The 57671-nt window shown below is 29.4% G+C and carries 59 protein-coding genes (1 of these 59 running past the window's edge); 32 read left to right on the top strand and 27 right to left on the bottom strand.

The window, feature by feature from the left end:
* Together miaA and FVF61_RS05050 are read left to right on the top strand one after the other, a co-directional pair.
* Positions 1 to 312 carry the end of a tRNA (adenosine(37)-N6)-dimethylallyltransferase MiaA gene (miaA, locus tag FVF61_RS05055; protein WP_148454019.1) on the top strand. It extends 600 nt beyond the left edge of the window, so 312 of the gene's 912 nt are visible here — the last part of the coding sequence; its start codon lies beyond the left edge, outside the window; its stop codon occupies positions 310 to 312.
* Positions 309 to 821: a DUF4440 domain-containing protein gene (locus tag FVF61_RS05050; RefSeq protein WP_148454017.1), complete on the top strand. Its 513-nt coding sequence runs from the start codon at positions 309 to 311 to the stop codon at positions 819 to 821. The genes miaA and FVF61_RS05050 overlap by 4 nt, the downstream gene beginning before the upstream one ends.
* Before the next feature lie 48 nt (positions 822 to 869).
* Here FVF61_RS05050 and FVF61_RS05045 read toward each other — a convergent pair whose 3' ends face one another.
* The 5 genes from FVF61_RS05045 to FVF61_RS05025 form a co-directional block, all read right to left on the bottom strand.
* Positions 870 to 1580: a response regulator transcription factor gene (locus FVF61_RS05045; RefSeq protein ID WP_148454015.1), complete on the bottom strand. Its 711-nt coding sequence runs from the start codon at positions 1578 to 1580 to the stop codon at positions 870 to 872.
* 5 nt (positions 1581 to 1585) lie between these two features.
* Positions 1586 to 3166 carry a sensor histidine kinase gene (locus FVF61_RS05040; protein WP_199757272.1) on the bottom strand — a complete coding sequence of 527 codons (1581 nt, stop codon included), beginning with the start codon at positions 3164 to 3166 and terminating at the stop codon, positions 1586 to 1588.
* 77 nt (positions 3167 to 3243) lie between these two features.
* Positions 3244 to 3831 carry a dephospho-CoA kinase gene (coaE, locus tag FVF61_RS05035; RefSeq protein WP_148454011.1) on the bottom strand — a complete coding sequence of 196 codons (588 nt, stop codon included), beginning with the start codon at positions 3829 to 3831 and terminating at the stop codon, positions 3244 to 3246.
* On the bottom strand, positions 3828 to 4796 hold the full coding sequence (locus FVF61_RS05030; protein ID WP_233586700.1) for a YbbR-like domain-containing protein: 969 nt from the start codon (positions 4794 to 4796) through the stop codon (positions 3828 to 3830). Before FVF61_RS05030 ends, coaE begins: the two co-directional genes overlap by 4 nt.
* A 6-nt stretch (positions 4797 to 4802) precedes the next feature.
* Positions 4803 to 5804 (bottom strand): glycosyltransferase, encoded by a 1002-nt coding sequence (locus FVF61_RS05025; RefSeq protein WP_148454010.1) that lies wholly within the window; start codon positions 5802 to 5804, stop codon positions 4803 to 4805.
* A gap of 71 nt (positions 5805 to 5875) precedes the next feature.
* Here FVF61_RS05025 and FVF61_RS05020 point away from each other — a divergent pair, with 71 nt between their 5' ends.
* Positions 5876 to 6988: a sulfotransferase family 2 domain-containing protein gene (locus FVF61_RS05020; protein ID WP_158635179.1), complete on the top strand. Its 1113-nt coding sequence runs from the start codon at positions 5876 to 5878 to the stop codon at positions 6986 to 6988.
* Between the two features lie 62 nt (positions 6989 to 7050).
* On the opposite strand, the gene FVF61_RS05015 is transcribed toward FVF61_RS05020, so the two are convergent.
* The 9 genes from FVF61_RS05015 to FVF61_RS04975 all read right to left on the bottom strand — a co-directional run bounded on the left by FVF61_RS05015 (position 7051) and on the right by FVF61_RS04975 (position 16368).
* Positions 7051 to 8790 carry a T9SS type A sorting domain-containing protein gene (locus tag FVF61_RS05015; RefSeq protein ID WP_148454006.1) on the bottom strand — a complete coding sequence of 580 codons (1740 nt, stop codon included), beginning with the start codon at positions 8788 to 8790 and terminating at the stop codon, positions 7051 to 7053.
* A 192-nt stretch (positions 8791 to 8982) separates the two neighbouring features.
* Positions 8983 to 9804 (bottom strand): enoyl-ACP reductase FabI, encoded by an 822-nt coding sequence (locus tag FVF61_RS05010; protein WP_148454004.1) that lies wholly within the window; start codon positions 9802 to 9804, stop codon positions 8983 to 8985.
* 69 nt (positions 9805 to 9873) lie between these two features.
* Positions 9874 to 11526, bottom strand: coding sequence for a DNA repair protein RecN (gene recN, locus FVF61_RS05005; RefSeq protein ID WP_148454002.1), 1653 nt, complete (start codon positions 11524 to 11526; stop codon positions 9874 to 9876).
* Positions 11527 to 11604: 78 nt separating this feature from the next.
* The gene (porD, locus tag FVF61_RS05000) at positions 11605 to 12492 is read right to left on the bottom strand and encodes a type IX secretion system protein PorD (RefSeq protein WP_148454000.1); all 888 of its coding nucleotides are present in this window, start codon (positions 12490 to 12492) and stop codon (positions 11605 to 11607) included.
* Complete coding sequence (coaBC, locus tag FVF61_RS04995; RefSeq protein WP_148453999.1) at positions 12485 to 13693, bottom strand: bifunctional phosphopantothenoylcysteine decarboxylase/phosphopantothenate--cysteine ligase CoaBC; 1209 nt, start codon at positions 13691 to 13693, stop codon at positions 12485 to 12487. The genes porD and coaBC overlap by 8 nt, the downstream gene beginning before the upstream one ends.
* Before the next feature lie 5 nt (positions 13694 to 13698).
* Positions 13699 to 14028 carry a DNA-directed RNA polymerase subunit omega gene (locus FVF61_RS04990; RefSeq protein WP_148453997.1) on the bottom strand — a complete coding sequence of 110 codons (330 nt, stop codon included), beginning with the start codon at positions 14026 to 14028 and terminating at the stop codon, positions 13699 to 13701.
* Between the two features lie 10 nt (positions 14029 to 14038).
* Entirely contained in the window at positions 14039 to 14851 is an 813-nt protein-coding gene (locus tag FVF61_RS04985) for an outer membrane protein assembly factor BamD (RefSeq protein ID WP_148453995.1), read from the bottom strand.
* 116 nt (positions 14852 to 14967) lie between these two features.
* Positions 14968 to 15846 carry a 4-hydroxy-tetrahydrodipicolinate synthase gene (gene dapA / locus FVF61_RS04980; RefSeq protein ID WP_148453993.1) on the bottom strand — a complete coding sequence of 293 codons (879 nt, stop codon included), beginning with the start codon at positions 15844 to 15846 and terminating at the stop codon, positions 14968 to 14970.
* Between the two features lie 3 nt (positions 15847 to 15849).
* Complete coding sequence (locus tag FVF61_RS04975) at positions 15850 to 16368, bottom strand: DUF6913 domain-containing protein (RefSeq protein ID WP_148453991.1); 519 nt, start codon at positions 16366 to 16368, stop codon at positions 15850 to 15852.
* A 71-nt stretch (positions 16369 to 16439) separates the two neighbouring features.
* On the opposite strand from FVF61_RS04975, the gene FVF61_RS04970 reads away from it, so the two are divergent.
* Positions 16440 to 17201, top strand: coding sequence for a 5'-nucleotidase C-terminal domain-containing protein (locus FVF61_RS04970; RefSeq protein WP_148453989.1), 762 nt, complete (start codon positions 16440 to 16442; stop codon positions 17199 to 17201).
* A gap of 4 nt (positions 17202 to 17205) precedes the next feature.
* Entirely contained in the window at positions 17206 to 18123 is a 918-nt protein-coding gene (locus tag FVF61_RS04965; RefSeq protein ID WP_148453987.1) for a bifunctional metallophosphatase/5'-nucleotidase, read from the top strand.
* On the opposite strand, the gene FVF61_RS04960 is transcribed toward FVF61_RS04965, so the two are convergent.
* From FVF61_RS04960 to FVF61_RS04935, 6 genes are all read right to left on the bottom strand, one after another.
* Positions 18110 to 18727: a hypothetical protein gene (locus FVF61_RS04960; RefSeq protein ID WP_148453986.1), complete on the bottom strand. Its 618-nt coding sequence runs from the start codon at positions 18725 to 18727 to the stop codon at positions 18110 to 18112. The genes FVF61_RS04965 and FVF61_RS04960 overlap by 14 nt on opposite strands.
* Before the next feature lie 272 nt (positions 18728 to 18999).
* Complete coding sequence (locus tag FVF61_RS04955) at positions 19000 to 19722, bottom strand: hypothetical protein (protein ID WP_148453984.1); 723 nt, start codon at positions 19720 to 19722, stop codon at positions 19000 to 19002.
* 158 nt (positions 19723 to 19880) lie between these two features.
* Positions 19881 to 20579, bottom strand: a complete 699-nt coding sequence (locus tag FVF61_RS04950) for a hypothetical protein (RefSeq protein ID WP_148453982.1) — start codon at positions 20577 to 20579, stop codon at positions 19881 to 19883.
* Between the two features lie 125 nt (positions 20580 to 20704).
* Positions 20705 to 22699: an NAD-dependent DNA ligase LigA gene (ligA, locus tag FVF61_RS04945; RefSeq protein WP_148453980.1), complete on the bottom strand. Its 1995-nt coding sequence runs from the start codon at positions 22697 to 22699 to the stop codon at positions 20705 to 20707.
* Between the two features lie 4 nt (positions 22700 to 22703).
* Positions 22704 to 23597, bottom strand: coding sequence for a peptide chain release factor N(5)-glutamine methyltransferase (gene prmC / locus FVF61_RS04940; protein ID WP_148453978.1), 894 nt, complete (start codon positions 23595 to 23597; stop codon positions 22704 to 22706).
* A complete protein-coding gene (locus FVF61_RS04935) occupies positions 23594 to 24085 on the bottom strand; it encodes a GNAT family N-acetyltransferase (protein ID WP_148453976.1) in 492 nt (163 codons plus the stop codon). Before FVF61_RS04935 ends, prmC begins: the two co-directional genes overlap by 4 nt.
* A 23-nt stretch (positions 24086 to 24108) precedes the next feature.
* Between FVF61_RS04935 and ribD the strand changes: the two genes are divergently transcribed.
* Genes ribD through FVF61_RS04915 form a run of 4 tightly spaced genes read left to right on the top strand, consistent with a single transcriptional unit; the run spans position 24109 to position 27194 of the window.
* A complete protein-coding gene (gene ribD, locus FVF61_RS04930) occupies positions 24109 to 25113 on the top strand; it encodes a bifunctional diaminohydroxyphosphoribosylaminopyrimidine deaminase/5-amino-6-(5-phosphoribosylamino)uracil reductase RibD (RefSeq protein WP_148453974.1) in 1005 nt (334 codons plus the stop codon).
* Positions 25106 to 25717, top strand: a complete 612-nt coding sequence (locus FVF61_RS04925) for an HAD family hydrolase (protein WP_148453972.1) — start codon at positions 25106 to 25108, stop codon at positions 25715 to 25717. Before ribD ends, FVF61_RS04925 begins: the two co-directional genes overlap by 8 nt.
* Complete coding sequence (locus FVF61_RS04920; protein WP_148453970.1) at positions 25714 to 26577, top strand: DMT family transporter; 864 nt, start codon at positions 25714 to 25716, stop codon at positions 26575 to 26577. Before FVF61_RS04925 ends, FVF61_RS04920 begins: the two co-directional genes overlap by 4 nt.
* Positions 26577 to 27194, top strand: a complete 618-nt coding sequence (locus FVF61_RS04915; protein ID WP_148453968.1) for an IMPACT family protein — start codon at positions 26577 to 26579, stop codon at positions 27192 to 27194. The genes FVF61_RS04920 and FVF61_RS04915 overlap by 1 nt, the downstream gene beginning before the upstream one ends.
* Here the strand turns inward: FVF61_RS04915 and FVF61_RS04910 are convergent.
* Complete coding sequence (locus tag FVF61_RS04910) at positions 27191 to 27589, bottom strand: acyl-CoA thioesterase (protein ID WP_148453966.1); 399 nt, start codon at positions 27587 to 27589, stop codon at positions 27191 to 27193. The genes FVF61_RS04915 and FVF61_RS04910 overlap by 4 nt on opposite strands.
* Positions 27590 to 27773: 184 nt before the next feature.
* Between FVF61_RS04910 and dnaA the strand changes: the two genes are divergently transcribed.
* The 4 genes from dnaA to FVF61_RS04890 all read left to right on the top strand — a co-directional run bounded on the left by dnaA (position 27774) and on the right by FVF61_RS04890 (position 31872).
* Complete coding sequence (dnaA, locus tag FVF61_RS04905) at positions 27774 to 29201, top strand: chromosomal replication initiator protein DnaA (RefSeq protein WP_148453964.1); 1428 nt, start codon at positions 27774 to 27776, stop codon at positions 29199 to 29201.
* A 12-nt stretch (positions 29202 to 29213) separates the two neighbouring features.
* A complete protein-coding gene (locus tag FVF61_RS04900; protein ID WP_233586699.1) occupies positions 29214 to 29669 on the top strand; it encodes a low molecular weight protein-tyrosine-phosphatase in 456 nt (151 codons plus the stop codon).
* A 71-nt stretch (positions 29670 to 29740) separates the two neighbouring features.
* Positions 29741 to 31156 (top strand): PQQ-dependent sugar dehydrogenase, encoded by a 1416-nt coding sequence (locus FVF61_RS04895; protein WP_148453962.1) that lies wholly within the window; start codon positions 29741 to 29743, stop codon positions 31154 to 31156.
* Positions 31156 to 31872: an SAM-dependent methyltransferase gene (locus FVF61_RS04890; protein ID WP_148453960.1), complete on the top strand. Its 717-nt coding sequence runs from the start codon at positions 31156 to 31158 to the stop codon at positions 31870 to 31872. Before FVF61_RS04895 ends, FVF61_RS04890 begins: the two co-directional genes overlap by 1 nt.
* A gap of 6 nt (positions 31873 to 31878) precedes the next feature.
* Here the strand turns inward: FVF61_RS04890 and FVF61_RS04885 are convergent, their stop codons facing one another.
* From FVF61_RS04885 to dapF, 5 genes are all read right to left on the bottom strand, one after another.
* Positions 31879 to 32472 carry a peptidoglycan-binding protein LysM gene (locus FVF61_RS04885; protein WP_148453958.1) on the bottom strand — a complete coding sequence of 198 codons (594 nt, stop codon included), beginning with the start codon at positions 32470 to 32472 and terminating at the stop codon, positions 31879 to 31881.
* Positions 32473 to 32651: 179 nt separating this feature from the next.
* Entirely contained in the window at positions 32652 to 33563 is a 912-nt protein-coding gene (locus FVF61_RS04880; RefSeq protein WP_233586698.1) for a DUF2279 domain-containing protein, read from the bottom strand.
* Positions 33564 to 33566: 3 nt separating this feature from the next.
* Entirely contained in the window at positions 33567 to 34610 is a 1044-nt protein-coding gene (mltG, locus tag FVF61_RS04875) for an endolytic transglycosylase MltG (RefSeq protein ID WP_148453956.1), read from the bottom strand.
* A gap of 3 nt (positions 34611 to 34613) precedes the next feature.
* Positions 34614 to 35135 carry a GNAT family N-acetyltransferase gene (locus FVF61_RS04870; RefSeq protein WP_148453954.1) on the bottom strand — a complete coding sequence of 174 codons (522 nt, stop codon included), beginning with the start codon at positions 35133 to 35135 and terminating at the stop codon, positions 34614 to 34616.
* A complete protein-coding gene (dapF, locus tag FVF61_RS04865; protein ID WP_148453952.1) occupies positions 35129 to 35908 on the bottom strand; it encodes a diaminopimelate epimerase in 780 nt (259 codons plus the stop codon). Before dapF ends, FVF61_RS04870 begins: the two co-directional genes overlap by 7 nt.
* Positions 35909 to 36061: 153 nt before the next feature.
* Here dapF and FVF61_RS04860 point away from each other — a divergent pair, with 153 nt between their 5' ends.
* The 15 genes from FVF61_RS04860 (at position 36062) to FVF61_RS04790 (ending at position 55423) form a co-directional block, all read left to right on the top strand.
* The gene (locus FVF61_RS04860) at positions 36062 to 37471 is read left to right on the top strand and encodes a trypsin-like peptidase domain-containing protein (protein WP_148453950.1); all 1410 of its coding nucleotides are present in this window, start codon (positions 36062 to 36064) and stop codon (positions 37469 to 37471) included.
* 164 nt (positions 37472 to 37635) lie between these two features.
* Positions 37636 to 39084 carry a glyceraldehyde-3-phosphate dehydrogenase gene (locus FVF61_RS04855; protein WP_148453948.1) on the top strand — a complete coding sequence of 483 codons (1449 nt, stop codon included), beginning with the start codon at positions 37636 to 37638 and terminating at the stop codon, positions 39082 to 39084.
* 134 nt (positions 39085 to 39218) lie between these two features.
* On the top strand, positions 39219 to 39848 hold the full coding sequence (locus FVF61_RS04850; protein WP_148453946.1) for a tRNA (guanine-N1)-methyltransferase: 630 nt from the start codon (positions 39219 to 39221) through the stop codon (positions 39846 to 39848).
* Positions 39849 to 39921: 73 nt separating this feature from the next.
* Positions 39922 to 40359: a GNAT family N-acetyltransferase gene (locus tag FVF61_RS04845; RefSeq protein WP_148453944.1), complete on the top strand. Its 438-nt coding sequence runs from the start codon at positions 39922 to 39924 to the stop codon at positions 40357 to 40359.
* 138 nt (positions 40360 to 40497) lie between these two features.
* Positions 40498 to 41175, top strand: coding sequence for a tRNA (guanosine(37)-N1)-methyltransferase TrmD (gene trmD / locus FVF61_RS04840; protein WP_148453942.1), 678 nt, complete (start codon positions 40498 to 40500; stop codon positions 41173 to 41175).
* Positions 41176 to 41294: 119 nt separating this feature from the next.
* Entirely contained in the window at positions 41295 to 41648 is a 354-nt protein-coding gene (gene rplS, locus FVF61_RS04835; protein WP_148453940.1) for a 50S ribosomal protein L19, read from the top strand.
* 694 nt (positions 41649 to 42342) lie between these two features.
* The gene (locus FVF61_RS04830) at positions 42343 to 42915 is read left to right on the top strand and encodes a pentapeptide repeat-containing protein (protein ID WP_148453938.1); all 573 of its coding nucleotides are present in this window, start codon (positions 42343 to 42345) and stop codon (positions 42913 to 42915) included.
* A gap of 112 nt (positions 42916 to 43027) precedes the next feature.
* Positions 43028 to 44161, top strand: coding sequence for an efflux RND transporter periplasmic adaptor subunit (locus FVF61_RS04825; RefSeq protein WP_148453936.1), 1134 nt, complete (start codon positions 43028 to 43030; stop codon positions 44159 to 44161).
* 3 nt (positions 44162 to 44164) lie between these two features.
* Positions 44165 to 47362, top strand: a complete 3198-nt coding sequence (locus FVF61_RS04820; protein WP_148453934.1) for an efflux RND transporter permease subunit — start codon at positions 44165 to 44167, stop codon at positions 47360 to 47362.
* On the top strand, positions 47352 to 48668 hold the full coding sequence (locus FVF61_RS04815) for a TolC family protein (RefSeq protein WP_148453932.1): 1317 nt from the start codon (positions 47352 to 47354) through the stop codon (positions 48666 to 48668). Before FVF61_RS04820 ends, FVF61_RS04815 begins: the two co-directional genes overlap by 11 nt.
* 153 nt (positions 48669 to 48821) lie before the next feature.
* Positions 48822 to 51050, top strand: coding sequence for an NADP-dependent isocitrate dehydrogenase (locus tag FVF61_RS04810; protein ID WP_148453930.1), 2229 nt, complete (start codon positions 48822 to 48824; stop codon positions 51048 to 51050).
* A gap of 70 nt (positions 51051 to 51120) precedes the next feature.
* Positions 51121 to 53496, top strand: a complete 2376-nt coding sequence (locus tag FVF61_RS04805; protein WP_148453928.1) for a TonB-dependent receptor — start codon at positions 51121 to 51123, stop codon at positions 53494 to 53496.
* A gap of 4 nt (positions 53497 to 53500) precedes the next feature.
* Positions 53501 to 54319 (top strand): DUF4249 domain-containing protein, encoded by an 819-nt coding sequence (locus FVF61_RS04800; RefSeq protein ID WP_148453926.1) that lies wholly within the window; start codon positions 53501 to 53503, stop codon positions 54317 to 54319.
* Positions 54320 to 54375: 56 nt separating this feature from the next.
* On the top strand, positions 54376 to 55194 hold the full coding sequence (gene murQ / locus FVF61_RS04795; RefSeq protein WP_148453924.1) for an N-acetylmuramic acid 6-phosphate etherase: 819 nt from the start codon (positions 54376 to 54378) through the stop codon (positions 55192 to 55194).
* The gene (locus FVF61_RS04790) at positions 55184 to 55423 is read left to right on the top strand and encodes a DUF6095 family protein (RefSeq protein ID WP_233586697.1); all 240 of its coding nucleotides are present in this window, start codon (positions 55184 to 55186) and stop codon (positions 55421 to 55423) included. Before murQ ends, FVF61_RS04790 begins: the two co-directional genes overlap by 11 nt.
* Here the strand turns inward: FVF61_RS04790 and FVF61_RS04785 are convergent.
* Positions 55416 to 55913 (bottom strand): DinB family protein, encoded by a 498-nt coding sequence (locus FVF61_RS04785; RefSeq protein ID WP_148453922.1) that lies wholly within the window; start codon positions 55911 to 55913, stop codon positions 55416 to 55418. The two genes, FVF61_RS04790 and FVF61_RS04785, sit on opposite strands and share 8 nt — an antisense overlap.
* Positions 55914 to 56313: 400 nt before the next feature.
* Here FVF61_RS04785 and FVF61_RS04780 point away from each other — a divergent pair, with 400 nt between their 5' ends.
* The 4 genes from FVF61_RS04780 to FVF61_RS04765 are packed head-to-tail and all read left to right on the top strand — an operon-like array spanning position 56314 to position 57359.
* Positions 56314 to 56589: a hypothetical protein gene (locus FVF61_RS04780; protein ID WP_148453920.1), complete on the top strand. Its 276-nt coding sequence runs from the start codon at positions 56314 to 56316 to the stop codon at positions 56587 to 56589.
* The gene (locus tag FVF61_RS04775) at positions 56586 to 56780 is read left to right on the top strand and encodes a hypothetical protein (protein WP_148453918.1); all 195 of its coding nucleotides are present in this window, start codon (positions 56586 to 56588) and stop codon (positions 56778 to 56780) included. The genes FVF61_RS04780 and FVF61_RS04775 overlap by 4 nt, the downstream gene beginning before the upstream one ends.
* A gap of 9 nt (positions 56781 to 56789) precedes the next feature.
* Positions 56790 to 56981: a hypothetical protein gene (locus tag FVF61_RS04770; RefSeq protein WP_148453916.1), complete on the top strand. Its 192-nt coding sequence runs from the start codon at positions 56790 to 56792 to the stop codon at positions 56979 to 56981.
* A gap of 6 nt (positions 56982 to 56987) precedes the next feature.
* On the top strand, positions 56988 to 57359 hold the full coding sequence (locus FVF61_RS04765; RefSeq protein ID WP_148453914.1) for a DDE-type integrase/transposase/recombinase: 372 nt from the start codon (positions 56988 to 56990) through the stop codon (positions 57357 to 57359).
* Positions 57360 to 57671 lie beyond the last annotated feature (312 nt).

The following is a 57671-nucleotide window of genomic DNA, read 5'->3' as shown; positions in this document are numbered from 1 at the left end:
ATAATTTATGATAGAATTAACCATCGTGTTGATTTTATGATTGATGAAGGATTGATAAATGAAGTTAAAAACCTTACAAATAAAAAGCATTTAAACGCATTAAATACAGTTGGTTATAAAGAATTATTTAATTATCTTGAAGGTGAATGGTCTTTGAGTTTTGCTGTTTCAGAAATCAAAAAAAATTCTAGACGTTTTGCAAAAAGGCAACTAACTTGGTTTAGAAAAAAAGAAGACATTAAGTGGTTTGACTTTAAAAGTAATTTACAAGACATTATTAATTACATCCAATATAAAACAAATGAAATATGAGAACAGTAAAAATACTTTTTCTTATTTGTTTCATGGTAAATGCTCACCTTTATTCTCAAAATGAAACAACCCTAAAAGCTATAGACAATCAAGTATGGATGCCATTTACTAAGGCTTTTGAAACTTTCGATTATAGTTTATTTGCTAGTATTCATAGTATAGAATTAATAAGAATTAATGCTGACAACAAACGAATTCAAGATAAAATATCTTATATAACTGGTTATAAAGAACGATGGAAAACAAAAGAAATGAGCCAAACCATTTCATTTCGTTTTTTTGAACGATTTAATAATGAGCATTCAGCATCTGAAAGAGGCATTTACAAATTAACCATATATCCAGACACAGATAAAGAACAAAGCTATTATGGACAATTTCATGTCATTTTAAAAAATGAAAATGGAAATTGGAAAATATTAGTTGATTATGATTCCAGCGAAAAAAACACAGTAGATTCTACTTTATATTATATAGCTTTCCCAATAGATGATTACTCTAAATATTAAATAAAAAAGCCAGCATTTAGCTGGCTTTTTTATTTAATATTATTGCGTTTAAGCGCTTTGGTTTACTACTAACCTAAACCCTTCTCCATGAATGTTTAAAATTTCAACATTTTCATCAAGTTTTAAATACTTTCTTAATTTAGCAATGTAAACATCCATACTTCTAGAAGTAAAATAATTATCGTCTCTCCAAATTTTAGTTAATGCTAATTCTCTTGGCATTAAATCGTTTTCATGTAAAGCCAATAAACGTAATAATTCGTTTTCTTTAGGAGATAATTTTACTTGATCTCCACCATTAAAAGTTAAAAAACGAAGTTTAGAGTTTAAGTGGAAACTTCCAATTTTAAACTCAAATTGCTTGCTGTCCGCAACAGTTTCTGTAGCTTTACGTTGCATGATAGCTTTAATTTTCATTAATAAAACTTCGCTATCAAATGGTTTGTTTAAATAATCGTCTGCTCCTACTTTATAGCCTTTAAGAACATCTTCTTTCATTGCTTTTGCAGTTAAGAATACAATAGGTACGTCTGTATTTTTCTCTCTTATTTCTTTAGCTAATGTAAAACCATCTTTATATGGCATCATAACATCAAGTATGCATAAATCGAAATCGTCTTTTTTAAATTTCTCAAAGCCTTCCATACCATTTTTAGCATGTGTAACTTGATAATCATTCATCATTAAATAATCTTTAAGAATGGTTCCAAAATTTGGATCATCTTCAACTAATAATATTTTCTTTTGTTGTTCACTCATAGCTTTTACGATATTAACGGAAGTTTTATAATAAATGTACTTCCTTTGTCCTTTTCACTTTCTACTGATATATGACCTTGATGGTCTTCTACAATTCGTTTAACATAAGCTAAACCCAATCCATGACCTTTTACATCATGCCTATCTCCTGTGTGTTCTCTATAAAATTTTTCAAAAACACGTTTTTGAGCAGCTTTACTCATGCCACTTCCTTGGTCTGTTATTTTTAATAAGATATTTGTTCCAACATTTTCTGTTGATATATCTATTATTGGTGCTCTAGATTCTGGCGTATATTTTATAGCATTATCTAGAATATTTACTAAAACATTTGTAAAATGTGTTTCGTTTGCTAAAACAGAAGATGTGTCTGCTAATAAATCAACATTAATTTCACCTTCTCTGTCTTCAACTATTAGTTGCACATGTGTTATTGCGTCTTCAATTAAGTCGTGTAAAATAACACGTTCCTTACTAATGTTTAGTTCGTTTCTTTCTAGTTTAGATATTCTTAATACATTTTCAACTTGAGCATGCATACGTTTGTTTTCATCTTTAATCATTTTTAAGTAACGTAAGACGCGTTCTTTATCTTCTATAACAGCTGGATTTCTAATAGCATCTAAAGCTAAATTTATAGTAGCAATAGGTGTTTTAAATTCATGAGTCATATTATTAATAAAGTCTGTTTTAATTTCAGATATTTTTCGTTGTCTTAAAAGCTGCATTAAAGCGCTAGCATAAGCAATAATGATTATTGATGTAAAAATGATTGAAAGCAGTGTCATTTTAATTATAGAAGACTGAACAAATGTGTTCCTCTTTGGAAAATTAACTAAAAGTCTATAATTATTACTTAAATCATTTTCATTTTGAAAGATTGGCACACTAAAAGTTGCTTCATTTTCAAGTTCGAAATCTTCACTTTGAACTTTCGTTGCTAAATCGTTGCTATAAATTGCAAATTGATAATCTATATTTATATTATCTTCAGTTAATTTACTTTTAAGCAAGTTGTTAATTTCTTCTTTGGTTATACGCTTATGAATTGGCATTCTGTATGATAAATCTTCATATGCCGTATCGTAAAATATTTCAACTCCTTTGGATAGTTTACCAAATTCAAACATCATAGCATCTAAATTCAAATTTGAATTAGATTCTAAGGCATTTCCTTTCAAAATTTTAGTTTCTCTGTCGCTTAATACTTTTCTAATATTAATACTATCTAAACCTATGTCAAAGATCGACGAAGACAATTTGTAATTCTCTTCTAAAATACTATTTCTATATATAAGCTTTTCGTTAGAATCGCTATTGTCTTCTTTAAAATAAAACTCCCTAAATGCTGTTGTATCTGGTGTTACACCTTGATTTATCAGTGGTTGAAGTTTAATTACATATTCTTTAAATTCTCTGTCTTCAATTTCTTTTGATGTATAACTTAACGCTTTTTTTACATTAAAAGTAAACTGTTCATCTTCATTTTTTAAAGAGTTATTTATATAATACGCTTGAACGAAAATGATACCAATTAAAGACAAACTCATTAACAGTATCAGTATGATGAATAACTTTTTGCTCATCGTTCAAAATTAACATTTTAACATTTAGATTTCTTATCATTTAACCTTACATTAACAAAAATGTTAAAATTTAGGATTTATTGTGTGAAGTTAACGATTTTATTGTGAGTTAGTTGCACTTGATGAATGGTTTCACCTAAGTCTTTATTTATTATTACAAAATCTGATTTTTCTATTTTTTTATTATCATTCCACTGATTTTCCATAATAGCTTGAATCTTTTCTAAACTGGTTTCATCTCGTTTAAGAAGTCTTTCAATTCTTAATTGCTTAGGAGCAGTAACTGTTATTATATAATCGCAATTTTTATAAGCGTCATTTTCAAACAGAATTGCCGATTCTTTTAGGACATAAGGTGCTTTTTGTTTCTCTACCCATTTTTTAAAATGTGTAGCTACTATTGGATGAATAATAGCATTCATTTTTTCTAAATCTGAGGTATTATTAAAAATTTTATCGGCTAAATAAGGTCTATTCAGTTTATTATTAATGTAAGCTTGTTCTCCAAACAATTGAATTAATTTTCGTTTAATAATTTTAGACCTATTCATAAGCTTTTTTGCTTCATCATCTGCAATATATACAGGTATGCCCAAAGCCATAAATTGTTTCGCGACAGTAGTTTTACCACTACCAATACCTCCAGTTAGTCCTACTATTATCATTCTATAATTATAAATTCTATTTGTTCTTGAGAAAGTTTTACATTTCTAGCTTCTTTAGGCTGCTTTACTATTTGTGGTTTTAAAAATTCAGATGTGCTATCAATGTTATTATAATCGCAAGTTATAACAAAATCGTTAGCCTTAATTTGATTGTAATTAGATAAACTTGTATAGTAAGTTACATAAAGTTTTTTTGGAAAATACTTAATTTTAAGACTATCTGGAATATTTATTACTGTTACTGGAATTTTTAAATGACCTTCTGTAAACTTATCAACTTCAGCCTTAATTTTGATGTGATCCTCTGAAAAATTTAGGTTTTTATTTTTATTAGTTGGAAGGTTTAACGAAATAGATTTATCAATATTTGTTTTAATATCATTTAATATAAAAATATCTGTCTCAATATAATTCAACTCAGAAACTAATATTTTTGGACCAATAATTTTAATGGAGTCTGGCTCTAATCTTATAGAGTCTAATAGGTCGAATCCAAGACTAAAAGATAATTTAGAATTTAATTTAATAGGTACTTTTTTAATTGCATTAATATCATATCTAAATTTTAAAGTATCTGGAATAATGCTTACTATTTCAATGTCCTTATTAAATTGTGTATTTAAATCTGAAAATCCTTGATAGGTATTCCAAATATAAAAATCTTTAGATACTTCTATATTCTGGCTAAAATCAATATTAATTTTTGGTTTTTCGAAATAATATTTAAGCAAATTAAAGCCACTAGTTCTTAGTGTAACTTTTAATGTTTGAGAGCTATCATTTAAAACTAAATAACGTTCTGGAACATTTGTTTTATTAATATTAAAAACTATAGTATTGGTATATATTGTTGAGAGTTTTAGAACCACTAGCACTATAAAAGACAAAATTAAAAACAATAGAAAAACATTAATTTTCTTGTTTTTAATAGAAGCTACTATTTTAGATTTTAGTTTTCTAAACATATATTTTTAAAAAAACAGTTCAGAGAAATATTCTTTTGGGTCTTTATTTAATATTTGCAATGCTACTGTAGATTTATAAAATCCTATTCCATATCCTACAAATTGAATGTTAATTGCTAATAAAGATAATAAAGCTATATAAACACTTTTTGTTTTTAAAAGTGCATCTATAAATACAACAAAATAATAAAATAAATAAGTATAAAGAAGCCAATCTAACTGAATAGAAATATAAAGGACAACCGAAATAATTAAACCTACTACAAATAATGTAGGGAACCAATAGGTTACTTTTTGGGTTTCTGGATGCCACAAATTTAAAATAGGTCTTACCATACCAAACTTTCCAACTTGTTTATAGAATTTAGACCAAGAAATTCTTCGTTTATGAAACACAAAAGCTGCAGGAATTAACCTTGTATTATATCCTAATTTCCATAATCTTATTGTAAGATCAGGATCTTCACCTGGATGTATTTTCCCAAAGCCATCTGTTTTTATAAATGCTTCTTTAGAAAGTCCCATATTAAAACTTCTTGGTTGAAACTTATCGACACTATTTTTATGACCTCTAATACCTCCTGTAGAGAAAAAAGATGTCATAGCATAATTAATGGCTTTTTGTACGTTTGAAAATGAATCATGAGCAGCATCTGGACCACCAAAACAATGTACAAAATCTTCTTCCAAACTTTTTTGAACTTCATCTAAATATTGAGGTGGTAAAATACAATCTGAATCTAAAATAATGAAATAATTGCCTTTAGCATGTTTCATACCATAATTTCGTGAATCTCCAGGTCCTGAATTTTCCTTAAAAAAATACGAAATATCTAGTAGATCTTTATATTTATTAACTATGTTTAAAGCCGTCTCACTAGATCCATCTTCGATAATAACTATTTCATAATTAATTACTTTTTGTAGTTTGGAAAAACTCAATAATAGTTCATCTATTTCGTTAGGACGATTATAAACTGGAATAATAAATGAAAAGCTAATTTGCATAAAACAAATGTAAGATAAACCTATAAAATATTATCTTTCAAAAATGAGTATCTTTATAATAAAACATGATTATGAGTTCAAAAAATATTTTTATTCATATACCAAAAACTGGAGGCACAACAATTAATTGTGTTATGAATAAAACACAATGGCAAACCAAGCCAGACTTTAACTATAGACATATAATATATGAAACAAAGAGATCTAATACAAAAGATATCTTTAATCCTATTAATTATGATAAGTATTTAGAATATAACTTGTTTATGCTTTTAAGAAATCCAATAGATAGAATTATTTCTGAATATTATTTTATTAAAGACAGAACAGAATTTATATCATTAATTAAACCTGTTCCAAGAAATTTAAAAGAATATATAATAAATAATCAAACTCAAAATTATATGGTAGGGTTTCTTGTTGGCAAAAGAATGTATGATGAGGAATTAGTAACTGAAGATGATTTAGATTTAGTTATTAACACTATTAAAAATTTAGATATTAATGTTGGTATTTTTGAAGAATATTCTAAATCATTACTCTATTTCAGTACTGTTACTAGAATGATATTACCTAAAGAGATTGAAGTAAAAAGAATAACTCTTAATAGACCAAAAGTTGAAAATATCCCAAATGAGATAAAAGAACTTATAGAAAAAAATAACGTTTTAGATTTTAAACTTTATAATTATTGTTTAAAAAAATTTAATCTTAAAACTCAAGATTTAAATAATACTAAAACTTTAAATTTTATTGGAGATAAATATAATTATGTTTTAAAATATACTGAACGGTTTAACTTATTAGAAATTGGATTAAAAGACAAAAGATTTATAAATAATAATCAACAATTTTTTAATGAATTAAATAACTATTTGCATCATACTTTAAAATTAAAAAGTGGTAAAAATTATGTGCAACTTTGGAATGATTGTTTTATTAATACGTTTAAAATAACTTTTCCAAATTCGACTATATCATCTTTATTAGGAAATTTAAATGTAAATGAAGAGCCTTTATATATAACTGAAGAAATTTGTTCAATTTTAAATAAATCTCTAATAGGTAAAACTAATTCAACATATAAAAAATCACTTTCCTTTAATAAGGATTTTATCAATTTTGAAAAACTAAATAAAAATAAAGGAGTTATTTCAAAATTAAAATCAATGCTATTTGATTAGTAAAATAAAAATCAAAAAAGCCACTCTGTAGAGTGGCTTTTTAATATTTAATAAGCGGTAGATTAATTCTTAATCACTTTAATTGTTTTAGTTGTATTTTCAATTGTTACTTGTACAAAATACGTTCCAGATTGTAAAGAGGACATATCAATATCACTATTTACAGTATTAGGAGCCACTCGAATTACTTCTTGTCCTAACATATTATACACAGCTACATTTTGAATATCTTTATGAGCATTAAGAACTAAACTGTTTTTTACAGGGTTTGGGTAGTAAGTAAAAGCTAATTCATTTTCAAACTCAACAGTAGATAAAGCAGATGTTGTAGCAACAATTTCAAAATCACCTTCAATTCTTTGATTACCCATTCTAGCAGCAACACCATCACTCCATACTCTAATATAATAGGTTCCATCTGCTACATTAGTAAGCGCTATGGAACCTCCTGTAGGGGAATCAGCTCCAGCACAGCCTAATGAGCTAGTGTCTAAGAAATCACATTCCGTAGGATAGATAGCTAAACCTGCTTCAGTAGATGTAGATCCTCCAGGAATTGAAGTAGTTACAGTTAAATTTTGTGGTCCTCCTGTTAAAGTTACAGAATACCAAACATCTGCATGAAAATCAAATGGATCACACGTTGTATCATCAGTAGTTCCTGTACTTTGATCTGTTGCTCCAGCTGTTGTACCAAGTGTTGAATCACCAATCACTAAAGCCTGAGAAGCATCACAATTATCATTAGCTGGTGCAGGAATTGATACATCACAAGTAGCTGTTAATGTAAATGTGCCTTCAGCTGAACTATATCCTTCAACCATAATATAATAAGTAGACGAACCATCATTTGTAAATGTCACTTCAGATTGTGTTTCGCAAGCATCATCATTTGATGCAAGTTGAGTTGTAGCCGGACAATTTGTATACACACGAATAAACGTATCATATCCAGAACCACAAAGACTTAATGTAACATCTTCTAAAACGGGATTAGAATACATATACCACAAATCTGCAGAAGCGTTTCCTCCTGAATTTGTAACACTAGCAATACTAGTATCTCCAGATACTGGAGTACCACACATTATTGGAAGTGCTCCTGAACATAAATCATTTGCTGGTGGTGGTGGCGCAGATTCTGTAGTGAATGACCAAATTGGACATCCTGTAGCTGCTGTGTTTCCATTTAATGGTACAATTTGCCAATAAAGTAAGGTTTCATACCCATTAATTGTTAATGCAGCACTTTCAGTTGTAAAATTGCCTATTAAACCAAACTCAAGAGCTGGTGTTGCCCCTGCATATAAATCATAAGATGTTGGTGTTGGTCCTGTAGCTGGAGCTACCCAGTTAAATGTAACATTTCCTACTGGTACATCTATAGCTGTATCTGCAGGATTTGGATTCGTTGCACAGTCTGGTTCAGGTAATGGGGCTAAACAGACTACTGTTATTGTACCTGTTGTAATATTATTATTCACATCTCCAGAACCCACTTCGGTTCCTATATTATTTAGAACTCGATAGGATATCTCACCAGGATAATCACCATCAGCTCCAAACATTGTAGTAACATCATCACCATCTACTACACTAAAACTAAGAGTACCTTGAGTACCAGCATCTAAAGTTACGTCGTCTAGCACTACAATACCATTAACTAATACGTCCATAGTACCATCATTCCAACCATCACCCCATGAATCATTCATTTCTAAAGTATAATCACATTGTGCGTTAGCTTGAAAGCTAAATGCAAATGCAATAAAAGCAAAACATAATAAAGTAATTTTTTTCATATTTAATTGATTTAATTATTGTTAAAGTCTAAAAATATTGATAATAATCAGTTAATAAAACGTTAATATAAACAAATCGACAAAATGCAATTTTAAACGATTAAATACGCAATCAACTAAAGATGAGATTCATGCAAAAAAAGCGAAACATGAATATGTTTCGCTTTAGAAATAACTTATAAATAATTTTATTTATTCGACTCCTTTTATAAAAGCCTCCATAACTTCATTACTTACTCCTACATTACTAAAACCACCATCATGGAATAGGTTTTGTAGTGTCACCATTTTTGTTAAATCGCTAAACATAGCCACTGTATAATTTGCACAATCTAAAGCAGTAGCATTTCCTAAAGGCGACATTTTATCTGCATAAGCAATAAACCCATCAAACCCTTTTACACCAGAACCTGCTGTTGTAGGCGTTGGAGATTGTGAAATGGTATTTACTCGAACCTTTTTATCTTTTCCGAAAAAATATCCAAAACTTCGTGCTATACTTTCTAAATAGGCTTTATTATCAGCCATATCATTATAATCTGGAAAAACACGTTGCGCTGCCATATAAGTAAGAGCAACTATACTTCCCCATGTATTCATTGCATCTTTTTTGTATAAGGTTTGCATGACTTTATGAAAAGACATAGCAGAAATATCGGTTCCTTTTTGTGTCCAATCGTAATTTTGACTAGTGTATGCATTCCCTTTTCTTACATTTATAGACATACCAATTGAATGCAGTACAAAATCTATTTTGCCACCTAAAATTTCCATAGATTTTTCAACTAAATTTTCTAAATCTTCCAGAGAAGTTGCATCAGCTGGAATAATTTGTGACCCAGTTTTTTCAGCTAAAGCATTTATTTCACCCATTCTTAATGCAACAGGTGCATTTGTTAAAACAAATGTTCCACCTTCTTCATGAACACGAAGCGCAGTTTTCCAAGCAATTGAGTTTTCATCTAGGGCTCCAAAAATGATTCCTTTTTTTCCTTTCAATAAGTTGTATGACATATTTTAGATTTTTAGTTGTAGTTAATAAACTTAAACTTAATTTATTATTAGTTTAAAACAAAGATAGTATTAATTCAATAATTGTTTAGCATGAGCTAAGGCTGAATTTGATATTTCTATGCCTCCAAGCATTTGTGCTATCTCAACTAATCGCTCATCGTGATTTAATTTTTTAAGATTTGTTACTGTTAAATTATTTATATCTTCTTTATAAACTTTAAAATGTGTGTTTCCTTTTGCTGCAATTTGAGGTATATGAGTAATAGCAAATACCTGCATATCATGACTCATTTGCAACATGATTTGTCCCATTTTGTTTGAAATCTCTCCTGAAACTCCCGAGTCTATTTCGTCAAACATAATGGTTGGTAATTGTTTATACTTAGAAAGTATAGATTTTATAGCCAGCATAATTCTTGATAATTCTCCTCCAGAAGCTGCCTTTTTAAGTTCGTTAAACTGACCTCCTTTATTTGCTGAAAACATAAAAGAAAGATTGTCTTTCCCGTTAGCATAAAACATATCAGAAAAAGATAAATCTATTTTAAATTTAGCATTTGGCATCCCTAAACCAATTAATATTCCTTCTAATTGTTTTATTAATATAGGAATAGCTTGAATCCTGTTTTTATGAATGGTTTCTGATGTTCTATTAATCTCTAATTCTATAGCTTTTAAAGCATTCTGTTTTATCTGTATGTTTTGGTCTAGATTATCCGTTTCAGAAACTTTTAATGCAAGTTCACCCTTTATTTGAATTAACTCTGTAACACTGGTAACTAAATGCTTTTTAAACAAATTATTTAAGTTTTGTAACTTTGTATTAACCTGCTCTAGTCTTTCTGGATCTGCATCTAAATTTTCCTGAAACGTTTCAATTTCAGAAAAGACATCGTCTAATTCAATAAAACTGCTTTCAATTCTATTAAACATATTTTCGTATTTATTAGAATAGTTGCTTATTTTTTTAAAGTTATTTTTTAAATTGGTCAAAATAGATAGCAATCCAATTTCTTCTTCATTAAACATTTTATTAGAAAGCGATAAAGATTCTCTAATTTCTTCTATATTGTTTAAAGTTTCGTATTCTTCTTCAAGAGATTCTAATTCACCCTCAAGAAGATTAGCTTCATTTAGTTCATTTAATAAAAAAGTATGATAATCGTATTCTTTAATTGCTTCTGCTTTAAAATTCAATAACTTTTCTAAATCTTTCTGAATCGATTTATAAGCTTTAAGTTGTTGTGTATAGTCTATTAATAAGCTGTTGTTTTTTGCTAAAGCATCTATAATTTCAAACTGAAATGAATCATCAACTAACTGAAGCGTTTCGTGTTGCGAATGTATATCTATTAGTTGTTCTCCTAAAATATGAAGACTATTTAAATTAACTGGTGAATCGTTTACAAAAGCTCTAGATTTACCTGTTGGTAAAATTTCTCTACGTATAATTGTTTGAGGCTCATAATCTAAATCGTTTGTTTCAAAAAAACTCTTTAGATTGTAATTGGTTACATCAAAAACAGCTTCAATAATACATTTTTTAGAGGTATCTTTTATGCTTGCTAAATCTGCTCTTTTTCCTAAGATTAATGATAAACCACCAAGTAAGATGGATTTTCCTGCTCCAGTTTCACCAGTAATAATAGAAAACCCTTGATTAAAGTTAACTTGCAGGTTATCTATTAACGCATAATTTTTTATGGAAAGAGATGTTATCAATCTAGTATCACGAATTTAGTTAAAGGTAAATAATATTAAGAAAAGTAATATTAAATCTTCAAATTTATTGAGAATAAATTAGTACTTAATATTTCTCCATTGATTAGAATACATTGGAGCTACATTATTAAGAGCAGAAATTAAATCTGTTATCTCTACGTTTGGACCTCCACTAAAAATATCTTGTATTTCGTCTGCTTTTGCATCGAAGAAAGTTCTTAGAATATAAGAGTTAGGTCTTACTCGATTCATTTTCTCTAAACTTATGATAGCGTCAGCTATATTAGATTTGGCTTTTTTTTGATCAGTAGACATTAAGTCTAAACCATTTCTATGATATTCGTACATAACTGTTCTGTAGTCTTCAAAAGTTGGAGACAACATGTTATCTATTAAAGTAAATCTGTTTTGATTACCATCGCTTAATTTCCACCCACTAGCACTTTCACCTTGTGAATAATTTAAGATTATTTGCGCTTGTTCAAAATATTTTTGTCCTCCATTAGGTGAAAAGGTGTCGGCATCAACGCCTAAAACCATATATACGTGAAAAGCTAATACTGATATTAAATTAGATTCAAATTGATTAGGATTATATATCATATTTTGATATTCTAAATACCTGAATGCAAAGTCTTTATCGTTTATGTTATGAACAGGAGTTGTATAAGAAGATTCATAAACTGGTCTTGATGATTGTATTTGTATTGTTCCGTTAAAAGCATCACTTGCATATTCAGTGATATTTATATAAATAGAACATTCTATACGTTCTTGAGTTGTAAACTCTCTGTTAGTCCATTTAGTATTATTTACAAACTCTCTAACTTGATTTTCTAATGTTTTAAATATAGGTAAATTAGGGTTACCTGTTTGATTTGCATTAATTACAACATTACAATTTAGTTCTTGTGCGTAAGTTGAAACACTAAAGCACAACATTAAAAATAAAAGAATTCTACTCATCTAATTGTTTTATAATTTCTCTTAAAAGGTCCTCAGCAACTTCTGCTTTAGATTTTAATTGATATTCTGTAACTTTATTAAAACTATCAATAATGGTCACTTTATTAGTTTCCGTTTTAAAACCAGCACCTTTATCTTTTAACGAATTTAATACAATTAAATTTAAATTCTTCTTTTTTAATTTTGCTTTTGCATTTTCAAGTTCATTTTCTGTTTCGAGTGCAAAACCTACTAAAATTTGATTTGTTTTAATTTCTCCTAATGAATCTAAAATATCTTTCGTCTTTTCCAGTTCTAATTTTAACGTACTATCGTTCTTTTTTATTTTTTGATTGGCAATATTTTTTGGCTTATAATCTGCAACTGCTGCAGCTAAAATAGCTATATCAACAGTTTTAAAGTATTTATGTGCTTCTAAATACATGTCTTCTGCTGAAATAACTGCAATAACATTTACTAAATTATGATTTAAAACTTGATGAGTTGGACCTGTAATTAAAATTACCTCAGCACCAAGATTTGCTGCAGATTTAGCTATCTCGAAACCCATTTTGCCACTAGAATGATTTCCAATAAAGCGAACTGGATCTATGGCTTCGTAGGTTGGTCCTGCTGTTATAAGTACTTTTTTTCCACGAAGTGGTAATTTATTTAGAATATCGTTTTCAATAAAAGCAAGAATATCTTCTGGTTCTGCCATGCGTCCTTCGCCAACTAAACCACTGGCTAATTCACCACTAGCAGCTGGAATAATAATGTTCCCAAAAGATTTTAAGCTTTTAAAAGATTGTAATGTTGTTGGATGCTTATACATATCCAAATCCATTGCTGGAGCAAAATATACAGGACATTTGGCAGATAAATAAGTTGCTAGAAGCAAATTATCACATACACCATTTGCCATTTTAGATAAGGTATTTGCAGTTGCTGGAGCGATTATAAATATGTCTGCCCATAAGCCTAGTTCTACATGGTTATTCCAAAGATCTTCATCTGCATCGTCAACGAAAGTAGAATAAACAGGATTTTTAGAAAGTGTAGATAAAGTTAAAGGAGTAACAAAATCTTTTGCTGAAGGAGTAATAACAACTTTCACATTGGCTCCGGCTTTTACAAAAAGCCGAACCAATGAAGCAGTTTTATAAGCAGCTATACCAGCACTAATGCCTAAAAGTATGTTTTTGCCGCTTAATATTGACATATAATTTATACTTGAGTATCGTCTTCTGTATTTCTATAATAAATTTTATTATCTAACCATTCCTGTACAGCTAAAGCATGTGGTTTAGGAAGTTTTTCATAAAATTTAGAAACCTCAATTTGCTCTTTATTCTCGAATATTTCTTCTAGACTATCATTAAAGGTAGCAAATTCTTCAAGCTTTTCAATTAATTCTTTTTTAATTTCAGAATTTATTTGTTCTGCTCTTCTAGATATAATTGAAATAGCTTCATAGATATTTTCTGTTTCAGAATCTACTTTATTTCTATTATAAGTAATAGTATTTACAGGAGCTTTGATTTTTTTTAAATCCATTTTGTTGTTTTTAGCTTTTAGTACTATATTTTTCTAATTCTTTAATTACTTCCTCTAACATCTTGTCTGCATCTTCCATTCGTTTAGATTCATTATAACTCTTTTTATAATTTTTATGATGCAGCTTTACATCTTCTAAACGTTCTTCTCTTTTAGTTTCAACACTATTTATAGCCATTTTATAAGCAGAATCCAATTTAAGAAAATACGCTTCTTCTCTAAATTCCGATCCAGGAAAATCTAATATAAAATTATCAAATGCTTTTATTGATGCATTATAATCTCCATTATATCCAGCTATTTTATTATACTGCTTTGCAATTTCAAAAGCTTTCTTTTCTAATTTATAATCTAATTCTCTAACCAAACTATTAGCTTCTGCTAAGAATTCAGAATCTGGATACAAATTAATAAATCCTTGCAACTTCTCTATTGCATCTTTTGTTTCTGTTTGATCCTTAGAATAAACTGGAGAAAGTAAATAAGCACTTTTTCCACTTAAAAATGCAGCTTCTTCCACTTTTTCACTTTGAGGATATGCTGAAGCAAATCTTTCAAACTGGTAACTAGCTAAGTAATAGTCTTTCATTTCGAAATAGGTCTTAGCATATAAATACATTAGCTTTTCAGCTTGAGGTTTTCCTCTATAGTTAGGTACTATTTGAGCAAAAAGCTTATTTGCCTTCTCATATTTACCTTTATCATATAATTCTTCACCTACTCTAAATTTCTCTCCAACATCAGGCTTTTTTAAAGCTTTATGATATGGACTACAAGAACTTAAAACAGTGAAAGTTATAAATAAATAAAAAAGATTCTTCATAATTTTTAAACAGAATGCAAAATTAAGCTATTAATATGGATTTTAAAAATATTTTATTCTGCTAAAATAATTGCTTAAAGGTGCATTATACAAGGATTAAGTATAATTTAACTTTTTTACAAATTTTTAATGATTTTAGTAATCCTATCTTTTAGAGAATTTGAAGCAACTACTAATGGAAGTCTTACATTATTGTTTGTAATATTTAATTGCTCTAATACTGCTTTAATTCCTGCAGGATTATTTTCAGCAAAAATTAAACTTATGATGTCTAAAAAAGCATAATGCAATTTAAATGCATCTGTAGAATTTCCTTCTAAACCTAAATGTATCATTTTAGAAAATTGTTCTGGAAAAGCCTGTCCAATAACAGATATTACTCCAGCTCCACCAGCTAGTGTTACTGGCAATGCTAAATCGTCGTCTCCAGAAATAATTAAAAAATCTTTAGGCTTGTTTTTTATTAATTGAAAGTATTGCGACATATTTCCTGCTGCTTCTTTTATAGCTACAATATTTTCGAATTCTGAAGCCAATCTAATTACTGTTTCCGGTAACATGTTTGAAGAGGTTCTGCCAGGAACATTATATAAAATAATAGAAACTGGTGATGCTAAAGAAATGGCTTTAAAATGTTGATAAATACCATCTTGGGTTGGTTTACTATAAGCTGGAGAAACTGATAAGATAGCAGAAATATGATTAAATTCTGTAGCATTAATTTCTTCAATTACATCTGCAGTATTGTTACCTCCTATTCCTAAAACCAAAGGAACACGATTGTTATTAGCTTTGACAATAGTGGCAATTATATCTTTTTTTTCTTGTTTTGTTACCGTAACACTTTCTCCTGTTGTTCCACTTATTACTATATAATCTGTTCCATTTTCAATATTATAATTTACAAGTTTAGTTAATGCTTCATGATCGACACTTAAATCTTTTTTAAAAGGTGTTACAATAGCAATTCCAAGTCCAGTTAATTTGTTCTTCATTTTTTAAATTTTATTTAATACTGTTACGTATTTTAAAAGTTCTGTTTTAAAAGCCTGAATATTTTTAAATTCTGTTTTAATAATTAAATCGTTAAATCGTTTATCTTCTTGAAAAATTCCTACTTTAAATTTAGCCTTAGATGCAGCTGTTAAATACTTAAGCTCAAGGACATCTTCAGAATAATAACTAATTAATATATCAAATTCTTTGTCTAAAAAAGATTGTAATTCTATATTATTAATTTTTCCATTCCAAGTAAAATCTTTCGGATTAAAACACACATTCCACGAATAAGTTACTTCTTTTTTAGATGTTGTAAACGCAATAATTTTTAATTTATTTGGTCTTACATTTAAAATTTCTGCAATGGTTTTTAATGTTTCAAAATCGTTTGTCTCATCTGCATTTAATATAATTCCCAAACTTTCAATTTTATTATTGCTAGAATAAACTTCTCTGCTATTTAAAATTAAATTTAAATTCTTTTTAATAGATTTTTCTTTTAAACCCTTTAAAATCATTATATCTTTATGCTTTCAACAAAGGTAATAAAAGTACTCACAAAAAATTATTAAAACTTAGATGTTTCAACATGAATTATAAGTCAATATTTTCCTTTCTTCTTATTGTTTTATTAATTAGCTGTAAACAAGAACCTCAGCAACTTATGCGTATTGAAGGAAAACAGATTTCTATATCAGATAGCCTGAAAACAAATTTAGAAATTGAATCTTTTATTAAACCATATAGAGAACATGTTAATAAAGAATTAGATAGTGTTTTAGCTTATGCGGTTGATACCTATTCCAAAAGTGATGGCGAATTAAATACTGCCATTGGAAATCTATTTGCTGATGTAATTTTCGAACAATCCAACCCTGTTTTTAAACAAAGAACAGGAAAAGATATTGATATGGTTATAGTTAACCATGGAGGAATTCGATCTATAATTTCTAAAGGAAATGTTACTACCAGAACTGCATACGTGATTATGCCTTTTGAAAACAGTGTTGTTGTTGTTGCGCTTAAAGGAAGTAGTATTAATAAATTAATTGACTATTTACTTGAAGATAAAAGAGCTCATCCAATTTCAAAATTAAAAATAGTTGTTGATGAAGATTTCAATCTTAAAAAAGCAAGCATCAACAACAAACCTATAGATACAACAAAAACATATTATGTTGCCACAAACGATTATCTATATAGTGGAGGAGATTCTATGACCTTTTTTCAACCAAACGACAGTTTATATATTTTAAACTATAAAATTCGAAGTGCCTTTTTAGATTATTTTGCTAAAGTTGACACTATAAACCCTGTTATAGATGACAGATTTATAAAATTAAAAAAATAGATTTATGAAACGAAGAGATTTTATTCAACAGACTACTGCTGCTACAGCTCTAGTTACTATAGGTGGATTAACCTTGCAAAGTTTTAAATTATCATCTAAAACAGCTAAAATTACTATTTTACATACTAATGATGTCCATAGCCATATAGATCCTTTTGGACCAGATGATGGCAGAAACCCAAATAAAGGTGGTGTTGCAAGAAGAGCTAGTTTAGTTCAAGCTATTAGAAATGAAAACCCTAACACGTTACTTTTAGATGCTGGAGATATTTTTCAAGGAACACCATATTTTAACTATTATGGAGGTGAACTTGAATTTAAATTGATGAGTAAGTTAAAATATGATGCAGCTACTATAGGAAATCATGATTTCGATAATGGCATTGATGGACTATATGCACAACTTCCACATGCTGAATTTGCTTTTTTATCTGCTAATTACGATTTTTCAAATACCATAATGGATACGCATGTTAAGCCATATAAAATATTTAATAAAAGTGGTATTAAAATAGGCGTTTTTGGTTTAGGTATTTTGCTAGATGGTTTAGTATTAAAAGATTTATACAAAGAAACTGTTTATTTAGATCCTACAGAAAGAGCTCAAGATATGAGTCGTATTTTAAAAGAAGACGAACAATGCGATTTAGTAATTTGCTTGTCGCATTTAGGTTATCATTATTCAGATTATCCAGAAAGACCAAGTGATTTAAAGTTGGCTGCTAGTACTAAAGATATAGATTTAATAATAGGTGGACACACACATACTTTTTTGCCAAAACCAACTGTTGTTAAAAATAGTTTAGGAGACAATATGTTAGTAAATCAAGTTGGGTGTTATGGTATTAATTTAGGAAGAATAGATTTCTATTTCGATTCTGATAATAACAAAACTGCAAACGGAAAATCTATAATTGTCTAGTTAGAGTTAAGGAAGGTTCTGAAGACATTCTTTCTTCAACAATTTGTCTTTTTCTTATTCTATTTTCACCAATTATATAATTGAATAAGAAAAATAAACCAACCACATGTAAAACGCGATCTAACAATACAAAACTCCAGTTATAGATGTAATAATTGCTTATATAATGCAAGACATCTGAAAAAACAAAACATAAAGCCATTAATAAGAATATTATAGATTGTTTAGTGTCTGAATTTAGATATACAACAAACGATAAAAACGTTAAAGCAATTAAAGACACACTTTTTGCTGCAAACAAATTAACTTCAATAGGGTCTGAAATTTGTAATTTTAAGATTGAAAATAATTCATAAATAAAATATGAATTTATGCTAATAACAATTAGTAAATAAAGCCCAATTACCATATCAAGTCTAATGCGTTTAAACTTCGAAAAAGTGTAAAATATAAGCGTTAAATAGCCTAAGAAATATATAAAACTCGAAAATTTAATAATTAAATTACTTGATGAAAATACAGAAGAAAAATCACCAACAAAAGAAAACACCAAAAACAAAACAAAAACAAAACTAAAGAATCTGTTTTTTATAAAATAGTACATAATAAACACAGGTACAAAAAGAGGTTTTGTAATTTGAAGTAATAATCCACTCTCGCTAATAGTAGCAAGAACATTAATTAAGATAAGTAAACACAGAATACACAAAAATATCCTGTTATAACTAATTTTTAGCCATTCTTTCACAGTAGTAATTCATAAGTAGGTTGAAACAAATATAATTAATTTCAACGATAATAAACTACCGTTCATCGAAAAGTATGTTAAAATTTATTTGAAAGGAAGTGGGGAAAAAAAACGAAAATAATAACCTACTAGACAACTGCTTTAAATCCTTCTCCCATTTTAACTCTTGAATGGTAATAGAAAAAGCAGAAAGCTAACACAAAAAGTATAGTTGAAATAAAATTTAATAATTCCTTATCGGTTATATAGAAATAAGCAATTTGTATAACCTCAGAAAACACGATACTTAAAGAACCTAGAAAAAGTGCTAAAGACTTTTTATCATCATTATAAAAATAGGCTATTAATGAAAAAGTAAGCAATAACAACATGACTATGTTATATGTTAACTCAATTACAATCATAAATGAATTAAACATAAAAGGATTCACAATAGTAATTAATACATAAACCATATAAACATTTAATAAGGTTAGAACTACTAAATGTGCTTTATAATTTTTTAATACCAATTTAAAATTAAGACTATTACAAACTTCAATTAACAACAATATATAAGCAAATATATAAAGTAAGTTACCAATCATATAATATAAATCAAATGCCCTGTCAGTTTGTATGTAAAATTCAGCAAATACCATTAATTCAGAAATTGAAAATAAAAGCAGAAACCAAGTAAAAAAAGGAGATTTGTTTTTTTCATTAATAAAATATAATAAAGTAAACAAAGGCACAATAAAAGACTTGGAAATACTAGATATAAAATACTCTTCTTGAAACTCAAAAAGAGCAAAAGAAAAACAAAGTAGGATAATTGTAACTATTAATATATTCGATTTGGATAAAATCATATAGCTTACATTTGAAAGCAAATATACACAAATATTTCATTTAAACGATAAAAACATACACTTTAACGATGCAACATGATTATTTGAATTAATTCTAAATAATAATCTTTCTTCTTATAATTAAAAAATCTTGAACTTTAAATAAAACATAAAATAGATTATTCCTTATTTGCTAAGCTATTCGAGTTATTAGCTTTAGGTTTTAGTGTAGATTGATAATAGAATAAAATAAAAGCGCAAATATTAAGTAATGTAGAAACAAAACCTAAAGCAAGCATTTGTTCTGATAAATAATAATAACCTATAAGCAATAACTCTGAAAAAGTTATAGCTAAACAACCACAAAACATTAGAAGTGATTTTGTGTCTTCATGTAATAAATAATTTAAAAAGGACATACTAAGTAAAGACAGCAAAACAAAATTATAAAGATGCTCAATAATCCTTACCAGACTAAGATGATTAGTCTCAAAATCTATAGGATTAATTATAGTTGCCATTACGAAAATGATATATAGGTTTAATAATAGCAAAACAATAAAATGTGCTGGAAATCTTTTTAGTATGGTTTTTAAATTTATAGTCTTTAAAACTTCTAACAATAAAAAAATATAAGATAAAATATAAAGACAATTACATGTAAAATATATAATCTCATAAAGTCTATCTTGATCAATAATATTAATTAAATCAGAAACTGAATAGGTAACGAGAAATAATGCGAATAATAAAGACTTGTCTTTAATTCTAATTAAATAAGTAATAGTTAGAAGTGGTACAATTAATAATTCTAAAACTTCATAAATATTAGAGTTAACAATTTCTAAGATAAAAGTTGAAATTACAAGTTGAATCATAACATAATATGAGCTCAAATTTAAATTTAATTATAATAAGCTCATTTTGTTACAAATATATTCTAAAAGTTGAAATTAATCGATAAAAAATACAGTTTAGCGATAATTTATAAACAATTAATTGGTCAATGGATCATGCTTAAAAACTCTTGTTCTGAAATTATAGCGACATTAAGTTTTTCTGCTTTTTCCATTTTACTTGGACCCATTTTATCTCCAGCAACAATATAACTAGTTTTACTAGATATAGACGAAGATACTTTACCTCCATTATCTTCAATTAATTTCTTTAATTCATCTCTAGAAACTTCATGGAATACGCCAGAAACAACGAAAATATTGCCTTCTAATTTATTGGTTTGTTTTGCTAGTTTTTCAGCTGAAATTTCTAGCTGAACACCAAAATCCCTCAATCTGTTTATAATCTTAGTATTAGTTTCCGAATTAAAAAATTCTAAAACACTTTCAGCTATCTTAACACCAATTTCATCTACATTAATTAATTCCTCTTGTGATGCTTCTGAAATTGCATCAATACTTTTATAATGTTTTGCTAGTTTCTTTGCAACTGTTTCTCCCACATATCTTATACCTAGAGCGTATAATACTCTTTCAAATGGAATTTGTTTAGATTGTTCAATGCCGTTAATTAAATTATCAGCACTTTTCTCAGCCATTCTCTCTAAAGGAATTACTTGCGCTTTTGTTAATTCATATAAATCAGAATAGTTATTTATTAACCCTTCATTTACAAGCAAAGTAACTGTTTCTCCTCCCAACCCTTCAATATCCATAGCTTTTCTGGATATAAAATGCTGAATCCGACCAACAACCTGTGGTTTACAACCATTATAATTCGGGCAATAATGCTGTGCTTCTCCTTCTGTTCTAATTAATTCTGTTTCACATTCGGGACAATGCGTTATATATTGAGTTGGTTTAGAATCTAATGGTCTTTTACTTAAATCGACTGCAATAATTTTAGGAATTATTTCTCCTCCTTTTTCAACAAATACTTCGTCTCCAACACGTATATCCAGTTTCTCTATTTGATCTGCATTGTGTAAAGAGGCTCTTTTTACAGTAGTTCCTGCCAACTCCACAGGCTCCAGATTGGCTACTGGAGTAATGGCTCCTGTTCTGCCTACTTGATAAGTAATTTCATTTAAACGAGTAGAAACTTGTTCAGCTTTAAACTTATAAGCAATAGCCCAACGTGGTGCTTTAGCAGTATAACCTAATTCTTCTTGTTGTTGTAAATTATTCACTTTAATAACCACTCCATCGGTTTCATAAGGTAAATTGTGTCTATGTTCATCCCAGTAATTTATAAATTCTAGAACCTCATCTATAGAGTTTACAAGTTTTGCAGCTTTTGGCACTTTAAATCCCCAGGAACGTGCTTTTTCTAAACTATCAAATTGTGTTTTTATTTCTAAATTATTTCCAACAATACTATATAACAAACAATCTAATGGTCGTTTTGCAACTTCTCTACTATCTTGTAATTTTAAACTCCCTGAAGCAGTGTTTCTTGGGTTTCGATAAGGCTCTTCTCCAATTTCTATTCGCTCTTCATTCATCTTATTAAAACCATCCCAGGGCAAAACAATTTCACCTCGAATCTCAAATTTCTCTGGATAATCTCCATGTAATTGTAACGGAACAGATTTAATAGTTTTTACATTAGCAGTTACATCGTCTCCTCGAAAACCATCTCCTCTGGTAACTGCTTTCATAAGACTTCCGTTTTCATAAGTTAAACTTATAGAAGCGCCATCGTATTTTAGCTCGCAAGTAAATTTCAATTCACCATCAACTAGTTTTTTAATTCTAGTTTCCCAATCTAATAAGTCTTCTTTTGAATATGAATTATCCAAAGAATACATACGATGTTCATGAACAAGGGTTTCAAAATTTTTAGTGATTTGTCCTCCAACTCTTTGAGTAGGTGAATTTTCATCAAAAAATTCTGGATGCGCTTGCTCGAATTCAATAAGCATATTTAATTTTGTGTCAAATTCAAAATCGTTAATTACCGGATTATCAAGCACATAATAATTGTAATTATGTTTATTAAGTTCGTCTCTTAACTGTAAAATTTGTTCTTTAATAGTCATTTAATTAAAAATTCTTTAAGCCTTGTAACATCCTATTGTTTCCAAAAATATCTGTTTTTAACTCTATATTTGTAAAACCTTTTTCTTGTAATAGTTGTTTGGTTTCTGTGCCAAGATATTGATTAATTTCAAAAAATAGCATACCCTTCGTTTTCAAATTATTAACAGCAAAATCTGATATCCTTTCATAAAATAACAATGGATTATGATCCTCAACAAATAATGCCAAATGTGGTTCATGCTTTAAAACATTATTCTTTATTTCTATTTTCTCTAAGTTTCTCACATAAGGTGGATTAGACACAATGAAGTCAAATTTTTGAAAAGTTGTAAGATGCATAGATAAGCTCTGTATGACATTCTCGATATTTAGAATTGATGCTTCAATAAAAGTTACATCTACCTTACTTAGTTCAGCATTTTGTCTAGCTACTTTTAAAGCTTCTTCGCTTACATCTAATGCAAAAACATTTGCCTTAGGTAAATTTTTAGCTAATGAAACAGCAATACAACCTGTTCCAGTTCCAATGTCTAAAATCGATATAGTTTTTGAATTTAGATTTTGATTTTTGACGTTTTGAAGAACGAGAGAAACGAGTTCTTCTGTTTCAGGTCTTGGAATTAACGTGTGTTCATTCACTTTAAATGGCAATCCAAAAAACTCAGTTTCACCAATAATATATTGAACAGGTTCTTCCAATTTCAATCTACTCAGTGCTTCAAAAAGTGGTTGTTCTTGGTCTTTTGAAATTGTTAAATCTGGTTCTAGAACTAAGGCTATTCTATTTAATTTTAAATAATGAGAAATTAAAATATTAAAAAAACTAGTCACTTCATTAGCTCCAAAAATGGAATCTAACTCTTTATGAAAAATATCCTTAATATCTTTTAACCTCATAATTCTTTAATCATCCAAACATTACAAGAATAATGACCAGTGTTTCCCATAGGTTTATCTAAAGATTCAAATCCAACTTTAGCGTACAATTTTTTAGCATCAACCATATATGGCATGGTTTCTAAATAACATTTTTCAAAACCAAAATTTTTTGCTCTTTTAAGACAGGTTTCCATCATTCTTTTACCTAAACCCACTCCTCTAGCTTCTGGTAAAAAATACATTTTTTGAAGCTCACATACATTGCCTTCATAGTTATCTAATGGAGCTATTCCTGCTCCTCCTATTATTTTACCATCATTATCAATTACAAAATAAACTGACTTTTTTCCATTATAAGTTTCAGCCATTTTATCTAATGAAACATCTGCATAGGCAGTACCAACTTTGGGCACGCCAAATTCAATTAAAACATCACGAATTACTTTTGCAATTTGGATATTGTCTTCTGATATTATTTCTCTAATTACAATATTATTATTGCTCACTTTATTATCTTATTTTTACGCCTGTGAAGATACATGAAAAATACATAAAACGTTGTATAGAAATCGCCAAAAATGGACTAGGAACTACAGCTCCAAACCCTATGGTTGGCTGTGTTATTGTACATAATAACAAAATTATAGGGGAAGGCTTTACAAGTCCTTATGGTGGGAATCATGCTGAAGTAAATGCAATTGAATCTGTTACAATTAAATCTTTACTTAACGAGGCTACTCTTTATGTTACATTAGAACCATGTAGCCATTTTGGAAAAACTCCACCATGCAGTGATTTAATTATTAAACACCATATTCCTCAAGTGATAATTGGAACCACAGACACACATAGTAAAGTGTCTGGAGAAGGTATCAAGAAACTTAAAAATTCAGGTTGCAACGTTATTGTTGGTGTTTTAGAAGATGAATGTAAGAAGCATCATAACCGTTTTTTTACTTTTCACAATAAAAAAAGACCGTATATTATTTTAAAATGGGCAGAAACACTAGATGGATTTATTGCTCCAGAAATAAAAATTAAAAAAAAACCTGTTTGGATCTCCAATGAAATATCCAGACAATTAGCCCATAAATGGCGAACAGAAGAACAAGCTATATTGGTTGGAACAAACACAGTCAAGGAAGACAATCCAAGTTTAACTGTTAGAGATTGGACTGGAAAAAATCCAATACGAATTGTTTTAGATAAAACGAAAATGCTTTCTAAAGATTATAACATCTTTAATAATCAAGCTGAAACATTCGTTATTTCAGAAAAAGAGATAGATGTCTCTAATAATGTGGCTTTCCAAATTTGCAAATTACTCCATAATAAAGACATTCAATCTGTAATTATAGAAGGAGGCTCTAAAACGCTTCAAACATTTATTGACGAAAATCTTTGGGATGAAGCAAGAGTCTTTACAGGAGATACAGAATTTAAAAAGGGCATTAAAGCACCTCTTTTTAAAGGAAAACTAATTCAAGAGTCTAATATGTTAGAAGATTCTTTAAAAATTTACTTGAATGATTAAAACTCTAATATTCGATTTTGGAGATGTCTTTATTAACTTAGACAAAAAAGGCGCAATGAAACATGCTCTTGATATATTTAAATTAGATGTTTTTTCTGAAGAAATGATTGCGTTTAACGCTTTTTACGAACAAGGCTTGATTTCAACTGAAGAGTTTTTAGATTTTTATTTAGAAAATTTTCCCTATTTAGATGTAGATGAAATACTCTATGCTTGGAATTATATTATAAAAGATTTTCCAGAATATCGTTTAGAATTTATAAAAAAACTAGCATCAGAAAAAAAATATCAGCTTATTTTATTAAGCAACACCAATTCGCTTCATATAAATTTGATTAAAGAGAGAGTTACTTTTTATGATGAATTTAAATGCTGCTTTCATAAGTTTTACTTGTCTCATGAAATCCAATTACGAAAACCAGAAGCAAGTATTTATAACTTCGTTTTAAAGGAAAACAATCTAAAACCAGAAGACTGTTTATTTATTGACGACACTATTGAAAATACCGAAGCTGCAAAAAAACTTGGAATCAATGTTTGGAATATTGATGAAACCACTCAAGATATTGTAGATTTATTCACTATTAAAGAAGAGCTCTTTTGATATATCTATTATTAAGCATCCTAGCTTCTACATTTATTTTTTTAATCTTTAAACTATTTGACAGATTTAAAGTCAATACGCTTCAAGCTATTGTGTTTAATTATATTGTTGCTTGTTTATGCGGAATTGTTACTTATTGCAAACCTATTGACATAACCGAAATAACTCAAGAAAAATGGTTTTTTGGAGCCATTGCTTTGGGTTTTCTATTTATATTCATCTTTAATGTTATGGCCATTACTGCTCAACAAAATGGCATTTCTGTGGCTTCTGTAGCAACAAAAATGAGTGTCATTATTCCTGTGTTTTTTGGGATATATATGTATGGAGAAAGCACTGGAATTCAAAAAATAATTGGAATTTTATTAGCTCTTTTAGCTGTTTATTTTGTATCCATTAAGCCAAATTCAAACATTCATTTAAAGAACAGTATCCTACTTCCTTTTATCTTATTTTTAGGTTCAGGAATTATAGACACATCCATAAAATATCTTGAAACTACTTATGTTTCAGAAAATGGTATTCCCATATTTTCAGCAACTATATTTTGTTTTGCAGCTTGTATTGGGTTGTGTATTCTTCTATATAAAACCTTAAAAAAAGAATTCAAATTCAATCCACAAAGTCTTATTGGTGGAACTGTTTTAGGCATTGTAAATTATGTTTCTATTTATTATATTTTAAAAGCTTTAGATAACGACTCTATTGAAAGCTCTACTATTTTTACAGTCAATAATGTGGCTATAGTTATGTTATCTTCTTTAGTTGGGCTTATTTTATTTAAAGAAAAATTATCTATTAAAAATTGGATAGGTGTTAGTTTTGCAATCATTTCTATACTATTAGTAACTTTATCCTAATGATTAAAGACACATTTAATACAATTTCAAAAGCTTCAAAAGAAGTACTTTATAAAGATAAAAACAGCAAGTTTTTTGGCTATGCAATTCCAGTTTTAAATGAAGATGCTATAAAAGATCATTTAGACGAATTAAAAAAACAACATCATTCAGCTAGACATTGGTGTTATGCCTATCAACTTGGCACAGATAAAAACAACATACAATTTAGAGCAAATGATGATGGAGAACCAAACAATAGTGCTGGAATGCCTATTTATGGGCAAATCCAATCTTTTGAAGTTACCAATATTTTAATTGTTGTTATAAGATATTTTGGAGGAGTAAAACTTGGTGTTGGTGGATTAATAAACGCTTATAAAACATCGGCTCAAATGGCATTAGAAGCTTCTAAGATTGTAACTCGAACTATTAACAAGCAATTTGAAATACGCTTTGATTACAAAAACATGAATAAAGTAATGCGTGTAATTAAAGAAAAGAATTTGAAAGTAATCGATCAGACTTTAGAATTAGATTGTAATATAATAATTTCTGTTAGGTTAAAAGACAGTTTAAACATCTACAATACTTTTAATTCCATCTTTGAAGTTAAAATAAATGAATTAGAAAATTAATTATCTAATTTTTCAAAAATATAATCTGGACATTTTATTGGTCTTTTAGTTTTCATATCAATAAAAGCTAAAACAGTATTTGCTGTCACTAAAATATCTCCAGCTTGATTTGTAATTTCGTAATCAAATTCTATTCTTACTGAAGGTGTTTTTTTTAGTTGTGTTTTCACTTTAATAACCTCATCATAAACAGCTGACTTTTTGAAATTTAAACTCATAGAAATTACAGGCAACATCACACCGTCATCTTCCATTTCTTTATATGAAATTCCTATTTTTCGTAACCATTCTGTCCTACCCATTTCTAAGTATAACGCATAATTACCATGATGAACAACTCTCATTTGGTCTGTTTCACCATATCTCACTCTTATTGGTATTTCATCGAAAATCATAACGTATTTAGAATTATTTTTTGTAGTTTAGGCAATGCTTTAAACATGCAAAAAAAATTCTTTAAATTCAATAGCATTTGATTTTTTTTTTAAGAATTTTGTTCACATATTTGTCAAGCTATAAAATCATCAAGAGAATTCCATTTCTCTTACAGTAACTAACTAGTAAATTTTAAAATCAATAATGAGTGTAACTGCGCAAACGGTATGGAATAATTGTCTTGACTTCATAAAGGATAACATTCAGCCACAAGCCTACAAAACATGGTTTGAACCCATTTTAGCAGTAAAACTTTCAGAAAATTCTTTAAGCATTCAAGTGCCTAGTAAATTCTTTTATGAATGGCTCGAAGAACACTATGTTAAAATACTTAAAGTTGCTCTTACAAAAGAACTAGGCGAAACTGCCAAACTTGTTTACATTATTAAAATGGAAAACACCTATGGCAACAAACAACCTTTTACTGAGAGAATTCCAAGTTCTAATAGATCAGCTGTAAAAGCTCAGGATGTAGATATTCCTTTAAACAATAAAAGCCCAGAATTACGTAATCCGTTTGTAATTCCAGGTATTAGAAATGTAAAAATTGAATCTCAATTAAATCCTAATTATAATTTTGAAAACTTTTTAGAAGGAGACTCTAACAGATTAGCCAGAAGCGCAGGATTAGCTGTGGCATCAAAACCAGGAGGGACATCATTCAATCCTCTTTTAATTTTTGGTGGTGTTGGATTAGGAAAAACACATTTAGCTCACGCTATTGGCGTGGATATTAAAGATAAATATCCAGAGAAAACAGTTTTATACATTTCAGCTGAAAAGTTTACACAACAATATATAGATTCTGTAAAAAAGAATAACAGAAACGATTTTATACATTTTTATCAAATAATAGATATACTTATTATTGATGATGTTCAGTTCCTTTCAGGAAAAACTGGTACTCAAGATGTATTCTTCCATATTTTCAACCATTTACATCAAAATGGAAAGCAAGTTATTTTAACTAGTGATAAAGCTCCTGTAGACATGCAAGATATTGAGCAACGTTTATTATCTAGATTTAAATGGGGACTATCTGCAGAATTGCAAAGTCCAGATTTTGAAACACGTGTATCTATCTTAAAAAACAAATTATATCGTGATGGCGTTGAAATGCCTGATGATATTGTTGAATATGTAGCCAAGAATATTAAATCTAATATTCGTGAATTAGAAGGCGCTATCATCTCATTAATTGCGCAATCCTCTTTTAACAAAAAAGAAATTACCATTGAGTTAGCGAAACAAGTGGTTGAGAAATTTGTTAAAAATACGAAGCGTGAAGTTTCTATAGATTATATTCAGAAAGTAGTTTCAGATTACTTCCAAATGGATATAGACACTTTACAATCTAAAACTAGAAAACGCCACATCGTTCAAGCTAGACAATTAGCTATGTTTTTTGCTAAAAAGCTAACCAAAGCCTCTTTAGCTAGCATTGGTTCTCAAATAGGAAAAAGAGATCACGCAACTGTATTACATGCATGCAAAACAGTAGACAACTTAACTTCAACAGATAAACAATTTAGAAAATACGTTGAAGATTTATCTAAAAAGCTATCTGTATAAATTTATTTAATTATGACTAAAATACTAATGGTCTGCTTGGGCAACATTTGCCGTTCGCCATTAGCTGAAGGTATACTAAAATCCAAATTACCTTCAGACAGTTTTACTATAGATTCTGCTGGAACAGGAGACTATCATATTGGAAGTTCACCAGATAATCGTTCTATTAAAGTTGCCAAAAAATATGGCTTAGATATTTCAAATCAAAGAGGCAGACAATTCTCTAATACTGATTTTGAAACATTTGATGTTATCTATGTCATGGACAGCTCTAACTATGAAAATGTTATACGTTTAGCCAGAAACGAAAAGGACATTGAAAAAGTTAAAATGATTCTTAATGAAATATACCCTGATCAGGATTATGATGTACCAGACCCTTATACTAGTGGCATTCAGGGCTTTGAAAGCACTTATAAAATGTTAGATGAAGCTTGCACTGAAATTGCAAAAAAACTACTTAATTAATTGAAATTCATAAATTTAGTATTCTACTTGTTTTTTTGTAATTTGTACTAAAATTCATCAAAACAATCAAAATGAAAAAAATTACTAATTTCTTGTTCCTTTTTTTACTGCCTTATTTTCTATTTTCACAAGATATAGAATTAGAAATGTTTGCTTCTGGCTTTACAAATCCAGTAAGCATAAAACATGCTGGAGATAGTAGACTTTTTGTTGTAGAAAGAGGAGGAATTATTAAAATTGTAAATTCTGATGGCACTACCGAAGCAACACCCTTTATTAATATTGATCCAAGAGTTTTAAGTAGTGGTGAACGTGGCTTACTTGGACTAGCATTCCACCCTCAATATAACTCAAATGGTTTTTTCTTTGTTAACTATATAAATAATAGTGGAAATACGGTTGTTTCTAGATTTATTACAAATCCACCAGATTCTAACGTAGCAGATGATAGTACTGAAGAAATTTTACTTACTATAACACAACCTTATTCCAATCATAATGGCGGAGATTTAGCATTTGGCAACGATGGCTATCTATATATAGGTCTTGGTGATGGAGGCTCTGGTGGTGACCCTGGAGATCGAGCTCAAGATTTAACAACTTTACTAGGAAAAATGCTTCGAATAAATGTAGATAATTCTGATGGTGGGAATAATTATGCTATTCCTGCAGACAACCCTTATCCTAATACTGAAGAACCTAATGCTTTACCAGAAATATGGGCTTCCGGTTTAAGAAATCCTTGGCGATTTTCGTTTGACAGACAAACACAAGACCTTTGGATTGGCGATGTTGGCCAAGGTCAAATAGAAGAAATTGATATGGTAACGTCAGATCAAGCAGGTGTTAATTATGGCTGGAGATGTTACGAAGGAAATCAAGTTTACAACACTTCTGGCGACTGTCCTGCTAATACTAACGATTTAACTTTTCCAATTGCCTTTTACACACATTCTTCTAGTGGTAATTTTAAATGTTCAATTACTGGTGGTTACAGGTATAGAGGAACAGCTCAACCAAACTTAAATGGCTTATACTTTTTTGCAGATTATTGTAGCGATGAAATTGGAATTCTTGAAAACGATGAAGGAACTTGGAATATGACCTTTACAGAACCATATAATGGCAATGGATGGACTGCTTTTGGAGAAGATGTTGAAGGTGAAATCTATGTCGCTGGAATAGATTCTGGAGATATTTTTAAAATTAATGAGCCTAATTTAAGTGTTGATGAAAATACGTTGTTTGATGTTAAAATTTTCCCGAATCCAGCAACAAATCAATTTACGATTCAATTTACCAATACTAAAATATCGATTGAAACTATCAATATTTACAACTTACAAGGAAAGTTAATTAAATCAATTTCTAAAAACATGGAATCATCTGTGAATGTTTCTATAGAGAATATGGCTAAAGGATTTTATTTAATTGAATTATTATCAGACACTAGTTCTAAAAAAATCAACAAACTCATCATAAATTAATGACTACCCAAATAGGAAAGCTTTATTTAATACCTACCACTCTTGGTGAAACAGAACCTTTAGAGGTGTTACCCATTTCAGTTAAAAAAATTATAGAACAAGTAGATGTCTATATTGTAGAGAATGAAAAAACAGCTAGACGGTTTATAAAAAAAATAAAACCAAGCAAAAAACAGTCTACATTACAAATGTTTCATTTAAATAAATTTACAGATCCAAATGAAATACCTTCATTTTTAGATCCTTGTTTGCTAGGAAAAAATGTAGGCTTACTTTCTGAAGCTGGCTGTCCTGCAATAGCAGATCCTGGAGCAGACGTTGTAAAAGAAGCTCATAAAAAAAACATAAAAGTGGTTCCTTTAGTTGGACCTTCTTCTATTATTATGGCTATAATGAGTTCTGGAATGAATGGCCAAAGTTTTGCTTTTAATGGTTATTTACCAATTGATAAAGCTGAAAAAAGAAAAGAATTAAAACGATTAGAACAATTATCAGTTAACCAAAATCAATCACAAGCATTTATTGAAACACCTTACAGAAACAACAAAATGTTAGAAGACATCTGTGTTTCTTTGAACGATCACACATTGGTCTGTGTTGCTTGCGATATTACTCTTCCAAGTGAGTATATTAAAACACAAACAGTTAATGAATGGAAAAAAAATAGCGTAGACTTTCATAAAAGACCTACGCTATTTATTATTCACAAAGAATAGCTGTAATTAAATAGTTAGTTTAACTTTAGCTTTTCTATTTGGTTTAATTTTTGAAGTATCGTAACCAGAAAACTTTTTGATATAGTAAGAGACAGACGTCCCATAAGCATCAGAAAAACCAGTTTTACCATAACTTCTTAGGTATTTTTTTACATTTCCAGCTCCAGCTAAATGTGCTGCTGCTAAAATTCCAGATTCAGTAATTTTAGTTCCATTAACAACTTTACCAGAGAAACGTTTAATGTCTTTTCTTAAAATCCATTTGTTACGTTCTGCATTTGCTATAAATGCTTTTTCTTGTAATTCAGGATTTTTTAGAAAATGAACTGGATTATAAATTCCAATCATTTTTAAAGTTTCCTTTCCAAATTGATACTTTCCTAAATATCCAAAAGAATTAACTGTAAAATAGTCTCCTCCAGATTCTTTAAATCCTAAAGCTTCTTTAAATCCTATAAAAGATTTTCCTAATGTAGGACTGAATTCTGCTATAGGCTCGTGGATTGGAAATAAATTGTCTTGAGATACTTCACCATGACTAACATTATTAAATGCATATCTTGGAGATGTGTAGTTTTTCGCTTTGATCGATTTATTCATATAAATAGATCCGAACAATAAGAAACATATTGTAAGCGATAGGGCTAAGTAACTTCCAATATTTTTTATCATATCTTTAAATTTCTTCAGTAAAAATCCATGAGAGATTTACTTGAAAATTTGAGCATGCAAAGATAGCATCTTTTTTTAATATCTGAAAATTAATCGATTAAGTGCTCCTAAAAGTAGATTCCATGAAGCTTTATGCCATTTTCTTCGTTAAACTCCAAGGCTGGAAATGGCACTTTTATAACGTTAAAAACGTCAAAAATAGTTCTTAAAACATGAGAATTTGTTTTAATTCTTGTTAAATCAATATCCAAACTAAAGTAATATTGTCTATATGGGTTTTGATCTGTATTTACTACATCCTCTGTCTCATTTGTACCAGAAATCAAACCTTCAGCTCCATAACCAAAGGCTACATTTAACCATACTGGAATACCACTATCTTTAAAAAAAGAATGTAAATTTAAACTCAACCAATAAGTCTGTCCATTATAGTCTTTTAAAAACTCTTGAGATAAGCCATCACCTAATTTATCTGGATTTTGTGAAGCATACTTTGTTTGATGAAATGAATACTTTAATGTTATTCGTTGTTCATTCCAAAGTAATTCTTGGCCAACAAATAATCCGGTTCCTGCTATATTGGCTGCCATATCTCCCCAAGAAAATCCCCATTCTTCTGAAAAACCATCAAAAACTTCAACAACAGTTAAAAATGCAAAACCAATAGTTGAACCATAAATTAATTGATCTTTTTTACGAACACCACTCCAAGCTAACATATTGGCACCTATTCTTCCTAGTTGATATGATGAATACACATGTCCAATTTTATCCATTTGCAGCCATTCGTTATTGTCATTTAATGTATGGAATTTAGACTTTGGATAATCTGCATACCATAGCTGATTTAATCCAACTAAAGTTAAAGCTGCTAGAGATGCTTCCGAAATGACTACTAAATTTCTTCTTGGTTTATTTAAAGTGTCACTAGGTGTAAAAAAATTATTTATTCTACTTTGAGAAAATGAACTACAAGCTATTAAACAAGCTACAATGGTATGTTTAATATATTGCTTCAAAGTTTATTTATTTATTCCTTGTGAAGATAGATATCTTTGATACTCTCTTGCATTGGCATTATGCTCACTTAATGTTTTAGCAAACTTATGATATCCTAATTTTTTTGCATCTGCAGCAAAATAAAGAAATGTATGTGTTTCGGGATTTAAAACAGCATCTATAGCCGAAATATCAGGCATAGTAATTAACCCTGGAGGTAATCCTGCATACATGTAAGTATTATATGGAGAATCTATGTCTTTATGAATATTTAAAACTCTTTTAATAACTGTGTTTTGATATTGAGGTAATTGATAAGCTGCAAATTTTAATGTTGGATCTGCTTGTAATGGCATACCAATTCTTAATCTATTTAAATAAACACCTGCTATTCTTGGTTGTTCGCTTGCTTGTTTAGACTCTTCATGAACAATAGATGCTAAAGTCATGACTTGGTTTTTAGTTAGTCCAATAGCTTTTGCTTTTGCTATTCTACTATCATTCCAAAAACGATTAAATTCTTTTAACATTCTTTCTCTAAATTCTATAGAGGATGTGTTCCAGAAAAATTCATAGCTATTTGGAATGTACATTCCCAATGCTGTAGCTTTATTAAATGAGTTTTCAGCTAAAAAAGCTTCATCATTCATTAATTCAACTAACTTTAAGCTATCTGCTTCAATTTGCATAGAAACTCTTCCTGCAAGAGCTTTTAAATTAGGCTGGTTATTAAAAGCCAATTTAATAGGTAAGTTATTACTTCGTATAGAATTAATAATATCATTATTATTCATTCCTTTTTTAATAACAAACCGTCCAGCTTTAATATTTTCAATATATTTTTTCTGCTTGGCTAAAGCATCAAATGTTTCAATGTCTCTTAAAAGTGGTTTTAATTGTTCTCTGACATCTTCATATGTAGCGTTTGTTTGAACATATATAAAAGCTTCCTCATTATTAAAAGCTGTGTTCTTATCCAGCATGACTCCGTAGATATAATAAGAAAACAACCCAGCTACTATTAAACCTAATAAGGCTATTGCCCAAAGAATTTTTTTAAAATACATGTGTTAATTAATACGTTGAAGTAAATATTCGTTTTTATAAGAACCATTTACATAGTTCCAATCTTTTTTTAATCCTATAATTTGAAACCTATGCTTTGAAAACAGTTTTAAACTTGCCTCATTTTCTTCAGAAATATTACAATATAATTGATGCAAATTTAAATATGATTTACAATAATCAAGCAACAAGCTTAAAGCTTCGTTGCCAATACCTTTTTGTCTTTCAGAAGTTTCTTTAATAAGAATGCCTACTCCTGCTCTACTGTTTTTAAAATCGAAATCAAAAAGATCAATCATGCCTAGAGCTATATCACTATAATTAGATATAACCAATCGTAATTGTTTAACTTCATAAATATCTTTATGAGCATTTTCCAAGTATTGTTTAATTAAGAATTTAGAGTAAGGTGTTTGAGTACAACTTAATTCCCAAATAGATTCATCGTTTTCTATGGCATAAATAAACTCTAAATCTTCTGGTTCTAAAGCTCTTAAATAAATATGTTTTCCTTTTAGTGTTAACATGTAATAGTCCCTTTATAAACATGAATTGCTGGACCAATAAGCCATATATTTCTAAAAATATCATTCTGCTTTTCGAAAGTTACTTGTAGTTTTCCTCCTTCTGTTTGGAGAGTTACTAAATTGCTTTTAGTTTCTCCAATTTCAAACATAGCAATTGCTACAGCAGTAACTCCAGTACCACAGGAAAGAGTTTCATCTTCTACACCGCGCTCATAAGTTCTTACTTGAAAAATATTTTCAGATAGTTTGTTTACAAAATTAACGTTGGCTCCTGCTTCATTATATGGCTGTCCATATCGAATTTTTGGACCAACTTCTTTTATTGCCAATTCCTTTAAATTACTTTCTAATTGCACATGATGTGGAGAGCCTGTATTTAAAAACACATGGTCTTGATGATTTTCAACAGAAACAACATCTTGCATTTGCAATTTTATTATGTCATTTTCAACAATAGCATGATGCAAACCATCTATAGCTTCAAAAGAAGCCTTGTTTTTAATAATTCCTAATTGTTTAGCAAAAGCTGTAATACATCGTCCACCATTTCCACACATGGAACTTTCATTACCATCGGCATTATAATAGACCATTTTAAAATCTAATTTTGGATGATTTTCCAACAGAATTAGACCATCTGCTCCAATACCAAATCGTCTGTCACACAATTCAGCTACTAGCTTGGTGTTATTTTTGTCAAATATTTGTTGACGATTATCAATCATCACAAAATCATTACCAGTTCCTTGATATTTGTAAAATGTAAGTTTCATAGACTTGGCAAATATATGAATTAAACATGGTTTATTGTCATGTTAAATAGTCGTTAAAATAGACGTTAAAAATAGTTAAAACTTAAAATCAAATTCAATAAAAAATTAATTTTAATCGTTAATAGATTACAAACCCTAAAACCCTAATAAATAATGAATAAGATTTTAACTTTAGTTTTAGTTTCAGTGTTAGGTGGAGCTATTACTCTAACTACCTACAAAATATTCCTTGAAAAAGATCAAGCTATTCAGACATCACAAACTAACGAATTACCATTTGCCATTCCTGTAAACAATACAACAAACAGGTCTTTTTTACCTGAAAGTAGTATTGATTTTACAATGGCTGCAGATAAAACAATACATTCTGTAGTTCATGTTAAAAGTACCTCTTTAGGAAATTCAGGACAAATGACCTTTGAAGATTTATTCTACGGAAGATCTCCACAAAGATATCAAGTTGGAACAGGTTCTGGAGTCATTATTTCACCTGATGGATATATTATTACAAACAACCACGTGATTGACGGTTCTAGAGAACTTTCTGTCACTTTAAATGACAATAGAACATATCAGGCTGAAATTATAGGAACAGATGATAAAACAGATATTGCGTTGTTAAAAATTGATGCTGAAGAAGATTTACCTTTTACTACTTTTGGAGATAGCGATCAAGCAAAAATTGGTGAATGGGTTTTGGCTGTTGGAAATCCTTTTAACTTAACTTCTACTGTAACTGCTGGAATAATTAGTGCTAAATCAAGAGATTTGTTTGGTAAGAATACACAATCTTTTATACAAACTGATGCTGCTGTAAATCCAGGAAATTCTGGTGGTGCTCTTGTTAATTCTAATGGAGATTTAATTGGTATAAATACAGCCATTTCATCGCAAACTGGTTCTTATATTGGATATTCTTTTGCTGTACCGAGTAATATAGCTAAAAAAGTAGTTCAAGATATTATAGAATATGGAAACGTTCAAAATGGTATTTTAGGTGTAACTGGTGGTGCTTTAAATAGTGGTTTTGCTGAGAAATTGAGCCTAAATGAAACTGAAGGCTTTTACATAGACACCGTAGAAGAACAGTCTGGAGCAGATTTAGCAGGATTAGAATCTGGAGATATTATTAAAAAAATTGATCATGTAAAGATTTCTAAATTTTCAGACTTATCTGGTTATTTAAGTACAAAACGTCCAGATGATGTTGTTGAAGTTTCGATATTAAGACAAGGAAATATGAAAAAAATTCCTGTTACATTAACTAGAAACCAATCGTACACTATTCCTCAATTTGGTATGGTAAGAAATGCATCAAAAGAAGAGCTTAAAAAATATAATGCAACTAATGGAGTTAAAATATCAAGATTAGGAGAAAACTATTCTAAATATTTAAGAGCAAATGGTGTAGACGAAGGAAACATTGTAACTGCAATTAATAATATGAAGGTGAATAATGTAGATGATGTCCAAGAAATAATTAGAAACAAATCTCCTTATGAGCCTATGCGTATTGAGCTTATTAATTCAAGAGGTGAGATAGAACGCTATAATTTTAAATAATTTTGCTAAGAAATAGATTTTCAATCCTTCAGAAAAATCTGAAGGATTTTTTATTTAATAAAAGGAGTTTAAATACAACTTAAATATCTTATTTTTGCAACCAAATTCAAGAGGGCATTTTGCCAAGTTGAAAAATATTAACAACACACTAAAATTTAAATATTATGAGTTTTAATGAGACTTATGAAAACGAATTAGCTTTTCAAGCAGATAGAAGAAAAGCAACAGTTGAATTTATTAAAATTGTAAGCGATCTTTGGTACGACAAATCTATTGAATTGGTGCTTTTTAGAAATCAATTAATCGATAGAAACGTAAGCCAAATTTTAAACTTACACGAATATGCTGGCGAATTTGTTCAAAAACCAATTTCTATTTTCGATTCTGTTGAAATTGCTCAAGCCATTCAAACGTTAGACTTACCTCCTGCTAAATTAGATATTGGTAAATTAACGTTTGAATATCATTTAGAAGAGAAAAAATACAGCAATGCACTTGCTTTTGTTGCAGACAAATTAAAAGATGCACATAAAGACGATGCTATTAAACCTAAAGATGTAGTTCTTTACGGTTTTGGTAGAATTGGTCGTTTAGTTGCTCGTGAGTTAATGACTCGTACTGGAAAAGGAAGTCAATTACGTTTAAGAGCTATTGTTACTCGTGGAGCCATAGATCAAACGGTTTTAGAAAAAAGAGCTTCTCTTTTACGTAACGATTCTGTTCATGGAGATTTCTCTGGAACTGTTGTTGCCGACTTAAAAAACTCAGCCTTAATTATTAATGGAACAACAGTTAATATTATTTCAGCAAATAACCCTGAAGATATTGATTATACTAAATACGGAATTAATAATGCCTTAGTAATTGATAATACTGGAGCTTTTAGAGATAAAGAAGCTTTAAGCAGGCATTTAAATTCTAAAGGTGTAGATAAAGTGTTATTAACTGCTCCTGGAAAAGGAGTTCCAAATATTGTTCATGGTGTAAATCAGTTAGAAAATAATCCTGATATAGTAGATATTTTTTCTGCAGCGTCATGTACAACCAACGCTATTACTCCAATTTTAAAAGCAGTAGAAGATTCTCTTGGTGTTAAAAGTGGACATCTAGAAACCATTCATGCTTATACAAACGACCAGAATTTAGTAGATAATTTTCACAAAAAATACCGTCGTGGACGTGCAGCAGCATTAAACATGGTTATTACTGAAACTGGTGCTGGAAGTGCAGTTGCTAAAGCATTACCTGCTTTGGAAGGAAAATTAACTTCAAATGCCATTCGTGTTCCTGTACCAAATGGTTCTTTAGCCATATTATGTTTAGAGTTAGAAAAAGAAACATCTCTTGAAGGTATTAATGCCATTATTAAAAAAGCAGCTCTTGAAGGAAACTTAGTTGAGCAGATTAAATATGAATTAAGTGATGAGCTTGTTTCTAGTGATATTGTTGGAAGTTCTGCTCCAGCTATCTACGATAGTAAAGCAACCATTGTTAGAAAAGATGGTAAAAATGTCTTATTATATATTTGGTACGATAACGAATATGGCTACAGTCATCAGGTAATCAGATTAGCTAAGTATATAGCCAAAGTAAGACGTTTTACATATTATTAATAGATTAAAACATCTAAAATAAAATTTTACTCGTATATAAAAAAGCCTCGCATTCGTGAGGCTTTTTAATTATTATCTAACAATAATTAACTTAATTTATTATTTTCGTAAACAACAAAACCTGACAAAGCCTAATGAAAGCATTTAAAATTTTTACCATTACCTTATTAATGTTATCTGGTTTCACCACCTTACATGCTCAAACCGAAACTACCGAAGAAGATGATGAACTATCTTTAAATAACAGTACCATTAACAATCAATTCGAATATGTTCTTAAAAAATCTGGTGATTTTAGAGGTACAAATGGTTCTATGTATGAAGCTGTTAAACGTAGTATGCTTACAACTTTACAAGCACATGCTAACGATTCTTTAAATACCTTTCGAAAAGATTTAGCAGACACTCAAGCTATTGTTGATGCACAAGCTAAAGAAATAACAGATTTAAAAATAAATCTTTCAAATACACAATCTTCTTTAGATAAAACAACTAACGAAAAAAACAACATGTCTTTGTTTGGATTGCAAATGAGCAAGTCTAGTTACAATGTATTAATGTGGTCTATTATTACTGGCTTACTGGCATTTTTAATATTTTTTATATATAAATTTAAGAGCAGTCATCTAATTACTAAAGAGGCAAAAACGGCTCTTGAAGAAATTGAAGAAGAATTTGAAGAACACAGACGTTCTGCTCTAGAGCGAGAACAAAAAGTTAGACGACAATTACAAGACGAATTAAATAAACAAAAATTAAACTAATATCAAATTGATACACTAAGCTTATCAAAGTATAAATTAAAATCTGTAAATTCACATTTACAGATTTTTTTTTATGACTATTATAAGAGCACAAATAGAACACTTAGACCATTTAATTCCATTATTTGATAGCTATCGGGTATTCTATAAACAAGATTCTAATCTTTTAGCTGAAAAACATTTTCTGTTTAAAAGATTAAAAAATAAGGATTCTGAAATTTTTATAGCTTATTTAGAAAATGTTGCCGTTGGATTTACCCAATTGTTTCCTTTGTTTTCATCAGTATCTATGGAAGCTATGTGTCTTTTAAACGATTTATTTGTAGATGCTAATTTTAGAGGACATGGCATTGGAGAAGCACTTATTAATGAAGCAAAAAACTATTGCAAAAAAAACAATCTAAAAGGTTTGGCTATTCAAACTGCGTCAAACAATCCTGCCCAGCATTTATACCAACGTTTGGGTTTTAAAAAAGATGCCGACTTGCATTTCTTTTGGACTAACAAATAACTAGATTTAATGAAAAAATAAGCGAACTACTTTAACTGCCTATCTAGAAAATCTTATCAAGACATATCAAAACTTCCCTTGCCAAACCCAAAAATTCCTAAAACATTTCAAGTATATTTGCAGTTCTAAAGTCTTATCATGCGTATCGATATTATAACCGTTTTACCAGAATTACTTAAAAGTCCGTTTGAGGCTTCCATTTTAAAGCGAGCTATTGAAGCCGAATTAGTGGAAGTTCACTTTCATAATTTAAGGGATTTTACAACAGACAATTATAAAACCATAGACGATTACCAGTTTGGTGGTGGTGCAGGAATGGTTATGATGGTAGAACCAATAGATAAGTGCATCACAAAATTAAAATCTGAAAGGGATTACGACGAAGTGATTTATATGACTCCAGATGGCGAAACCTTAAATCAAGGAATTGCTAATCAGTTATCCTTAAAAGAGAACATCATTATTCTTTGTGGTCATTATAAAGGGGTTGATCAACGTGTACGAGACCATTTTATAACTCGAGAAATTTCTATTGGAGATTATGTGCTTTCTGGAGGAGAACTTGGTGCTGCTGTGTTATGCGATGCTGTAATCAGACTGATACCAGGAGTTTTAGGCAATGAAACTTCTGCTTTAACAGATTCTTTTCAAGATAATTTATTAGCGCCTCCAATTTATACAAGACCAAGAGACTACAAAGGTTGGCAAGTTCCAGAAGTGTTATTTAGTGGAAACTTCCCTGAAATTGAAAAATGGCGAGAAGAAAAAGCTTACGAGCACACTAAAAAAAGACGTCCTGATTTATTAAATGAATAAAAAAATAATTATTAATTGTTCATTATTAATTATTAACTATCTTTGCAGCCAATTTCGGATTAACCTCTGGCGAGAATCGTGAATGTTGTTTCGAATTAATTATAATTAAATTTAAAGATATGGAATCTTTAGTGAAATTTGTTCAAGACGAGTTTGTAACAAAAAAAGATTTTCCAGAGTTTAGCGCTGGAGACACAATTACAGTTTACTATGAAATTAGAGAAGGAGAAAAAGTTCGTACTCAGTTTTTTAGAGGTGTAGTTATTCAAAAAAGAGGTACTGGAGCTTCTGAAACATTTACTATTAGAAAAATGTCAGGAACTGTAGGTGTAGAACGTATTATACCTGTAAACATGCCAGCCTTACAAAAAATTGAAGTGAATAAAAAAGGTAGTGTTCGTAGAGCTCGTATCTATTACTTCAGAGGTCTTACTGGTAAAAAAGCAAGAATTAAAGAAAGTATCAAACGTTAATAAACGTTTAATAACATTGAAAAGTCCTGTAAATACAGGGCTTTTTTTATTAACAAAAGTTAATAACTCTAGTTTATAAATGGTTGATATCTAACCTATTAATTTTATTGATTTTTTAAATTCTTTACCTATTTTAGCAGAAGGAATTATAAGCAACTTTGGTTGGTTTCATGAAAATGAATTTGTTATAAGACCAATAAAGTAACGTTCTTTATCATAATTGTTTTTTGAGATTTTAAAGTGGCAGGTGTATGCGTGTTTAACTGAAAGATCATGATACTTTTAAAAGTGTTGTATGTTTTGGCAGACAAAAACTAGAAAAGTTGAAAGTTTCCAAAAATGGTATAAGTGAAAGTAAGTACTAGAATAGGAAGCAATGGATTGCAAGGTGTAAATCGTGAAAGCGACGTACACTAAGTAAATCATCAAGAAAAGCAATTAAACTAGAAACTATTCGGCAACATGTCAATACATTTTGAAAGTTGCACTAACGAATGTTTCTTTTGAAATAGCAACACTTGAATTGAAACGTATAAATGTAAATTTTATACTATTTAGTAGCAATGCTAGATTAGATCACGTGAAACTCTTTCAAAGAAAGCCATGTCAGACATAGATTTCAATCTATTGTGATATGGCTTTTGTTTTTATATAAACTTACTATCTTTGAATTTCTTTAAATTCTGCTTTAACAATGAACCTTCCACTTATTTTAGATAAAACATTTACAAAAATAGATTTTACTAAAAAAGAACTTTCTAAAGCTGAATATGATAATTGCACATTTATAAACTGTAACTTTTCAAATTCATATTTGTCATATATTTCTTTTATTGAATGTGAATTTATAGACTGCAATTTAAGCTCTATAAAAGTTAAAGACACCACTTTTAAAGATATTCTATTTAAAGATTGTAAAATATTAGGTGTTTTATTTAACAATTGCAATCCATTTTTATTATCTGTTTCTTTTAATAAATGCCAATTAAATCTCTCGTCTTTTAACAATCTCAAATTAAAGAAAACTCAATTCGAATCTTGTTCATTAAAACAAACCGATTTTTCTCAAGCAGACCTATCCTACTCTAAATTTATAGATTGCAATTTACATCTAACTATTTTTGAAACTACTAATTTGCAACATACAGATTTTACTTCGTCAAAAAACTTAAGTATTAATCTGGAAAGCAACAATTTAAAATATGCAAAGTTTTCAAAAGATAATGTTTTAGATTTATTAAGTAGTTATAACCTGATTATTGAATAAGCAAACACAATTGCTTTATAAAATATCTACTTTTTTATGATTTTTTTAAGACTCATAAATTAAACTTACAGATAGCTTTGTAGTCTTATAAACCAGACTTATATATAACCTAATGCGTAATATTATACTATCAATTATTGGAGTGTTACTTATACTAGCCTCTATATTTTTTGCAAAACAATTAATAGATAACAAAACGAAGCCTAAACCAGTTGTAGAAAAGGTTGTAAAAACTATATATATAGATACCGTTAAAAACAAAACAATTCCCATTTTAATCCCAGCCAATGGTAGTTTGGTTGCTAAGCAACGTGTGGAATTATATGCCGAAGTTCAAGGAGTTTTTAGGTCTGGAAAAAAATTATTTAAGCCAGGACAACATTATAATAAAGGTGAAACGTTGATACGTATTGATGCTTCAGAATACTATGCAAGTGTTCAATCTGCAAAAAGTAATCTTTACAATACAATTGCTGCTATTATGCCAGATTTAAGGTTAGATTTTCCTAATATGTTTCAGAAATGGCAAACCTATTTAAATAGCTTTGATTTAAATAAAACAACACCTCAACTACCAGAAATGACTTCAGAAAAAGAAAATTATTTTATAACAGGAAGAGGGATTGTTACCAATTATTACAATGTTAAGAATTTAGAACAACGCTTAGCTAAGTATAATATAACAGCTCCATTTAATGGTACACTAACGGAAGCTTTAACAAATGAAGGTGCATTAATTAGAAGTGGTCAAAAACTAGGCGAATATATCGATCCTTCTGTCTATGAAATGGAAATAGCCTTAAGTAAATCTTATGCTAGTCTTTTAAGAGTAGGTGAAGAAGTAGAACTGCAAAATATAGAACATACCGAGAATTTTAAAGGTGAAATATCTAGAGTAAATGCTAGTATAGATGCTACAACTCAAACCATTACTGCATATATCGAAGTTATAGATGAACGCCTTAAAGAAGGCATGTATCTGGAAGCAAACTTAAATGCTAAAGAAGAACAAAACGCCATAGAGATTAGTAGAAATTTAATGCTTGATGGTGATCAGATTTTTATAGTAAAAGATAGTGTCCTTGATATTATAAATGTGAAACCTATTTTTTATTCTGAAACTACAGTCGTTTTAAAAGATGTTCCAGATGGTACAATTATTCTAGCTAAACCTGTAGTTGGCGCATATTCTGGCATGCTAGTAAAACCTTTTTCTGAAAATAGTACTACAACAGATAACCAATAAATTATGAGGAAATTAATAGCATATTTTATTCGTTATCATGTAGCAGTAAATGTTTTTATAATTGCCTTTTTTGCTTTTGGAATATTAGGCATCATGTCTTTAAAATCCTCATTTTTCCCTCTTGTCGATTCTAAAATCATAAACATAAACATAACTTATCCAGGAGCTTCTCCTCAAGAAATTGAAGAAGGAATTGTACTTCAAATTGAAGATAACCTAAAAGGCTTAAAAGGTATTGATAGAGTAACATCAACTTCTAGAGAAAATAGTGGGTCAATAACTGTAGAAATTGAAAAAGGAGAAAATATTGACTTTATGCTATTAGAAGTCAAAAATGCCGTAGATCGAGTGCCTTCATTCCCTACTGGAATGGAACCTCTAGTTGTTTCTAAACAGGAAGAAATAAGAGAAACCATATCTTTTGCATTAAGTGGAAATAATGTGCCTTTGGCTACTTTAAAACAACTAGGACGTCAAATAGAAAATGATTTAAGAGCTATTGACGGTATTTCGCAAGTAAATGTATCCGGCTATCCTCAAGAAGAAATTGAAATTGCAATCAATGAAAACAGTTTATTGGCATTTAATTTAACTTTTTCCGATGTTGCTAAAGCGGTATCATCTTCCAATATTTTAATTACAGGTGGAAATATAAAAACCTCTGCTGAAGAATATCTTATTCGTGCCAACAATCGTTCTTACTATGGCGACGAGCTTTCAAACATTATTGTTAAAGCTACTCCAGATGGTAAAACAGTCCGATTAAAAGACGTAGCAATTATCAGAGATCGATTCTCCGAAACTCCAAATGCAACTTATTTTAATAAAAATTTATCGGTAAATGTTTCGGTAACCAGTACGAATAATGAGGATTTAATATCTTCAGCTGAAAAGGTAAAAGAGTATATTAACGAATATAATCAAAAACATGAAAATGTCCGTCTGGATATTGTAAGAGACATGTCTATTACATTAAATCAACGTACCAAACTCCTTGCTGAAAATGCGATAGTTGGTATGATTTTAGTTTTGATTTTTTTGTCTTTATTTTTAAATACCAGATTGGCTTTTTGGGTAGCATTTGGGCTTCCAATATCTTTTTTAGGTATGTTCATTTTTGCTGGACAGTTTGATGTCACTATCAATGTACTTTCATTATTTGGAATGATAATCGTTATTGGTATATTGGTTGATGATGGAATTGTAATTGCTGAAAATATTTATCAGCACTATGAAAAAGGCAAAACACCTATCCAAGCAGCCATAGATGGAACTATGGAAGTTATTCCTCCTGTTGTTTCAGCAATAATTACAACCTTATTAGCATTCTCATTATTTCTCTTTTTAGATAGTAGAATTGGTGAATTTTTTAGTGAAGTATCTGTAATTGTAATTTTAACTCTAGCCATTTCATTAATTGAAGCTTTAATTATTTTACCAGCGCATTTAGCACATTCTAAAGCATTAAGAAAACAAATTCCTCAAGAAAATCCATCTAAAATCAGACTGTTTTTTACTAAAATGCGAGGCATCAATGCCTATGGAGATCGCATCATGAAATACTTAAGAGATCATGTTTACGCTCCAATATTGCACTTTGTATTAAAATATAAAATATTGTCTTTAGGTATTTTTGTCGCTCTTTTGGTTTTAACCCTTGGTGCTATTGGTGGAAGTGTTATTGGTGTTACTATTTTCCCATCCATTGCTAGTGATCGTGTTTCTATTGAATTAGATATGCCAAATGGAACCAATGTAAAAATAACTGACTCAATCATTTCTATGATAGAGGAGAAATCCTATATTGTCAATCAAGAGTTCACAGAAAAATATTTAAAAGGAACAGGAAAAGAGCTTTTTGAAAATACCATTTTAACTTTAAACAGTAGTTCTAGTGCTCAATTAAGTATTAATATGTTGCCTGGAGAAGAAAGACCAGATGCAATCAATTCATCTTTAGTAGCAAACAGATTACGTGAATTAGTTGGGCCAGTTATTGGAACGGAACGTTTAATTTTTGGTTCTGGTGGTAATTTTGGAGGCAGTCCAGTTTCAGTAGCTCTATTAGGGAATAATATTGATGAACTAAAAGCTGCTAAAAAAGAATTAAAAAATATTTTACAAGAAAATCCTTTACTTAAAGATATTGAGGATAATGATCCTGCTGGAATAAAAGAAATAAGACTAGAATTAAAAGAAACAGCTTATTTATTAGGCTTGGATCTTACTACTGTTATGGCTCAAGTACGTTCTGGATTTTTTGGGTCGCAAGCACAACGTTTTCAAAGAGGACAAGATGAAATTAAAGTATGGGTAAGATATGATCGTCCAAACAGAGAGTCTATTAATGATTTGGAAGATATGCGTATAATAACTCCATCTGGAGATCGAGTATCACTAAAAGATATTGCTACTTATACTATAGAACGTGGAGATGTAGCAATTAATCATTTAGATGGAAAACGTGAGATTAGAGTTTCTGCAGATTTAAAAGACCCAAGCATAAGTGCTACAGATATTTTAGAAGATATAAAAAAGGTTACCATTCCAGAATTACAATCTAGATACCCTACTATTTCAGCTTCTTTTGAAGGTCAAAATAGAGAAGCTCAAAAATTATCATCATCCATTTCAAGTGCAGGAACTGTTATTTTATTACTAATATATATAACCATAGCTTTTACATTTAGAAGTTATAGCCAACCTCTTTTACTTTTATTATTAGTCCCATTTAGTTTAACTGCAGTTGCTTGGGGACATTGGCTTCTAGGATTCCCTGTAAATGTATTATCCTTATTAGGAATCATTGCTCTTATTGGAATTATGGTAAATGATGGCCTAGTACTTATTGGTAAATTTAATACGAATTTAAAAGCAGGAATGTCTTTTGACTTAGCTCTTACTGATGCTGGAAAATCAAGATTTAGAGCAATTTTCCTAACCTCTTTAACAACAATTGCTGGATTAGCTCCTTTACTTTTGGAAAAAAGTAGACAAGCACAATTTTTAAAACCTATGGCAATTTCTATCTCATTTGGAATTGGGTATGCTACTGTTTTAACTTTATTAGTTTTACCATTGTTTTTATCATTTAGTAACAGTTTAAAGAAAAATGCCAAATGGCTATACACGAATAAAACGATTACAAAAGAAGAAGTTGAACGTGCAATTAAAGAACAAAAAGAAGAAAATGAACACTAAAAAAGTAATAATATACAGTCTTGTTTTATTTTCCTTGCCATTGTTTTCTCAAAAGCTTTTAAACCCAGAAGAGGCTTTCTCTTTAGCTTTAGAGCATAATTATGGTATTAAAATTACTAATAATGTAGTTGAAATTGCAGAAAATAATTCAAATATTTTAAATTCTGGCTACTTACCTACTGTAACAGGAAATGCAGGTGCAAACTATAATCTAGACAATACAGAAGCTAATTTTTCTAATGGAGAAACAACCAAATTAAATGGTGCTGAAAGTTCACGCTATGATGCATCAGTAAACTTAAATTATGTAGTTTTCGATGGCTTAGGTAGACAGTATAATTTTAAACGCTTGAAAGAAGAATTTTATTTATCACAATTAGAGGCTAGAGAAACCATAGAAAATGTTGTTATTCAACTATTTACTATTTATTATTCTATAGCAAAAATTTCAGAAAATACGACTGCATTAGAACAAACACTTACAATTTCAAGAGACAGACTATTAAGATCTGAATATCAATTTGAATATGGCCAAAATACGATGTTAGATGTATTAAATGCAGAAGTAGACATCAATAACGATAGCATAAACCTAATTAATATAAGACAGAATTTAATTAACACAAAACGAGATTTAAATGTAATTATAGGAAACCAATTAACAGAGAATTTTAGTGTTAAAACAGATCTCGATTTTTTATTAGATTTAAACAAAGAAGATTTATTAGCTAAAACAAAAGCTAATAACGTGGCATTATTACAAGCAGAAAAAAATATAGCTATTGGAGAGTTAGATATTAAATCTCGTAAATCTCAATATTTACCTACAGTAGGTCTAATTGGCTCTTATGGCTGGAATAAAAATAATAATAATGCAGCTTCATTTGCAACATCAACATTAAACACTGGACTTACTGGAGGAGTTAGTTTAGCTTGGAATTTATTTGATGGTGGTACAACAATAACCCAAGTAAAAAACACTAAAATAAATTTAGAAAATCAGCAGCTCGAAAAAGAACAACTCATTCTTAACATAGAAAGAGATTTTAATAATTCTTGGGATGATTATCAAAACAAATTAGTTATTTATCGTGTTCAAGAACATAATATTCTAACTTCTGTAAACAATTTCGAAAGAACTCAAGAAAAATTTAAATTAGGTCAAGTAACTTCAATAGAATTCAGACAGGCTCAATTAAATCTTAGAAATGCAGAATTAAGTCGAAATGAAGCTAAATATGATGCCAAACTTGCAGAATTAATTGTGTTACAATTAAGTGGTGAATTATTAAATATCGAATTCTAAATTATCAAACAACTTTTTATGTAATTCATTAAAAATAGCTACTCAATTAATCAAGAGCTATAATATATTCTACTTCTAAATTCCTATAGGAATTTTGTATATTTGCAAGGCTTAAAAATTTGAGCATTCTAATTAATAAAACAAAACATCCTTATGTCAAATACGTCTACTATTATTTATACTAAAACAGATGAAGCTCCAGCTTTAGCTACTTATTCTCTTTTACCAATTATTAAGGCATTTACAAAACCAACAGGTGTGAATGTAGAAACAAAAGATATTTCGTTAGCAAACAGAATCTTAGCTGTTTTTCCAGATTTTTTAAATGAAAATCAAAAAGTAAACGACGATTTAGCATTATTAGGAGAACTTGTTAAGAAACCTGAAGCTAACATAATTAAACTTCCAAATATTAGCGCTTCTATTCCTCAACTAAAAGATGCTATTGAAGAATTACAAACTAAAGGATTTAATTTACCTAATTATCCAGATGAGCCAAAAAACGAATCAGAGAAAGACATAAAATCTAGATACGATAAAATTAAAGGATCTGCCGTAAATCCAGTGCTTCGTGAAGGAAATTCAGACAGACGTGCACCTAAAGCTGTTAAAAATTATGCCAAGAAAAATCCACATTCTATGGGTACTTGGAGTAAAGATTCGAAAACACATGTAGCTACAATGAGTGAAGGAGATTTTGCACATAACGAAAAATCTGTTACACTAAATAAAGCTACAACTGTATCTATTCAATTTAAAGGAGGGAATGGAACTACAGAGACATTAAAAAGCAATCTTAACCTATTAGAAGGTGAAATTATTGATGCTACAGTTTTATGTAAAAAAGAATTAATCAAATTTTTAGAAGCCCAAGTTACAGATGCAAAAAACAACGATGTACTATTCTCTTTGCATATGAAAGCAACGATGATGAAAGTGAGCGACCCTATTATCTTTGGTCATGCTGTAAGAGTCTTTTTTAAAGAATTATTTGATAAACATAATGATACTTTTAAAACTTTAGGAGTTGATGTAAATAACGGTTTTGGAAATTTAGTTGAAAAACTTCAAGAATTACCTGAAGCAAAACGTAAAGAAATAGAACAAGACATTAATACTATTTATAATAATGGCCCAGCATTAGCTATGGTAAATAGTGATAAAGGCATAACAAACCTTCATGTACCTAGTGATGTTATTATTGATGCTTCAATGCCTGCTATGATTAGAACTTCTGGCCAAATGTGGAATGCTGAAGGAAAACAACAAGATACAAAAGCAGTTATTCCAGATAGTAGTTATGCTGGTGTTTATACAGCAACCATTGATTTCTGTAAAAAACATGGTGCCTTTAATCCTACAACCATGGGAACTGTTCCAAATGTTGGTTTAATGGCTCAAAAAGCTGAAGAATATGGTTCTCACGATAAAACATTCGAAATTCAATCAAATGGAACTGTAAGTGTTATAGATGCTTCAGGAAATACTTTAATAGAACACAAAGTAGAATCTGGAGATATTTGGCGCATGTGCCAGGTAAAAGATGCTCCAGTTCAGGATTGGATTAAATTAGCTGTTTCAAGAGCCAGAGCTTCACAAACACCTGCTGTTTTTTGGTTAGACAAAAACAGAGCTCATGATGCTGAATTAATTAAAAAAGTAAATACTTACTTACCAAATCATGATACTTCTGGTCTAGATATTAGAATTCTTTCTCCAATAGAAGCAACAAAATTTACATTAGAAAGAGTTAAAGATGGAAAAGACACCATTTCTGTAACTGGAAATGTATTAAGAGATTATTTAACAGATCTATTCCCTATTCTGGAATTAGGTACAAGTGCCAAAATGTTATCTATTGTTCCATTAATGAATGGTGGAGGATTATTTGAAACTGGAGCTGGTGGTTCTGCACCAAAACACGTACAACAATTACTAGAAGAAAACCACTTACGTTGGGATTCTTTAGGAGAATTTTTAGCATTAGCTGTTTCTCTTGAACACGTTTCTGAAGTTTCTAATAACCCTAAAGCCCAAGTTTTAGCTGACTCATTAGATCTTGCTACAGAAAAATTATTAGATAATAAAAAAGGCCCTTCTAGAAAAGTTGGAGAAATAGACAATAGAGGTAGTCACTTTTATTTAGCCATGTATTGGGCTGAATCTTTGGCAAATCAAAACAAAGACACCCAATTAAAAGATATATTTACTCCAATTGCTGCTAATTTATCGAAAAACGAAAATATAATTTTAGATGAATTAAATAATGTTCAAGGACACCCTACAAATATTGGAGGGTATTATGAGCCAGATAATATGTTAACAAATAATGTAATGCGTCCAAGTTTAACATTAAATAACATATTAAAATCAATAAATTAATTATAAAGATTTTGTTAAAAGCTCCTATTAAGGAGCTTTTTTTATAGCTTTATTAAAAATTGCAACCTTTATGAATTTACGCATTTTCTGGTTACTTCTTGTAATCGGATTAAACTCTAATTGGGCATTTTCTCAAGAAAAAGTAACACTGAGTGGGATCATTTCAGACTTAAATAGTAATGAAACACTAATTGGTGTTAACATATTATTCCCAGAATTAAATTCAGGTGCCATCACAAACGAATATGGATTTTATTCCATTACACTTCCAAAAGGCACTTATAAAATTATTATTAGCTATTTAGGGTTTGAAGAAATTTCAGAAACTATTAATTTAAATGAAGATCTAACAAGAGATTTCAGTTTAGAAGAATCTGTAGAAAGTCTAAATGAGGTCGTCATAAAAAAAAATGTAGAAAGACTCAATATTCGAAAACCACAAATGAGTTTGAATACATTAACATCAAGCACAATTAAACAAATTCCAGTAGTTTTAGGAGAAGCTGATGTTATTAGAGCCATTACATTATTACCAGGTGTAACTAACGCTGGCGAAGGTGCTTCAGGTTTTAACGTTCGTGGTGGTGCAGCAGATCAAAATTTGATACTATTAGACGAAGCTACAATTTTTAACTCTTCACATTTATTTGGTTTGTTTTCTGTTTTTAATCCAGATGCCATAAAAGATTTAAAATTGTATAAAGGAGGTATTCCAGCTCGTTATGGAGGTCGTGTTTCATCTGTTTTAGACATCTATCAAAAAGAAGGAAATAGTAACAAGTTCCACATGAATGGTGGTATTGGACTTATATCAAGTCGTCTTTTAGCAGAAGGTCCTATTAATAAAGGAAAGGGCTCCTTTCTATTAGGTGGAAGAGCTACTTATGCACATTTATTCTTGCCTTTATTCGATATAGAGAACAAAGCGTACTTCTATGATTTAAATACTAAAATTAGCTATAAACTAAATCAAAACAACAATGTTTATGTATCAGGTTATTTTGGAAGAGATGTATTTAGTTTTAATGATAGTTTTAAAAACACGTATGGTAACTCAGTGTTTAATTTAAGATGGAACCACTTATTTTCAAACAAACTCTTTTCCAATCTGTCTTTAATTTATTCAGATTATTACTATGGCTTAAACCTTGAATTTGTTGGATTTAATTGGGATTCAGGCATAAGAAATTTCAATTTAAAATATGATTTCAAACATTATTTGAGCGAAAAAATTAAAATTCAATATGGGCTAAATAGTATTTATTATAAATTTAATCCTGGAGATATTAAACCAACTGGTGAAGATTCTGGAATCAATGCAGATAAATTAATTGATAAATTTGCTTTAGAAAATGCCATTTATTTAGATGTTGAACATAAATTATCTAATAAATTAATGGCATCTTATGGCTTAAGATATAGTTCCTTTTTGCGTTTAGGTCAAGATGAATTAAATACTTACCAAAACAATGAGGCTGTACTATATAATCAAGAACTTCAAATTTATGAGAAAGCAGAACCTATAGGAACTGAAACTTATAAAAGAAGTGATATTATTAAATCATTTGGGGCTTTAGAACCTAGAGTTGCATTAGCTTATGAGTTAAACAATAACACGTCAATTAAAGCAAGCTACAATCGTTTAAATCAATATTTGCATTTATTATCAAATACAAGCTCTCCTACACCATTAGACATTTGGACCCCTAGTGGTAAATATATAAAACCACAAATACTTGATCAGGTTGCAATTGGATATTTTAAAAACTTAAAAGACCATATGTATTCTTTAGAAGCTGAAACTTTTTACAAGAAAATACAAAACAGAATTGATTATATTGATGGAGCTGATCTTATTGCAAATAATGCCATTGAACAAGTTATTTTAAATGGTAAAGCGAGAGCTTACGGTTTAGAAATATTATTTAGAAAAAACGAAGGTCGATTTAAAGGTTGGATAGCATATACTTTATCAAAGTCTGAACAACAAACACCAGGAAGAACATCTGAAGAACCTGGAATTAACAATGGTGAATGGTATAGTACTGCCTACGATAAAACTCATGATATATCATTTACAGGTAGTTATGATCTAAATAGAAGATGGCGCTTTAATGCCAATTTTGTTTTCCAATCTGGTCAACCTGTTACCTATCCAAATGCTCAATACGAATACAATGGAATTAATGTGCCTAATTATGGCCAAAGAAATGAGTATAGATTACCAAGTTACAATAGACTAGATTTCTCAGCTACTTACGTCCCTAAACCAGAAAAAATAAAAGGATGGCAAAGTGAATGGGTATTTGGAATCTATAACGTATATAACAGAAGAAACGCTTCCTCAATTTCATTTAGAGAAAATGTAGATTCTGGAGCTAACGAAGCTGTTAAACTATCTATTTTCGGAATCGTTCCTTCTATTTCTTATAATTTTAAATTTTAATACCATGAAATTAACACACATATATATAGTTTTTATTTTCTTTAATTTCTTTTCATGTGAAGATGTGATAGAAGTAGATGTTCCTAAATCAGATCCTAGATTAGTAATTGATGCTTCAATAAATTGGTACAAAGGAACAGTAGGTAACGAACAGTTTATTAAATTAACTCTAACGGCTCCATATTTCGATGAAGAAATTCCTCCTGCAAATAATGCGCAAGTATTTATAACAGATGAAAATAGTAATATATTCAATTTTATTGAAGATGGAGAATCTGGTATTTATGTAAACTCTACATTTATTCCTGTTATCAATGCTCAATATCAATTAACTGTTATCTATAACAATGAAACTTATACTGGTACAGAAACTTTATTAGCGGTTCCAGAAATTGAGTTTGTTGAACAAAATTTAGAAGGTGGATTCACAGGAGAAGACACAGAATTAAAAGCTTTTTTTACAGATCCTGAAAATGAAGAAAACTATTATTTTTTTGAATTCATTCCTAGTATTCCTGTTATAAAAACATTAGATACATTTAAAGATGAATTTGTAAATGGAAATTTAATTTTTGGCTTTTATGTTAATGAAGACATAGAACCAGGAGACAGTGTAACTATTAGAAATCATGGCGTTTCAGAACGCTTTTATGAATTTATGTATATCCTTTTACAACAAACAGGTGAATCTGGTGGTCCTTTCGAAACACAGCCTGCTACAGTAAGAGGAAACTGTATAAATATTTCTAATTCTAATAATTATCCTTTAGGTTACTTTAGACTTTCAGAAGTTTCTGAAATAAATTATACCATTGTTGAGTAATTAATATTTTAAGTATTAAATATATCAATAGATTAAAAATATGTAATTTTGATTCTATGAATTTTATAAAAATAACAGAGCAGGATTCTAATTTTAATCATCTAGAAAAGATGTCGATTTCAGAATTATTAACAAATATTAATTCTGAAGACAAAACGGTTCCTTTAGCAGTTGAAAAAGCCATTCCTCAAATTGAAAATGTAATAACTCAAATTGTTGAAAAACTACAAAATAATGGTCGCCTTTTTTACATTGGCGCAGGTACAAGTGGTAGGTTAGGAATTTTAGATGCTTCTGAATGCCCTCCAACTTTTGGTGTATCTCATGATTTAGTAATTGGCCTTATAGCTGGTGGAGATAAAGCAATTAGAAAAGCTGTCGAATTTGCTGAAGATTCTACAACACAAGCCTGGGAAGATTTAAAAACATATAACATTAATGCTAAAGATATTGTAATTGGTATTGCTGCATCTGGCACAACACCATATGTAATTGGTGGCTTAGAAAAGTGCAATCAAAATAACATTATAACCGGATGCGTTACATGTAATAAAAACAGTCCACTTTCTAATACTTCTCAATTTCCAATTGAGGTCATTGTTGGCCCCGAATTTGTAACTGGAAGCTCAAGAATGAAAGCTGGTACTGCCCAGAAACTAGTACTTAATATGATTACAACTACTGTAATGATTAAATTAGGCCATATAAAAGGAAATAAGATGGTAGATATGCAGCTAAGCAATAATAAGCTAGTGGAAAGAGGCACAAAGATAATTATGAATGAACTTAATATTTCTGAAGACCTAGCTTATAAACTGTTATTAAAATACAAAAACGTTCGAGAGGCTATTCAAAATTTTAAAAATGGAAACTAAAAGAACTAATAAAGAAATACTTATAAAAGGAATAAAAAAAATGGGAATGTCACTGGTATGTATGTTCTTAGGTCCCATTTTAATGTATGTTTCATTCAGTAATCAAGAAAAAACACTTTACATTCCTCTCTTAATTTTATCTTTATTGATTTGTGTACTTGCTATATATTTAGCTTTTATTGGACTTAAAACTATAATGGATAGTATGTTTTATAAAGCTTCTAATTAAAGTTTTTTACTTTTGGTGTTGTTGGATTGTAGCCAAATGTATCATCCTTTAAACTATTTCCTAATCCATCTAAAATGTAATTTATTATTGCATAATGATGTATAGTATGGCTATTTGCTTGAGCCATTAATGCTGAAAAAGTATACTTAATAACTGTTTTCCCTAAACCTAAATCATCAGTTACAAAAACAATTTTTTCTAAATCATCTTCATTTAAAGCTCCCAATTTTTCAATAATTTCATTATAGTAATCTAAAGCATTTTTACAATTTTGTTCAATTTCTAAATTTCTTTTTCTTGCAATTAAATCAATTTTGCTACTATCTTTTAAAATACAATCATAAAAATCTAAAACATGTCTAATATGAGATCCTATACTTGAGTTATATGGAGGTATTGTTGTATCGCAAAATATTTCATTGGATATATTAGAAAGTATATATTCTGTTTTATTTAATGTCTTTATTGCTGATTGAATAATAATTTTCATAGAAACTAATTTAATGAATATTTTCTTGAAGAATTTCATCTTAGCAAATTTTATTAATACTTATAAATTATGTGTCTAGTCTTAATATAGCTATATGTCTAGTCCTAATATAGCTATACACTAAAACAAGTGTATGGAAACAATAAAACAAGACACAAATTACCAAGAAAGGTCAAGTAAGAATGGACGTTATGACAAACGACTAATTTTAAAAATTGTCAAAGAAGTAGAAACTGGCCTTCCAAGAATACAAGCCAAATGGATCTACAAACTGGGAAAAAGCTCATTGGACATCTGGATGAAACGATACGGTTTAGAACATTACCATCTAAACCTCAAATGAAAGAGCTACACGAAACTACAAAAGCGCACAATCGTCTCAGCTATTGAGTAAGGGAGAATGACCGTCAAAGAAGCTCAAACAGCCTATAATATCAAAACTAAAAAAACCATTAGAGATTGGATATTACGTTTTAAGGAAGAAAAAGTTGATTTTTATGCTAAAATCCAACCTCAAATGGCAAAGCAAAAATCACCGGACAAACAAGCTTTAGAGAAAGCTCTACAGGAGGCAGAATTAAAAATAAAGGCCTTAAATACACTGATTGATGTGGCCGAGGAGCAGCTGAAAATCGATATCAGAAAAAAGTCTGGTGCCAAACAGTCCAAAAAATGAAACAAGATTTTCCTAAACAAGGAATAGGCTTGTTGTGTCGATTATTTGGTAAAACAAGACATGCTTACTATGATGCCCTGTGGCGTAAAGAGCGTAGCATGATTAAAGAAGATATCATTCTTCAGGAAGTTATCGATATTAGAAAACAGTTATCCAAATTAGGGACTCGAAAACTACATTTTCTATTGTAAAACAGCCTTTTGTCTCATAATATAACTATAGGGAGAGATTATCTATTTAATTTATTATCTGACCACAAATTATTGGTCAGACAACGAAAACGTAAAGCTGTTACAACAAATTCAAGACATTGGATGAAAAAGTATAGCAATCTAATCAAGGAAATAACCATAATCCGACCAGAACAGGTTTGGGTTAGCGATATCACCTAAATCAGAATGGTTAATCAATGGGGATATTTAAGTTTAATAACGGATGCTTACTCAAGAAAAATAATGGGATATAGTTTTAGAATGGATTTAACGGCACAAGGCTGTCTGGATGCTTTAAAAATGGCTTTGGACAATAAAATATACCAGGAACCAATGATCCATCATTCCGACAGGGGCTCACAGTATTGTTCGCATCATTACGTCAGGTTATTGCTCAAAAACAAGATGGCAATTAGCATGACAGAAAATGGTGACCCATATGAAAATGCTATAGCTGAACGCGTGAATGGAATTATAAAAACAGAGTTTAATTTACACACGAGTGCTATGGGGCTTGAGAAAACCCAAAACCATATCTCAAAAAGCATTGAGAACTAAAATAGATTAAGACCTCATGCGAGTTGTGATTATCTGACACCTAATCAAGCGCATTTAAAAACAACAATGTTAAAAAAAAGTTGGAAAAACTATCAGTCATTTTAGGATTAAGAAAATGAGTTGTATAATTATATTAGGATTTATTAATTAATCTGTTTAGTTATATTAGGACGGGTCAACTTAATGGCTCAAGTATAGATAGTGTATAGATAGTGTATGGAATTTATAAAAGGTGTTTTTACAATAAACACATGTATTAAAAAAAAGAATAAAAAAAATCCCGACTCAAAAAATGAATCGGGATTCTAAAAA

Origin of the sequence: Xanthomarina maritima (genome assembly GCF_008084905.1) — a bacterium.
GTDB lineage: Bacteria > Bacteroidota > Bacteroidia > Flavobacteriales > Flavobacteriaceae > Xanthomarina > Xanthomarina maritima.
The sequence above is the reverse complement of the archived record's forward strand: the minus strand, read 5'-3'. Positions and strand labels throughout refer to the sequence as shown.

Excerpts from the sequence above, each read along its gene's own strand:
- FVF61_RS04925 (WP_148453972.1), top strand. The coding sequence starts at position 25,106 with ATGATTAAAACTCTAATATTCGATTTTGGAGATGTCTTTATTAACTTA.
- FVF61_RS04885 (WP_148453958.1), bottom strand. The coding sequence starts at position 32,472 with ATGAATAAATCGATCAAAGCGAAAAACTACACATCTCCAAGATATGCA.
- FVF61_RS05040 (WP_199757272.1), bottom strand. The coding sequence starts at position 3,166 with ATGAGCAAAAAGTTATTCATCATACTGATACTGTTAATGAGTTTGTCT.
- FVF61_RS04780 (WP_148453920.1), top strand. The coding sequence starts at position 56,314 with ATGACCGTCAAAGAAGCTCAAACAGCCTATAATATCAAAACTAAAAAA.
- mltG (WP_148453956.1), bottom strand. The coding sequence starts at position 34,610 with ATGTATTTTAAAAAAATTCTTTGGGCAATAGCCTTATTAGGTTTAATA.
- FVF61_RS04785 (WP_148453922.1), bottom strand. The coding sequence starts at position 55,913 with ATGAAAATTATTATTCAATCAGCAATAAAGACATTAAATAAAACAGAA.
- dnaA (WP_148453964.1), top strand. The coding sequence starts at position 27,774 with ATGAGTGTAACTGCGCAAACGGTATGGAATAATTGTCTTGACTTCATA.
- trmD (WP_148453942.1), top strand. The coding sequence starts at position 40,498 with ATGCGTATCGATATTATAACCGTTTTACCAGAATTACTTAAAAGTCCG.
- FVF61_RS05045 (WP_148454015.1), bottom strand. The coding sequence starts at position 1,580 with ATGAGTGAACAACAAAAGAAAATATTATTAGTTGAAGATGATCCAAAT.
- FVF61_RS05030 (WP_233586700.1), bottom strand. The coding sequence starts at position 4,796 with ATGTTTAGAAAACTAAAATCTAAAATAGTAGCTTCTATTAAAAACAAG.
- FVF61_RS04775 (WP_148453918.1), top strand. The coding sequence starts at position 56,586 with ATGAAACAAGATTTTCCTAAACAAGGAATAGGCTTGTTGTGTCGATTA.
- FVF61_RS04820 (WP_148453934.1), top strand. The coding sequence starts at position 44,165 with ATGAGGAAATTAATAGCATATTTTATTCGTTATCATGTAGCAGTAAAT.
- FVF61_RS04825 (WP_148453936.1), top strand. The coding sequence starts at position 43,028 with ATGCGTAATATTATACTATCAATTATTGGAGTGTTACTTATACTAGCC.
- FVF61_RS04850 (WP_148453946.1), top strand. The coding sequence starts at position 39,219 with ATGAAAGCATTTAAAATTTTTACCATTACCTTATTAATGTTATCTGGT.
- FVF61_RS05020 (WP_158635179.1), top strand. The coding sequence starts at position 5,876 with ATGAGTTCAAAAAATATTTTTATTCATATACCAAAAACTGGAGGCACA.
- FVF61_RS04860 (WP_148453950.1), top strand. The coding sequence starts at position 36,062 with ATGAATAAGATTTTAACTTTAGTTTTAGTTTCAGTGTTAGGTGGAGCT.
- FVF61_RS04810 (WP_148453930.1), top strand. The coding sequence starts at position 48,822 with ATGTCAAATACGTCTACTATTATTTATACTAAAACAGATGAAGCTCCA.
- FVF61_RS04815 (WP_148453932.1), top strand. The coding sequence starts at position 47,352 with ATGAACACTAAAAAAGTAATAATATACAGTCTTGTTTTATTTTCCTTG.
- FVF61_RS04765 (WP_148453914.1), top strand. The coding sequence starts at position 56,988 with ATGGTTAATCAATGGGGATATTTAAGTTTAATAACGGATGCTTACTCA.
- FVF61_RS04800 (WP_148453926.1), top strand. The coding sequence starts at position 53,501 with ATGAAATTAACACACATATATATAGTTTTTATTTTCTTTAATTTCTTT.
- FVF61_RS05025 (WP_148454010.1), bottom strand. The coding sequence starts at position 5,804 with ATGCAAATTAGCTTTTCATTTATTATTCCAGTTTATAATCGTCCTAAC.
- FVF61_RS04965 (WP_148453987.1), top strand. The coding sequence starts at position 17,206 with ATGAAACGAAGAGATTTTATTCAACAGACTACTGCTGCTACAGCTCTA.
- dapF (WP_148453952.1), bottom strand. The coding sequence starts at position 35,908 with ATGAAACTTACATTTTACAAATATCAAGGAACTGGTAATGATTTTGTG.
- FVF61_RS04915 (WP_148453968.1), top strand. The coding sequence starts at position 26,577 with ATGATTAAAGACACATTTAATACAATTTCAAAAGCTTCAAAAGAAGTA.
- coaBC (WP_148453999.1), bottom strand. The coding sequence starts at position 13,693 with ATGTCAATATTAAGCGGCAAAAACATACTTTTAGGCATTAGTGCTGGT.
- FVF61_RS04855 (WP_148453948.1), top strand. The coding sequence starts at position 37,636 with ATGAGTTTTAATGAGACTTATGAAAACGAATTAGCTTTTCAAGCAGAT.
- coaE (WP_148454011.1), bottom strand. The coding sequence starts at position 3,831 with ATGATAATAGTAGGACTAACTGGAGGTATTGGTAGTGGTAAAACTACT.
- FVF61_RS05010 (WP_148454004.1), bottom strand. The coding sequence starts at position 9,804 with ATGTCATACAACTTATTGAAAGGAAAAAAAGGAATCATTTTTGGAGCC.
- FVF61_RS04955 (WP_148453984.1), bottom strand. The coding sequence starts at position 19,722 with ATGATTTTATCCAAATCGAATATATTAATAGTTACAATTATCCTACTT.
- prmC (WP_148453978.1), bottom strand. The coding sequence starts at position 23,597 with ATGAGGTTAAAAGATATTAAGGATATTTTTCATAAAGAGTTAGATTCC.
- FVF61_RS04910 (WP_148453966.1), bottom strand. The coding sequence starts at position 27,589 with ATGATTTTCGATGAAATACCAATAAGAGTGAGATATGGTGAAACAGAC.
- murQ (WP_148453924.1), top strand. The coding sequence starts at position 54,376 with ATGAATTTTATAAAAATAACAGAGCAGGATTCTAATTTTAATCATCTA.
- FVF61_RS04985 (WP_148453995.1), bottom strand. The coding sequence starts at position 14,851 with ATGAAGAATCTTTTTTATTTATTTATAACTTTCACTGTTTTAAGTTCT.
- FVF61_RS04990 (WP_148453997.1), bottom strand. The coding sequence starts at position 14,028 with ATGGATTTAAAAAAAATCAAAGCTCCTGTAAATACTATTACTTATAAT.
- FVF61_RS04950 (WP_148453982.1), bottom strand. The coding sequence starts at position 20,579 with ATGATTCAACTTGTAATTTCAACTTTTATCTTAGAAATTGTTAACTCT.
- FVF61_RS04790 (WP_233586697.1), top strand. The coding sequence starts at position 55,184 with ATGGAAACTAAAAGAACTAATAAAGAAATACTTATAAAAGGAATAAAA.
- FVF61_RS04970 (WP_148453989.1), top strand. The coding sequence starts at position 16,440 with ATGAATTATAAGTCAATATTTTCCTTTCTTCTTATTGTTTTATTAATT.
- FVF61_RS04870 (WP_148453954.1), bottom strand. The coding sequence starts at position 35,135 with ATGTTAACACTAAAAGGAAAACATATTTATTTAAGAGCTTTAGAACCA.
- porD (WP_148454000.1), bottom strand. The coding sequence starts at position 12,492 with ATGAGTAGAATTCTTTTATTTTTAATGTTGTGCTTTAGTGTTTCAACT.
- FVF61_RS04805 (WP_148453928.1), top strand. The coding sequence starts at position 51,121 with ATGAATTTACGCATTTTCTGGTTACTTCTTGTAATCGGATTAAACTCT.
- FVF61_RS05050 (WP_148454017.1), top strand. The coding sequence starts at position 309 with ATGAGAACAGTAAAAATACTTTTTCTTATTTGTTTCATGGTAAATGCT.
- FVF61_RS04830 (WP_148453938.1), top strand. The coding sequence starts at position 42,343 with ATGAACCTTCCACTTATTTTAGATAAAACATTTACAAAAATAGATTTT.
- FVF61_RS04975 (WP_148453991.1), bottom strand. The coding sequence starts at position 16,368 with ATGATTTTAAAGGGTTTAAAAGAAAAATCTATTAAAAAGAATTTAAAT.
- FVF61_RS04845 (WP_148453944.1), top strand. The coding sequence starts at position 39,922 with ATGACTATTATAAGAGCACAAATAGAACACTTAGACCATTTAATTCCA.
- FVF61_RS05015 (WP_148454006.1), bottom strand. The coding sequence starts at position 8,790 with ATGAAAAAAATTACTTTATTATGTTTTGCTTTTATTGCATTTGCATTT.
- FVF61_RS04900 (WP_233586699.1), top strand. The coding sequence starts at position 29,214 with ATGACTAAAATACTAATGGTCTGCTTGGGCAACATTTGCCGTTCGCCA.
- ligA (WP_148453980.1), bottom strand. The coding sequence starts at position 22,699 with ATGACTATTAAAGAACAAATTTTACAGTTAAGAGACGAACTTAATAAA.
- FVF61_RS04890 (WP_148453960.1), top strand. The coding sequence starts at position 31,156 with ATGACTACCCAAATAGGAAAGCTTTATTTAATACCTACCACTCTTGGT.
- FVF61_RS04960 (WP_148453986.1), bottom strand. The coding sequence starts at position 18,727 with ATGTACTATTTTATAAAAAACAGATTCTTTAGTTTTGTTTTTGTTTTG.
- rplS (WP_148453940.1), top strand. The coding sequence starts at position 41,295 with ATGGAATCTTTAGTGAAATTTGTTCAAGACGAGTTTGTAACAAAAAAA.
- FVF61_RS04895 (WP_148453962.1), top strand. The coding sequence starts at position 29,741 with ATGAAAAAAATTACTAATTTCTTGTTCCTTTTTTTACTGCCTTATTTT.
- dapA (WP_148453993.1), bottom strand. The coding sequence starts at position 15,846 with ATGAAGAACAAATTAACTGGACTTGGAATTGCTATTGTAACACCTTTT.